Source organism: Amphibacillus jilinensis Y1, from assembly GCF_000306965.1.
GTDB lineage: Bacteria > Bacillota > Bacilli > Bacillales > Amphibacillaceae > Amphibacillus_C > Amphibacillus_C jilinensis.
The window spans coordinates 102,072-159,742 of the sequence record NZ_JH976434.1; the positions used below are offsets into that span (position 1 = coordinate 102,072).

Annotated in this window: 44 protein-coding genes and 2 riboswitches (2 of these 46 cut by a window edge); of the genes, 11 read left to right on the plus strand and 33 right to left on the minus strand. The window is 37.6% G+C overall.

Annotated features, from left to right (window positions below; genetic code table 11):
- The 3 genes from B494_RS0100980 to B494_RS0100990 all read right to left on the minus strand — a co-directional run.
- A protein-coding gene (locus B494_RS0100980; protein ID WP_017470487.1) for an endo-1,4-beta-xylanase crosses the window boundary here: on the minus strand, positions 1 to 2,700 show its 5' portion. 891 nt of this gene lie to the left of the window's left edge; the window shows 2,700 of its 3,591 coding nt (coding positions 1–2,700); it begins with the start codon at positions 2,698 to 2,700; the stop codon falls past the left edge of the window.
- Positions 2,701 to 3,106: 406 nt separating this feature from the next.
- Positions 3,107 to 3,775 carry a reverse transcriptase-like protein gene (locus B494_RS0100985; RefSeq protein ID WP_017470488.1) on the minus strand — a complete coding sequence of 223 codons (669 nt, stop codon included), beginning with the start codon at positions 3,773 to 3,775 and terminating at the stop codon, positions 3,107 to 3,109.
- A 57-nt stretch (positions 3,776 to 3,832) separates the two neighbouring features.
- Entirely contained in the window at positions 3,833 to 4,765 is a 933-nt protein-coding gene (locus B494_RS0100990) for an MBL fold metallo-hydrolase (protein ID WP_017470489.1), read from the minus strand.
- A gap of 202 nt (positions 4,766 to 4,967) precedes the next feature.
- Here B494_RS0100990 and B494_RS0100995 point away from each other — a divergent pair, with 202 nt between their 5' ends.
- Positions 4,968 to 5,762 (plus strand): putative periplasmic lipoprotein, encoded by a 795-nt coding sequence (locus tag B494_RS0100995; protein WP_017470490.1) that lies wholly within the window; start codon positions 4,968 to 4,970, stop codon positions 5,760 to 5,762.
- A gap of 33 nt (positions 5,763 to 5,795) precedes the next feature.
- Here B494_RS0100995 and B494_RS0101000 read toward each other — a convergent pair whose 3' ends face one another.
- Both B494_RS0101000 and B494_RS0101005 read right to left on the minus strand, forming a co-directional pair.
- Positions 5,796 to 7,430: an RICIN domain-containing protein gene (locus tag B494_RS0101000; RefSeq protein WP_017470491.1), complete on the minus strand. Its 1,635-nt coding sequence runs from the start codon at positions 7,428 to 7,430 to the stop codon at positions 5,796 to 5,798.
- Positions 7,431 to 7,680: 250 nt separating this feature from the next.
- On the minus strand, positions 7,681 to 8,457 hold the full coding sequence (locus B494_RS0101005) for a sulfite exporter TauE/SafE family protein (RefSeq protein WP_017470492.1): 777 nt from the start codon (positions 8,455 to 8,457) through the stop codon (positions 7,681 to 7,683).
- A gap of 304 nt (positions 8,458 to 8,761) precedes the next feature.
- On the opposite strand from B494_RS0101005, the gene B494_RS0101010 reads away from it, so the two are divergent.
- The 4 genes from B494_RS0101010 to B494_RS0101025 all read left to right on the plus strand — a co-directional run bounded on the left by B494_RS0101010 (position 8,762) and on the right by B494_RS0101025 (position 13,243).
- Positions 8,762 to 9,457, plus strand: coding sequence for a response regulator transcription factor (locus B494_RS0101010; RefSeq protein ID WP_017470493.1), 696 nt, complete (start codon positions 8,762 to 8,764; stop codon positions 9,455 to 9,457).
- Positions 9,450 to 10,436 (plus strand): sensor histidine kinase, encoded by a 987-nt coding sequence (locus B494_RS0101015; protein ID WP_017470494.1) that lies wholly within the window; start codon positions 9,450 to 9,452, stop codon positions 10,434 to 10,436. The genes B494_RS0101010 and B494_RS0101015 overlap by 8 nt, the downstream gene beginning before the upstream one ends.
- Before the next feature lie 103 nt (positions 10,437 to 10,539).
- Positions 10,540 to 11,301 carry an ABC transporter ATP-binding protein gene (locus B494_RS0101020; protein ID WP_017470495.1) on the plus strand — a complete coding sequence of 254 codons (762 nt, stop codon included), beginning with the start codon at positions 10,540 to 10,542 and terminating at the stop codon, positions 11,299 to 11,301.
- Positions 11,291 to 13,243, plus strand: coding sequence for an ABC transporter permease (locus tag B494_RS0101025; protein WP_017470496.1), 1,953 nt, complete (start codon positions 11,291 to 11,293; stop codon positions 13,241 to 13,243). Before B494_RS0101020 ends, B494_RS0101025 begins: the two co-directional genes overlap by 11 nt.
- A gap of 42 nt (positions 13,244 to 13,285) precedes the next feature.
- On the opposite strand, the gene B494_RS0101030 is transcribed toward B494_RS0101025, so the two are convergent.
- The 7 genes from B494_RS0101030 to ilvD all read right to left on the minus strand — a co-directional run bounded on the left by B494_RS0101030 (position 13,286) and on the right by ilvD (position 23,509).
- The gene (locus B494_RS0101030) at positions 13,286 to 13,588 is read right to left on the minus strand and encodes a YjgN family protein (protein ID WP_017470497.1); all 303 of its coding nucleotides are present in this window, start codon (positions 13,586 to 13,588) and stop codon (positions 13,286 to 13,288) included.
- A 13-nt stretch (positions 13,589 to 13,601) separates the two neighbouring features.
- On the minus strand, positions 13,602 to 14,486 hold the full coding sequence (locus tag B494_RS0101035; protein WP_017470498.1) for a 5'-3' exonuclease: 885 nt from the start codon (positions 14,484 to 14,486) through the stop codon (positions 13,602 to 13,604).
- 930 nt (positions 14,487 to 15,416) lie between these two features.
- Positions 15,417 to 16,259: a sugar ABC transporter permease gene (locus tag B494_RS0101040; protein ID WP_026065103.1), complete on the minus strand. Its 843-nt coding sequence runs from the start codon at positions 16,257 to 16,259 to the stop codon at positions 15,417 to 15,419.
- 17 nt (positions 16,260 to 16,276) lie between these two features.
- Positions 16,277 to 17,596, minus strand: coding sequence for a sugar ABC transporter permease (locus B494_RS0101045; protein WP_017470500.1), 1,320 nt, complete (start codon positions 17,594 to 17,596; stop codon positions 16,277 to 16,279).
- Positions 17,597 to 17,904: 308 nt separating this feature from the next.
- The gene (locus B494_RS0101050; protein WP_017470501.1) at positions 17,905 to 19,197 is read right to left on the minus strand and encodes a sugar ABC transporter substrate-binding protein; all 1,293 of its coding nucleotides are present in this window, start codon (positions 19,195 to 19,197) and stop codon (positions 17,905 to 17,907) included.
- Between the two features lie 320 nt (positions 19,198 to 19,517).
- Positions 19,518 to 21,227: a methyl-accepting chemotaxis protein gene (locus B494_RS0101055; protein ID WP_241211387.1), complete on the minus strand. Its 1,710-nt coding sequence runs from the start codon at positions 21,225 to 21,227 to the stop codon at positions 19,518 to 19,520.
- 599 nt (positions 21,228 to 21,826) lie between these two features.
- The gene (ilvD, locus tag B494_RS0101060; RefSeq protein ID WP_017470503.1) at positions 21,827 to 23,509 is read right to left on the minus strand and encodes a dihydroxy-acid dehydratase; all 1,683 of its coding nucleotides are present in this window, start codon (positions 23,507 to 23,509) and stop codon (positions 21,827 to 21,829) included.
- A 301-nt stretch (positions 23,510 to 23,810) separates the two neighbouring features.
- Here ilvD and B494_RS0101065 point away from each other — a divergent pair, with 301 nt between their 5' ends.
- Both B494_RS0101065 and B494_RS0101070 read left to right on the plus strand, forming a co-directional pair.
- Positions 23,811 to 24,368 (plus strand): M15 family metallopeptidase, encoded by a 558-nt coding sequence (locus tag B494_RS0101065; protein WP_017470504.1) that lies wholly within the window; start codon positions 23,811 to 23,813, stop codon positions 24,366 to 24,368.
- Between the two features lie 69 nt (positions 24,369 to 24,437).
- The gene (locus tag B494_RS0101070) at positions 24,438 to 25,175 is read left to right on the plus strand and encodes a MurR/RpiR family transcriptional regulator (protein ID WP_017470505.1); all 738 of its coding nucleotides are present in this window, start codon (positions 24,438 to 24,440) and stop codon (positions 25,173 to 25,175) included.
- A 187-nt stretch (positions 25,176 to 25,362) separates the two neighbouring features.
- On the opposite strand, the gene B494_RS0101075 is transcribed toward B494_RS0101070, so the two are convergent.
- The 7 genes from B494_RS0101075 to B494_RS0101105 all read right to left on the minus strand — a co-directional run bounded on the left by B494_RS0101075 (position 25,363) and on the right by B494_RS0101105 (position 34,787).
- Positions 25,363 to 26,685, minus strand: a complete 1,323-nt coding sequence (locus B494_RS0101075; protein ID WP_017470506.1) for a 6-phospho-alpha-glucosidase — start codon at positions 26,683 to 26,685, stop codon at positions 25,363 to 25,365.
- Positions 26,672 to 28,258: a PTS transporter subunit EIIC gene (locus B494_RS0101080; protein ID WP_017470507.1), complete on the minus strand. Its 1,587-nt coding sequence runs from the start codon at positions 28,256 to 28,258 to the stop codon at positions 26,672 to 26,674. The genes B494_RS0101075 and B494_RS0101080 overlap by 14 nt, the downstream gene beginning before the upstream one ends.
- A 490-nt stretch (positions 28,259 to 28,748) precedes the next feature.
- Positions 28,749 to 30,398, minus strand: coding sequence for an acetate--CoA ligase (gene acsA / locus B494_RS0101085; RefSeq protein WP_017470508.1), 1,650 nt, complete (start codon positions 30,396 to 30,398; stop codon positions 28,749 to 28,751).
- A 26-nt stretch (positions 30,399 to 30,424) separates the two neighbouring features.
- Positions 30,425 to 31,150, minus strand: a complete 726-nt coding sequence (locus B494_RS0101090) for an ABC transporter ATP-binding protein (protein WP_017470509.1) — start codon at positions 31,148 to 31,150, stop codon at positions 30,425 to 30,427.
- 1 nt (position 31,151) lies between these two features.
- On the minus strand, positions 31,152 to 31,991 hold the full coding sequence (locus B494_RS0101095; protein ID WP_017470510.1) for an ABC transporter permease: 840 nt from the start codon (positions 31,989 to 31,991) through the stop codon (positions 31,152 to 31,154).
- A 12-nt stretch (positions 31,992 to 32,003) separates the two neighbouring features.
- Positions 32,004 to 32,984 carry an aliphatic sulfonate ABC transporter substrate-binding protein gene (locus B494_RS0101100; protein WP_017470511.1) on the minus strand — a complete coding sequence of 327 codons (981 nt, stop codon included), beginning with the start codon at positions 32,982 to 32,984 and terminating at the stop codon, positions 32,004 to 32,006.
- A 21-nt stretch (positions 32,985 to 33,005) separates the two neighbouring features.
- Positions 33,006 to 34,787 carry a PLP-dependent aspartate aminotransferase family protein gene (locus tag B494_RS0101105; protein ID WP_017470512.1) on the minus strand — a complete coding sequence of 594 codons (1,782 nt, stop codon included), beginning with the start codon at positions 34,785 to 34,787 and terminating at the stop codon, positions 33,006 to 33,008.
- A gap of 146 nt (positions 34,788 to 34,933) precedes the next feature.
- Positions 34,934 to 35,039: riboswitch (SAM riboswitch) on the minus strand.
- A gap of 144 nt (positions 35,040 to 35,183) precedes the next feature.
- Positions 35,184 to 35,286, minus strand: a riboswitch (SAM riboswitch).
- Positions 35,287 to 35,462: 176 nt separating this feature from the next.
- Here B494_RS0101105 and B494_RS0101110 point away from each other — a divergent pair.
- Complete coding sequence (locus tag B494_RS0101110; protein ID WP_017470513.1) at positions 35,463 to 36,251, plus strand: SDR family oxidoreductase; 789 nt, start codon at positions 35,463 to 35,465, stop codon at positions 36,249 to 36,251.
- Between the two features lie 656 nt (positions 36,252 to 36,907).
- On the plus strand, positions 36,908 to 37,708 hold the full coding sequence (locus B494_RS0101115) for a VLRF1 family aeRF1-type release factor (protein ID WP_017470514.1): 801 nt from the start codon (positions 36,908 to 36,910) through the stop codon (positions 37,706 to 37,708).
- 390 nt (positions 37,709 to 38,098) lie between these two features.
- Here B494_RS0101115 and B494_RS20050 read toward each other — a convergent pair whose 3' ends face one another.
- Both B494_RS20050 and B494_RS0101125 read right to left on the minus strand, forming a co-directional pair.
- Positions 38,099 to 39,004, minus strand: coding sequence for an immunoglobulin-like domain-containing protein (locus B494_RS20050; protein ID WP_017470515.1), 906 nt, complete (start codon positions 39,002 to 39,004; stop codon positions 38,099 to 38,101).
- A 576-nt stretch (positions 39,005 to 39,580) separates the two neighbouring features.
- Positions 39,581 to 40,642 carry a C45 family autoproteolytic acyltransferase/hydrolase gene (locus tag B494_RS0101125; RefSeq protein WP_017470516.1) on the minus strand — a complete coding sequence of 354 codons (1,062 nt, stop codon included), beginning with the start codon at positions 40,640 to 40,642 and terminating at the stop codon, positions 39,581 to 39,583.
- A gap of 933 nt (positions 40,643 to 41,575) precedes the next feature.
- Between B494_RS0101125 and B494_RS0101135 the strand changes: the two genes are divergently transcribed.
- A complete protein-coding gene (locus B494_RS0101135; RefSeq protein ID WP_017470517.1) occupies positions 41,576 to 43,321 on the plus strand; it encodes an ABC transporter ATP-binding protein in 1,746 nt (581 codons plus the stop codon).
- On the plus strand, positions 43,318 to 45,351 hold the full coding sequence (locus B494_RS0101140) for an ABC transporter ATP-binding protein (RefSeq protein WP_017470518.1): 2,034 nt from the start codon (positions 43,318 to 43,320) through the stop codon (positions 45,349 to 45,351). Before B494_RS0101135 ends, B494_RS0101140 begins: the two co-directional genes overlap by 4 nt.
- Before the next feature lie 371 nt (positions 45,352 to 45,722).
- Here B494_RS0101140 and B494_RS0101145 read toward each other — a convergent pair whose 3' ends face one another.
- The 12 genes from B494_RS0101145 to citC all read right to left on the minus strand — a co-directional run.
- Positions 45,723 to 48,017 carry a glycoside hydrolase family 95 protein gene (locus tag B494_RS0101145; RefSeq protein ID WP_017470519.1) on the minus strand — a complete coding sequence of 765 codons (2,295 nt, stop codon included), beginning with the start codon at positions 48,015 to 48,017 and terminating at the stop codon, positions 45,723 to 45,725.
- A 335-nt stretch (positions 48,018 to 48,352) separates the two neighbouring features.
- On the minus strand, positions 48,353 to 48,760 hold the full coding sequence (locus tag B494_RS0101150) for a DUF3888 domain-containing protein (protein ID WP_017470520.1): 408 nt from the start codon (positions 48,758 to 48,760) through the stop codon (positions 48,353 to 48,355).
- A 334-nt stretch (positions 48,761 to 49,094) separates the two neighbouring features.
- Positions 49,095 to 50,225, minus strand: coding sequence for a sodium ion-translocating decarboxylase subunit beta (locus tag B494_RS0101155; protein WP_017470521.1), 1,131 nt, complete (start codon positions 50,223 to 50,225; stop codon positions 49,095 to 49,097).
- 18 nt (positions 50,226 to 50,243) lie between these two features.
- The gene (locus tag B494_RS0101160) at positions 50,244 to 50,588 is read right to left on the minus strand and encodes a biotin/lipoyl-containing protein (RefSeq protein WP_017470522.1); all 345 of its coding nucleotides are present in this window, start codon (positions 50,586 to 50,588) and stop codon (positions 50,244 to 50,246) included.
- 12 nt (positions 50,589 to 50,600) lie between these two features.
- On the minus strand, positions 50,601 to 50,870 hold the full coding sequence (locus tag B494_RS0101165; protein WP_017470523.1) for a hypothetical protein: 270 nt from the start codon (positions 50,868 to 50,870) through the stop codon (positions 50,601 to 50,603).
- Between the two features lie 15 nt (positions 50,871 to 50,885).
- Positions 50,886 to 52,292, minus strand: coding sequence for an oxaloacetate decarboxylase subunit alpha (locus B494_RS0101170; protein WP_017470524.1), 1,407 nt, complete (start codon positions 52,290 to 52,292; stop codon positions 50,886 to 50,888).
- Positions 52,293 to 52,329: 37 nt separating this feature from the next.
- Positions 52,330 to 53,631: a CitMHS family transporter gene (locus B494_RS0101175; RefSeq protein ID WP_017470525.1), complete on the minus strand. Its 1,302-nt coding sequence runs from the start codon at positions 53,629 to 53,631 to the stop codon at positions 52,330 to 52,332.
- A 43-nt stretch (positions 53,632 to 53,674) separates the two neighbouring features.
- Positions 53,675 to 54,199, minus strand: coding sequence for a citrate lyase holo-[acyl-carrier protein] synthase (gene citX, locus B494_RS0101180; protein WP_017470526.1), 525 nt, complete (start codon positions 54,197 to 54,199; stop codon positions 53,675 to 53,677).
- Between the two features lie 24 nt (positions 54,200 to 54,223).
- Entirely contained in the window at positions 54,224 to 55,756 is a 1,533-nt protein-coding gene (gene citF, locus B494_RS0101185; RefSeq protein ID WP_017470527.1) for a citrate lyase subunit alpha, read from the minus strand.
- A gap of 20 nt (positions 55,757 to 55,776) precedes the next feature.
- Positions 55,777 to 56,643 (minus strand): citrate (pro-3S)-lyase subunit beta, encoded by an 867-nt coding sequence (gene citE, locus B494_RS0101190; protein ID WP_017470528.1) that lies wholly within the window; start codon positions 56,641 to 56,643, stop codon positions 55,777 to 55,779.
- Positions 56,643 to 56,939, minus strand: coding sequence for a citrate lyase acyl carrier protein (citD, locus tag B494_RS0101195; RefSeq protein WP_017470529.1), 297 nt, complete (start codon positions 56,937 to 56,939; stop codon positions 56,643 to 56,645). Before citD ends, citE begins: the two co-directional genes overlap by 1 nt.
- A protein-coding gene (gene citC, locus B494_RS0101200; RefSeq protein WP_017470530.1) for a [citrate (pro-3S)-lyase] ligase crosses the window boundary here: on the minus strand, positions 56,926 to 57,671 show its 3' portion. It continues 283 nt past the right edge of the window; only the last 746 of its 1,029 coding nucleotides appear in the window; its start codon lies off the right edge, out of view — the gene reads right to left on this strand; the stop codon is at positions 56,926 to 56,928. The genes citD and citC overlap by 14 nt, the downstream gene beginning before the upstream one ends.

The window sequence follows — 57,671 nt, forward strand, 5'->3', positions numbered from 1 at the left end:
GATCGCTTCTACCAAAGTGAGCACACCAAAAACTGATGGATCTTGGAACGCTTGACCTGTCGTATCATTCCATGCTGCAATGCTCTGACGCGCACCATCTTTAGCATCATTTATTTGCAAATCAAAACCGATCGATTGCTTAACTTCAGGGTTAATTGTTCTGAATGGAATCTTCATTTCAACCGTATAGCTATTTCCCTCTCGATCAACGCGGGTTGCAGATTCAAATCCTTCACTAATGTGGATTGGGTTAAACGATGTTTCATTATCAAAGTTTACCCGATATTGGCCATCGTCTTCCTGATAAAAGGTGGTCTTATCATTTTTTTCATCAATAAATACTTCAATCGAATCTTGCTCCCAAGGATGATCACTTGACTTGTCGAATTCAACACCATTGACCTCGAATAATACATATAAATGATCGTGATCCCACAACACCCGAGCAACTCCAGTTGCCCCTTGCCATGCCATTTGATAACGATTGACTGCTAATGGCGGAGCCTCCGCCCATATTGGATCAATCTCACCGTCAATAACCGGTGTTCCATTGATTGCTTTACCCTGATTTGCCTCGGTTTCTTCTACTTCATAAGACTCGATAAATGTATCTGGGTCGATAATCGCATAATAAGCGGGTTTGGCTTGTAAATCTCCGTCAAACACCAGTGGATTCTGTTCCGATCTCCAACTTGACCCATCATTCAATCCCCAGAATGTCACACGCGAAATATGATCAGCATACTGCTTATAAATTTGAAACAAACGCGCATATAAATAAGCCTGTGCATTTGCTTGTTCATCTGTTAAAACATGGTCATTACCTGCCATAATATCAAGTTCAGTCACCCCTACTTCAACACCAAGCGAAATAAATTTTTCAATTGAGAGACGAACATTTGCAGGATTTGTATTTAAATTGTAATGCGCTTGCATACCAATACCATCGATAAGACGTTCACCATGGTGTGATGCTGCGTAATTTTCATTGATTTCTTTAACCATTTGATAAATCGCTTCTGCTTTGTTTTGATTGTCATCATTGTAGTCATTGTAGTACAGCTTAATATCCCAGCCATTTTCATCAATCACCCTTTTGGCGATTAGAAAAGCTTGTTCAACGTAATCATCACCAATCGCATGGTACCAACCAGAGCGCCGTAAAGAGGCTCGCCAATCTGAGGGGTTGGACGGATTATCTAACATTGCTTCATTGACAACATCCCAGGACATAGCATGCTCCCCATAATTGATTAGCACGTTTTCAATATGTCGTTCCAAGTTTGTCAATGCTTCGGATCGGCTTAATGGTTGACCATCTTGATCTGAATGAAGCCATTCTGGTGACTGTTGATGCCAAACGAGCACATGACCGTGAAGGAGTAAGTCGTGTTCTACTATTTGTTCAACGAGCTGATTAGAACTTTGAAAATCAAATTCCCTATTGATATCGTATGCGTAATCCGGTTTCATTGCATTTTCAGCAGTGACTAATTGATGGTGCATTGTCAAAAGCTCGAGTCTAGACCCTTGAAAATCATTAGCCGATACGGCATTACCAATTAAAAAGTCATCCTTATACACGTCTTTAATTGGTGTCAGATCTCTTTCAGTATCAATAGTATCCCTGTCAGATCGTTCGATTGTTATATCATCAATGTAAAAAGAGGCTGTGCGATGTTCTGAACTTTCGACATAGATGGTGACATATTCATCACCAACGCTATTGTAGCGATAACTACCTTCTAATTGAACCCAACCATCTGACGCCTGGATCGTTTTACTCTGAATCGTCTGATAGCTCGCTTGATCATCACTTCCAATTTGTGTAGATAACTGAAGTTGTGCGTTAGCAGGGCTATCTAGCTTCACCCAAACAGATATATCATATTGTTGTCCAATATCAATATAAGGTTCTATCCGTAAAGCTGGTCCATGCCAATTCTCGGTTCTTTCCGTCACTTTTAATGCGTAACGACCACCTGATGTATGGTTTGCTTCATCTGTTACCGTAAGTACTTCTGTGTCCCCACGTCGTTCAAAGTTACTTTTTGTTTGATCTTCAAAGTCTATAAGCGTGAAGTCTTGAGCGGGGTCACGTTGATCTACTATATCTTCATTACCTGTTGATGGCTGTTCATGTTCAATGACAATGTGTCCAATATAAAACGGAACATCGGCCGCTGTCGTGTTGGATTGAATTCGCAAGGCAGTGTCTCGACTCCGATCAACTGTATATTGACCAGTTAATGTAAAACTATCACCTGCCCTTAAATCTGCTCCAGCAATCCAGTCATAACTATCAATCAATTGCAGATACACTTGTGCATCATCACTAACATTCTCATCTTCATCGACAAATCCTAACACTGTTATTGTATATGTGTTACCATCTTCCATGTCGGCATCGCTAAACTTAAGATCAACGCCATCCCAATTATTAACCCTATTACTAATATAAACAGCTTGATCATTATCGTTACCTTCAAATGCCTTACTCATGACTTCTAAACTAGCATCTCCAGCATGCTCAATAATACCTAAACTATCTGCAAAATTCTCTTGATAGATGATACTTGGTTGCCCGGCAGTTGTTTGTTCCATTGCTTTAATCAGCTCAAGTCTAAAATTCAAAAAAGGCATTAGCAATAAAAAACAAACACTCAAGTTAATGAATCGTTTTCCTCGACCACTTTTCACTTGAATTATCCTCCTCAATGATTAGATCAGATCAGTAAGTTAACACGACAACCTCCTCACTCACCATATTTCTTACACCTACCATTTTATAAAGCGCTTACATAAAAAGGAACCCCAAATATTATATATCAATCCTTACAAACTATAACCATTTACCAATAATAGACTTAAAAAGTATAGTCATATCATGATTGGCACCTAGCTAAAGTCTGAAAGCTACATATACAGTCGCGTCTTTCTTCCAAAGATTATCTCTCACATTCAATAATCCCACACCAAAAAAGCGAATGACTATTGATCTGATCATTCACCTCAAGTGCTATCCATGTATATTTGCCTTTACGTTTAGTAACTACTCCAATTGCATTTAAGCCATCTTAGCAATGAAGTAGTCAAAACCCGCCATTCACGATGGATCATTCTCAATTTCTACCATACTTTCAATATATGTTTCATCTAACGCCTGTGAGGCTAGTCGGTCTGCTTCTTGATTCAACTTTCTCCCAATGACGTCATAACTAGGTTTTAAATGGCATTGTTCTAGCCGTGCCTCAATTCGATCGATCCACTGATTTAAAACAGTGTCGAGACATGGCCATTCACCTAACAGTTGATTAATTACTACTTTAGCATCACCACGTATCGTGATATCCTGATGATGAATCGCCATGCCTTCCAATTCACGAATAGCTAATTCTAATGCAGCATACTCGGCTTCATTGTTTGAAACTAATTCACGCACACGTGCATTTTTTCGTAAGCGAAAGCATTTATTATTCTGGTAATAATAAATCACAATACCAAGCCCAGCCATGCCATTTGTATGATCAAAACCACCATCAAAATAAAGGGTAATATCATGAGGGTCTTGCTTAAACTTTTCCAAGTATTGCTTTAACTCTTTTAACGATAAAGTCGTATCATATGGATCTTCAAAATGCAGTGACTTCACTCGACCGCTTTTGATGAAATCTTCAGCAATAATAATCGCTTCAGAGATGGACAATTGCTGTGATTGAAAAAACGTTTCAACATGATTGGGTGTCTGATAATGAACATGTAAAGTTACTTTCAAGAAGCTACTACCCCCATATTTAGTAAACTTACCCCTACTTTAAGATAAAACGAAACTTCAACGGTTATCTGTGATAAACTCAACAATACCTTGAGCAGAAATATTTAAGTCAAGTCGAATATAGTCAAAAATAGTTGGGTCACTAATATCTGATTCCACTTCGACTCTATTAAATAAAGCCTCAGCAATCGCTTCTATCTGGTCTTCAACAGATCGATCTGGATGTGTTTTAATAATTGTCTCACTTATTCTTAAATAGCGATTTAACCATTGCGATAGCTGATGATAAACAAGATCCGGGTAATCTGACTTGCCATAATGACCAAAATAAATGGCATCAACATTTAATTCGCGAATGCGTTTCATAGAGGCCAACATCGCATTAGGATCAAATTGATTAGGTGAGGTTGATGGCAATATAAGCTCTGTTCCATTTGTCATCGATACCGGATAACGAATCCCTAGTGTATCACCTGTAAAAATAGCATTACTTTTACTATCATGAATTGAAAAGTGATGTTTGGCATGTCCTGGCGTATCATAAAAAGTCAAGGTCCGATCGTTACTAATTTCTAAGCGGTCTAAGTCAGCCTTGGTGATTAAGCGGTCTGATGGGACCGGTACAATTGGATCAAATAACTGGTCAAATTGCTCACCATACACAGCTTTTGCGCCTTGAATTAATTTTGATGGATCTTTCAAATGTCGTTCACCACGTGGGTGGACAATAACTTTAGCATTAGGACAAGATTCAAGTAACAGGCCGACACCACCGGCATGATCCAAGTGAATATGTGTCACAATAATATAACTAATATCTGCTGGGTCAATATTTAAATCGTTAAGCCCTGCTAATAAATATGGAATTGAAGGGCTGGCGCTTGTTTCAATTAGTGTTAGCTTTTCTGCGTGTAATATGTATGAACCTGTACGTTCCGGTAAATTTAAATCATTTAAATCGATTATGCTAATATCTGTCTGATTCGTCATGATAAAACCTCCATCTATTCTTTTATTAATAGCTTAGCAAATTCAACTTTAAAATGTAAAGGATTTCCTTATTTAACTTCCACTTGATTCTTATTCCCCAGTTTAGTTTCTCCATAACCTATTTTTTTATTTTTTAGGAAAAAAGCTAGACGATTTTCAATGAATAAAATGGTAAGCTATTAGCTTGTTAGGGGGGAGTATTATGAAAAAAATGATGATTCTTCTTTTAATGGCACTTTTCTTAACAGGTTGTGTTTCAAAAGAATCACGAGCATTTATGCGAGATAAAGAACAAAAGGAGATAATTAGTGACGAGATTGTTCGTCTAGGTAAAGAAACCTTTCACTTAGAAATTGAGCCAAATACAAAGAAAATGAAATTCGCTTGGGATTCGGGCTTTCCGATGATTAATGATCGGAGCATCCTTGTTCCCGTGACGACAGTCGGTGAACCTGAATTTAGTTTTAATGCTTATGTATATATTGATGGAGATCCTCGTGAAATTACAGGAATTAACCTCGATTACGGAAGCAGCGGATTAGGTTATTTAGGAGAATTCCTCATCCATCATATTTATAACGAAAAACATCAGCCAGCCTTTGAACAACTTAAAGCATTTGATTCACATGTCTCAATTAAAATGATTTCGGTTAATGCACTCACTTCTTACCATCACCAATATGAACAAGAAAAAATTGCATTGTATCGCGCCATATCAGCTGATTATAATCAAGGAAAGTTTAATGATCCAGGCTATTATGATCAATTATTAGCTACGTATCTGCCAAAAACAGATGTGCTTGATGAGCCTTATTATCCTAAGATAAGCTTAGATGTCAAGCAACCCTATGGTAATGACTTTGATATGGAAGAAAAAGTCACTGATATTATTAACTTTATTCGAACAAGTGACGTCATGCCATATGCAAAATATACAATTTCAGCTACAGATCAAAATGATGAGCGTATCTACGAGTTTTTCACAAAAACATATTGAATAAAGGAGCGGGAAAATCCCGCTCCTTTATCCTTATTGTACCTTAATTATATTCCATTGCTGGTTAAAGCCCTGATTTAAATCCCATTGGACGATATTACCACCATCTTGTACAGAGCGATTGTGTGCATCCAAGGCCTTACCACTAAATCGATTGACTAATGTATAATAACCATCACTCGTTCTTTCGATGGTCCATTGCTGATTCGTTCCACCTAAATGACTCCATTGAACAATATTTCCACCATTCGCTGTACTCCAATCAAACACTTCAAGGGCATGATTACTGTTTCGATTAATAAGTTCATAATACCCTGCGTTATTTCTGACTATTCGCCATCTTTGACAAGGATGGAAATTCCGTTGCCATTGTTGAACATTATCACCTGCAGTTGTTCCTGCATTAACCACCTCTAATAGCTTACCGCTATTTCGATTAACAAGCTCATAACTGACTTGACTATCAAACTGAATCGGATTGGCTAACCTTGTATTATTTGTATTAGTATTACCACTTCCACCTTCGATGCTTACTGCTGTACCATGGGTATCAATTTGATTATCTCTAATCGTATTATTATTTGATGCACCTGTTAATCGAATGCCGGGGAAACTAAAGCTAGCAAACGTCTCGATTTGATTACCGCGAATTTGATTACCACTTCCTGGAGCTAAGCGAATGACAGATTCTATATTTAAATTTGGATCCAGTTGCTGAATAACATTATTAGTTAAGGTATTGTTATTCGACTGAATCAGCACACCGTGAATTCTAGAATTGATTACCGTATTTTTTGAAATCGTATTATGATGGGCACCTGATAACACAAAGATACCACGCGGATAATTTTCAATCAGGTTATACTCAACGGTATTATAAGCACCGTCATTAGGAATACGAATTCCCCCGTAGCTATCGCTTTGTTGTACAGTATTAATCACTTGATTATAAGTAACCGTTGTATGGGTAGCACGTGACAAGTTAATCCCACTCCCACCAGTTGAATTGGTAATCCGATTACCCGTAATCAAGTTATCGTGGACATCACCAACCGGATGATTTTCACTTCCAAACGCGATACCATGCCCACTTGACCGATCAATGATACTATCCCTAACGATTGAATTTTTCAAACGTCGCAACAATAAGCCAATCGTTACATCTCGCACTTCTATCTGCTCCAATGTTAAATGGCTCACATCTGCATCAATATTCATACCACCAATTTGACCCAAGCCCTGGTTTGCTCGGTTATTACGATCGCCATCAAACGTCAAGTTTGAAATGGTCACATCTAAGCGATTGGATCCCCTTGGCAAAATGGGATTACCTACTACATAATTATTGCTTGTGCCTATCTTTTTTAAAACGGTTTGTCCTATTCCATCACCAACAAGATTAACGCCCGCATGAAAACGAACAGCTTCATTAATTGCATACGTTCCAGCCGGGATATAAACTGTTCCTGTCACACCACGATCATAAAAATGGCGCATTGCTGCATGTAACGCTTCTGTTTGCGAAGCTTGAACGCCTGGTGTCATACCAAAGTCTCTCGCATTAACGACTTCTTGGGCATGGAGATCTACCGTTTTACCGTTAAAAGCAATCAGCATAACGAGAACACTTAACACAACCATCATCTTAATACGTTTACTTCGTTGCATTTACCTTTCCTCCTATTCATTTGAATTTAACAATTCCCCTCCAATAGTTAAGCGCTTACAAATATAGAAGTTAGAAAAGGAAATATTAAACATATTCAACGCCCTGTTTAATATTTCCTTTATTTTTCAAAAAATGTTGGTGAACCTTTAGCCATTCTTCACTTCGAGTAACTACTGAGGGACTAGATTCAGAAAGAAAGCAGACAAACATTACTATCGATTGACTGCTAAGAAATATATAAGCCTCGTATCAATATTGAAACATATTGAAGATATTAATAAGTATAATAGTAACAATTAAACCGTTGAAAATCTGCTCCACTTGTTTTACTGATAACCATATTCTTATCCTTGAACCTATTAAACCGCCAATAATACCACCAAAAACCATATATGGCAACATCGTTAGATCATAACTCAATAATGATGTTGTAGCCAAAACGACAACCACTCCTGACAATTGAGCAAAGAAAATAATAAAAATAGAATTTAACGCCGCTGACTTGGCATCCATTGAAAACAGCCAGCCTAGAATGGCAACGTTTAACGGACCGCCTCCAATCCCTAAAAAAGCAGCTGCTAAACCTAAAATGAAGCCAACCAGTATAATAACAAGCGGACGTTTAACTTTGAATGTTCGAAACTTCTGCCGATATTTTATAAAAATAAAAATCATGATTAATATTATAATAAGCAATAAAGACTGAATCCAACCGACATGATTAGACATGTTAGGGTCCGCTAAAATCCGATTAAAAATTGCCTTACCAAATGTGCCTCCAACGATAGAACCGAAAGCAATAAGTATACTTTGTTTTTTTTCAACTTGTTGACCTTGACGTCTTGAACTCATTAAAGCCACACTAGACATTGCTAACACTGTTACACTGGAAAGGATGCCAATACTAGCTAAATCATAATGGCCAAAAAAATCAAGGACAGGCTTCATAATGACGCCACCACTGATTCCTGCTAACGCACCTATAAATGTTGTGAAAAAACCAATTAATAAGTAAAGAATAAACACAACCCACCCTCACCTCTCTAACACAATCAAAGATTAATTATAGCATGATCATAAAGTATCATTAAAGTGATTTAACAGATTTATAAAATGAATTTTCAATCAGACAGGGGGCGCTTACCCCAATAATTCTTAGTTGCGTCGACCATGAGCTTAGTACACGTTGTCCCTCCCTAAATAGATTTTCTCTCCTTTCTATTTTGATGTGGTTGGTTTATGGACGCTTATCTGTAATAAAACAATAGCTAGTCTAGCTATTTTTCGTTACAATATAAGAAAGTGTTAATTGAAATGTGTGGTGAAGATCGTGTTAAAAATCTTATTAATTGAAGATGATTTTACTTTATGTCAAGAAATTAAAGAGCGGTTATCAACTTGGAATTATGATGTACACACCGTTGAGGACTTCCATCAAGTTATGGAGCGTTTTACCGATGTCAATCCAGACCTTGTTATTATCGATATCCAATTACCACAATTTGACGGATTTCATTGGTGCCGGATGATTCGCTCGCACTCTAAAGTGCCGATTATCTTTCTATCGTCACGCGATCACCCAACGGATATGGTGATGTCGATGCAGCTTGGAGCAGATGATTACATCCAAAAACCTTTTCACTTTGATGTGCTAATTGCAAAAATCCAAGCCATACTGCGACGTGTTTATAATTATAATGCAGAAACAAATTATATAAAAACATGGCATGGGGCTACGATTGACTTTGAAAGAAATACCATTGAAACCAACGCGCACACAATAGAGCTAACGAAAAATGAGGCGTTTATTTTACACGCCTTACTTAGCAAAAAAAATAAAATTGTCAGTCGCGATCAATTAATAGAAATGTTATGGAAAGATAGTCGGTTTATTAGTGATAATACGCTAACCGTAAATGTTAATCGATTAAGATCTAAACTTGAAGCGATAGCGCTTGATCGTTTTATTGAAACAAAAGTAGGCCAAGGTTATATAGCCTTAGCCGAGGAGAATGATTATGTTTAAAACCTATTTACAAGAACGAAGCAGTTGGATCACTTTTATAATCGGGTTACAATTTCTAAGTCTATTAATCGCTTTGGTTGATCCGACACTGTCTTTAGCAGGTATGCTATATCTTGTTTTATTATCATTTATTTTCTTGGTCATATTTATCATTGTCCGTTATCAACGAGAAACCCGTTTCTATAAAAAGTTAAAAGACAGCAACGATGACTACCAGCCAGTTAGCCCTTTTCAATCAATTGTTGCAGATCACTTAACAACTATTTCAAATCAACATGAACAGCACTTATCAACAAATCAAATAGAATTAGAACAGGAAAAAGACCAATTACTAGCTTGGATTCATGAAGTAAAAACACCTTTAACAGCCCTTCAACTTGTTATTGATCGCGTGAATGATCGATCAGTGAAACAGAGCTTACATTATGAGTGGTTACGCCTACACTTATTGCTTGATCAACAGCTACATATAAGGCGCATGCCTGCTATTGAAAATGATTTATACATCGAAACCGTTGATCTATCTTCCCTTTTAATAGAAGAAATCAAACCACTCTATACATGGTGTCAGCAAAAAAAGATTGGATTTGATTTAGAGCACATCGATGCAGAAGTTATTAGTGATGGGAAATGGTTAGCCTTTATTATCCGGCAAATAGTTATAAATGCGATAAAATATAGTGAAAATTCCACAATTGAAATCAAATTGTATGAAGAGGATCAACATAAGAAGCTTTCCATTCAAGATTACGGTCAAGGTATTGCTACACAAGATTTGTCAAGGATCTTCGATAAAGGCTTTACTTCAACATCAACCCACAATAACCAAGCTTCAACAGGAATGGGTCTATACTTAGCTAGAAATGTTGCTTCCTCGCTCCAAATAACGATTGATGTTAACTCAACGTTGGATGTCGGAACGAATTTCACGCTAACCTTTCCTAATCGAAATGCGTTTCTGGAACTATCAAGCATGTGACAAAGATGTCACATGCTTTGTCGATTTTGTTAGTCAATTCAAACGCAAGACTTTTAATAAAGGCTTATACTTTAGTTATTATCACATAGAGGAGTGTAGTAAATTGACGATACTAAAAGCAGAAAAGATCCATAAGTATTATGGGAATAAATTCAACAGACAAGAGGTATTAAAAGGGATAGATCTAGCCATAGAAGAAGGTGAATTCGTTAGTATTATGGGCGCCTCTGGCTCAGGAAAAACAACCTTATTAAATGTGCTCTCATCGATAGACAAATTGACAAGTGGCGCATTACAAATAGAAGATCAAGATATGACAAAACTTAAGGAAAAGCAACTTGCCATCTTTCGCAAACAACATCTCGGCTTTATTTTTCAAGATTATCATTTACTTGATACCTTAACCGTAAAAGAAAATATCCTTTTACCTTTGTCAATTGCTGGCCTTTCAAAAAAACAAGCACAATTAAAATTTGATACACTAGCAGATCAACTTGGTTTAAAAGAAATTGCCAACCATTACCCTAACCAAATTTCAGGTGGTCAAAAACAGCGTACATCAGCAGCACGCGCCTTTATTCACCAACCTTCTATTATATTTGCAGATGAGCCGACTGGTGCTCTGGATTCAAAAGCCGCAGCTGATTTATTGAACCTATTAAGTGACCTTAACCAACAGCGTAAAGCAACGATTGTCATGGTGACGCATGATATGACAGCAGCTAGCTTTTCAAAACGCGTCGTCTTTATTAAAGATGGTCAAGTTTATACTCAATTAAATAAAGGTGATCAAAATCGACAAAGGTTCTATCAAGATATTATGAAGACGCAAGCTGTTTTAAGCGGGGTGCCCCATGAGCATTAATCGTTTAATCATCCAGAACTTGAAGCAGAATGTTAAAAACTATTATTTATATGTACTTGCCTTAATATTTAGTGTGGCATTATATTTTTCTTTTGTGACATTACAATATGATCCTTCTATGGATCAAGTAAGTGGATCGATAAGAGGAGAAGCAGGCATTCGGTCAGCTTCCGTTCTCTTGTTTGTTATTGTAGCTGTCTTTTTGTTGTATGCTAACCGTATTTTCATTAAGCGACGCAGTCAAGAAATTGGACTGTTTCAACTTATTGGTATGAATAAGAAAGAGATTTTTCGAATTTTAACAATCGAAAACAGTATCTTATATTTTAGTTCACTAGCTTTTGGAATAGCGATTGGCTTTATTTCTTCTAAGCTGATTATGATGACCTTATTTAAAATTACTGGCGTAGATGACATGGCTTCCCTGCATTTCTCAACCGAAGCCTTACAACAAACCTTAATCATCTTTTGTATTATATTTATATGTATTGCCTTTACCAACTATCTTTTTATTCTAAAGAACACCATCCTCCAATTGTTTACCGTATTAAAATCTACAGAACACCGAGTTAAACGCTTTGCTTGGTTGGAAGTGATCATTGGATTACTAGGGTTGCTTAGTATTGGATCAGGCTATTACGTTTCACAACGCCTGTTTGATGGTGATTTTACAGGTAGTAGCTATCTGTTTTTAGCGATGATTTTTATTCTAGCTTCAGTGATTATTGGAACGTATTTCTTTTTCAAGGGAACGGTTAGCTTTATCCTTAATATGATGCGAAAACAGCGAAATGGTTATTTAACGATCAATCATGTGTTAAGCCTATCATCACTTATGTTCCGAATGAAATCAAACGCCTTGTTATTAACGATAGTAACAACTGTGTCCGCTCTATCGATCGGTTTACTATCACTCAGTTACATTACCTATTATTCCGCTGAAAAAACAGCAATGCAAAATGTAGCTGGTGATTTTTCATTTACGACTGAACAATCAGCTGATCTATTTACTAATACGTTGGAAGAAGCGAATATTCCCTTTAATCGGATACAGCGTGATGTTATATATGTAGAAGCAGATGTGGAGGCTATTGCAGAAAGCGAATTTGCTCAACAAAACATGGGAGAAATGCCTTTGATCTTACCTGTGGTATCAGCAGAGCAAGTTGAAGACCTCGATCTAGCAGAAGATGAGACCCGTTTTGCTGGGGCAAGTGTGCTAATGGAAACGATGTTAACATTTAAGGGTGAAGGCGACATCTCTTGGGTAACACCTGATCAAACGATAGATCAACATTTTACAGGACGAGAGAATATAACCATTCTTTCCTATTTATTAACGAATGGTGGGTTACCCGTAGGTATAGTTAATCAAAACACTTTTGAACAGTTGCAAGTTCATCAAGATGAAGATTTACAGGTTGATTATAATGTCTTTTTTGCTGTAAATATTACGAATCGATCACAACTTGATGATGCTAATAAACTTTTCAACCATTTAATTGATGACTTCGATGCTGAAACCGATCCACTATCTCGTATCGAGATGAGCCAAGAGCAAAAAGAAAGCATGGGACTAGTCATGTTTATTGTTGGCTTTTTAGGCCTAACCTTTCTCATAACATCTGGCTGTATTCTGTATTTTAAGCAGATGGACGAGAGTGAAGATGAAAAGTCAAACTATACGATTTTAAGAAAAATTGGTTATACCAAACATGACTTAATTAAAGGTATCCGAATTAAACAAATTTTTAATTTCGGTATTCCACTTATTCTTGGATTATCGCATAGTTACTTTGCGGTTAAATCTGGCTGGTTTTTATTTGGTACAGAGCTTTGGACGCCAATGCTTATCGTAATGGTTATTTATACGATTCTCTACTCAGGATTTGGCTTGTTATCTGTTAGCTACTATAAGGAAGTAATTAATAAATCGTTATAAGAAAGAAAGCTTTCGGCCTTAGGATCCGAAAGCTTTTTTCATTTAACGGAAAGTTGTATTTCTCACTTTCCATTGCTCTAATTTGATAAATAACCAAAAACCATAAATACCTAAAGTAATTAAAGTAAGCAACCACCATTTAATCCAATGACCGAATAATCCTACTGCTGTACCATTAAATTGGAGTCGCTTTCCTTCTACCACCGTATGATTAATTTTCCAACGATAGCGCATGACCAAAGACCATGGGTAACAAATGCCAACTGTTAACACCGTCACGATTGTCCCTAAAATAACCCAGCCAACATATTCAAAAAGACCTCCATCAAAATATGACTTTTCCACTCTTATCCCCCCTTTAATGTAACCGTATGTTTAGCTCGAGTGCGTCCATTAAATGGCGAATCTGAGTATGTTGTAAATGATAAGATAATGTCATAAGATCAAAATCATCAAAATAATCAATCGCACAATTTATTGTCACCAACTCTTTACTTATTTTAGCTGATTCTTCCCCTTCAAGCAATTTCTTTTTGTAGCGATTATACTTTGAATCAAGCTCCAATAGGCTTTTATATAATTGATCAACAGATTGATAGTCTTGAATAAGAGGTAAGGCTGACTTGGCTCCAACACCAGGTACACCCGGGATATTATCACTCGCATCACCTAATAGGGCTTTAACTTCAATCCACTGATAAGGCTCAATCCCGTACTCTTCTTGAAAATGTTTGTAGGTATAAACGGTTTCTACTCGCTTTTGTGCAATAACTTGTGATGTTTGTCTGTTTAATAATTGCAATAAATCTTTATCATTACTATAGATTAAACATTGATGATCCGTTTCATTAGACCACTTATACGCTAACGAACCAATGACATCGTCTGCTTCATATGGAGGCACTGTTAACTGTGCAACACCTAATTGGTTTAAAATATCAGTAAGTGTTTCATATTGTTGGATTAGTGGCTCAGGCAATTCGTTTCGACTCGCTTTATAAAATTCATATTTTTTACGGCGATCGGTTTCTTCCCTTTTCACGTCCCAAGCAATCGCTAAATGTGTTGTTTGGTGTTGATTAATTAAATTGAATAATTTTTGCAAGAATACACGTAAGGCATTAGTGTACAAACCGTGTGAATTCCGCGATAGTTGCTCTGCTGTCTTATTGTAGGCTGTTGCAAAGTAGCCACGGCTTAATAAATTAAAGCCATCAATAACTAATAATTTGTTGTTTTCCATCACCTAACACCTCATCTACTATGTTTATGATTCCTTTTTAGTCTAGTCTCTTTGCTCACTTTTCTGAATAATAGTCTGGATAAAACGTCACTTCAACCAGTAGCGGTTTATGGGGGCTATCTGTGATAAAGCTATTAACTTTCACTGCTGGGACTTTCGGTGGGCCGGGCTTGAGCCGGCTTGCTCACAAGCCTATTTCGTTGCAGATGCTTAATCCCCTCACGCTTTCTTACATGGTATCTTTTTATTATTCAGGTTTCAGTATATCATTTTTAGGTGTGTAGTGGTGAGTCTATCATTTAATAATGTTTTTCCTAGTTTAATACTTAAACACTCAACTTTCTCATCTGAGTTTTCGGGTTCAGCCAAGATAGCATAAGGGTAAACCTCATCGTAAATATAAGCGTTGCCTTTGCAGATAGATTTTCGATTTATGATAAACCTTTCGTTTTAGACGCGCAGGGGAGATATGTTCCGCTTTCCGTGGGCGTGGCTTGAGCTAACTTTGCCCAGTCAAAACCACTTGGCAAAGTGGATCTCAAGCTCACGCTACTCCCACAGGAGTCTACACATATCTCACCTGCTAAATAGTAACATCTATCTTAATAAGTGTTGTCTTTCAAGAGCTCATCAAGTGATATTTCAATCAGTGGACGTTACATTTACACCATGTAGATCATGAAGTCATCCCCGCGAAAAGCGAAGCCATTACTTTTTTGAATGAAATAACGTTTAAACATATGAGAAGGTCGCAGGTGGTACAACCATTAAGAAGTAAAGTCAACAAGCATATTGAATATGGCGTCTATTAAATACGACCAAGGTTAAATGCCTATTTTCAGTATACGAAAGTTGAGTTAAGTACAAACAACCAATTAAAAAACTATCAAGCAGTTGACTAGCTTGATAGTTCTTTGTTAATAGTTATTATTAGCCTTTCGTAGCACCTGATGCAAGACCAGAAATTAAATATTTTTGCAAGAACAAATATACCATTGCTATTGGTACTGCAATCAGGATTGCACCTGCAGCAAATCTCGTGAAATTGTTCGAGAACTGATCATTTACAAAATTAAACAACCCAAGTGCTAGTGTATAATTCTCTGGGCTACGCAAGACAATACGCGGCAAGATAAAATCCATAAATGGATGCATAAAGTTAAACAAGGCGACCACAGATAAGATCGGCTTAGCTAATGGTAACAGAATCTGAAAGAATATTCTAAAATGCCCTGCTCCATCCATCTTTGCTGATTCATCCAATTCTTTTGGTAATGTATCAAAGTAACCTTTCACTAAAAAGGCGTTCATCGGAATATTGTTACCAATGTAAATAATAATCAAACCTAACAAACTATCTAATAAGCCAATGGTATTAAGTAAGATATAAAGGGCCACCATCGCCATCAAGACTGGGAACATTTGTAGGAGGAGGAATGCATATAAGCCATATGTTCTTCCTCTAAAACGATAGCGCGAAAAGGCGTAAGCAGTAAAGCTGACCAATAAGGTCCCGATCAATGATACAGATAAAGCGACAACTAAAGTATTTTGATACCATAATAAATAGTTACTTCTTGGACTTGTAAACAACCACTCATAATGTACGAATGACCAGTTTTCTGGTATGATCGATGCACCATATAAATTGGAGCTTGGATTTAAAGATATACCGAATGCCCATAATAGCGGGTAAAAGATAATCACAAACATAACGGCAATAATCAAGTACATGGCTGCAACTTCTAATCTGTTTTTTGTTTTTCTACCCATAGGTTGTCTTTTAGCCATTAGTAAGTCCCCTCCTCTTTAAAGGAACGCGAACGACGGAATTGGAAAAACGCAAACGTCGCGACGATCAACCCTAAAATAATCGATATCGCAGCGGCCATACTATACTGCGAATTCGTGAAAGTTAAATTGTATATCCAAGAAATTAAAATATCGGTCCCACCAGCCGTTTGACCACGGACAGCTGGTCCTCCTTCATTAAAGAGGTAAATAATATTAAAGTTGTTAAAGTTAAATGTAAATTGCGTAATGAGTAAGGGCCCCGTTGCGAACATAAGGTGTGGAAACGTAATATTTCTGAACTTTTGCCAACGTGTTGCTCCATCCATATCAGCGGCTTCATACCAATCCTCTGATATTCCTTGAAGAACACCGGTAAATAGGGCATAAATATATGGAAACCCTAACCATATTTGGATCATAATAAGGGCAATCCTCGTCCAAGTTGGATCCGTTAGCCAAGGGATAGAAGTATTTAATAACGGCTGAATAATATCATTATTTATCGCACCAAAGTTATCATTAAATAATGCTGAAAAAATAATAATCGTTACAAAACCTGGTACCGCCCAAGGTAAGATAAAGACAGTACGAATAAGCTTCTTACCTTTAATTCGCTTGTCATTCGTTAGGACAGCTAAAAACATCGCTAACCCAATTGATAATGTCGTCGCCATAAACGTCCAAATCAACGTCCATGACAATACACTCATAAACGTCGTACGCCATTCACCGATCGTAAATAGATTAACGAAATTTTGAAACCCAACCCAATCTAACAGATTTCGTGGTGGGGCATTATATAAAGTGTAATTAGTAAATGCCAAAAATGCCATAAATAATAATGGGAACAATACAACGAATATAAGGAAAATTAATCCTGGACCTACAAGCAAGTATGGAAAACCTGCATCCCAAGCATTTCTAAATCCCTCAAGAATACCTGTTACTCTCCATCCATTCTTAATTTTAATCGCATCACGTCTAGCATCTTGAATATTTATAAAATAAAAAATCAAGAAGAATGTCAGGAAGATAAGTGATAATATTCCTTCACTTAAAAATATTCTTGAATCATCAGCACGTTCTACTTCGCCTAATGTAATTAAACCTTGAAGGCCTGATGACATAAAGTCATACATAACAATCGCAAAAGCAGCAAATAAAATGAAGATCGTTGCTCCTTTAACATAGCGTTTATTGTAAAGTTGACCTAGACCAGGAATAATGGATAGTAGCATAGCAAATGTGGGGTTATGATTAGAGCTATTTGTTTTTTTATGTTGGTTAGTCGTCTCCTGACTGTCTTTAGTAGCCATGATAGCCTTTCCCTCCTTCTTTAGAAAAACTCGGCTTAACACCAAGTTTCTTGGCGCAAGTTTGCATTTAGATCATGCAAATACACATCATTAACGCTTTTGTATTCGCATCGTTTAACTCCAAACAAATGAAACAAACCTTCAATCCGTGGGAGCTTTCGCTCTTCCCCACTGATTGATCGTTGAGTGAATCAGTGGGGAAGAGCGTCCGTTAATCGTTCGTCTAAATAGATCATCTCTACTCTCTATTTTGTGGCGGACGTTTTACGGACGGTTGTAAATTATCTCTCAACCCTGCTCCTTAAAGTTTATTGCCCCATTATCGCAATTTCATCTTCAATGATTTGTACCATCTCATCGAATACTTCTTGGATATCATCACCTTGAGCAATAAAATTCAACGCATCTTCCATCGGTTCCCAAACTTGAGACATCTCAGGTATATTTGGCATTGGGTGTGCTGATAACGTTTGTTCGAAGATTGGCTCCATTAATGCATCATCAATCTCAACTTCTGTATGTGCAGGTAATTCTCCCGCCACTTCATAATAAGTTGTTGAATTCTCCTCGTTTGTTAAAAATAGTGCTAATTCTGTTGCCCAGTACTGGTGCTCGGTGTAGAAATTAACTAACCAGCCTTTATTTCCTGAGAACGAATTTAATCTTTCACCATCAACTGTTGGTAATGGAGCAATTTCTAAACTGTCACCTAAAGCATCACGATAATCTGGTATCGCCCATGGGCCGTTAATAACTAACCCAACTTGCCCATCCATAAATAAACCATTCATAACATCTAAATCAATACCTTGAGGAATTAATCCTTCTTCAAACCATGAAGCTATCGTTCCCGCACTTTCAACTGTTTCTGGCGCATTTAAGCCGATATCTGTTGTATCATATATACCATTATCGTCTTGCGCAAAAATGTAGCCGCCATTACCTGTTAAAAACGGATAAGTGAAATAAAGATCGTATGCATTCATTAAAAATCCATACTGATTACCTTCTGTCAAATCGCGAGCAATCTCCATGACTTCATCCATTGTCTCTGGAATATCAGACACTAAATCCGTATTAACAAACATGCCATATGTTTCTACTACAGCAGGAATACCATATTGAATACCTTCATAGCTAAAAGATTGAAAAGCCTCTTCATTGTATTCAGCTAATCTTTCCTGTTGTTCCTCAGTAAACTCAAGTTCTGCTGCTACACCTTGCAAATGAATATCACCCATGCGGTCATGGGGCTGGAAGAAGAGATCTGGACCTTGACCAGATGGTCCATCTAAACCAATTCCATCTAATTGATCTAACATGTTGTATGGTGTAATATTAACTGCTATGTCATACTCTGCTTCAAAGCGTTCTGCAATTTCTTCATAAGCATCTAACTGTTGCTCTTCATCATTAACCCACATAGATAGTGATTCAGGCTTAGCTGGAATGTCGTCATCCCCAGTCTCTGCGGTACCTTCTGACGTATCATCTGCTGGTGCATCCGTTTCTTCTGTGGCATCGCCACCACACGCAACTAAAAATACAGATAAAACTAACATAAGTACTGCTGTGAACCAAAACGATTTGCTTTTTAACATTATTTGTTTCCCCCTCTATAATGAGTGTTTGAAATAAACTGACAATCATTGCGTCAATCACAAATCCCGAAAGCGCTCTTATGAACCGCTTTCAATTGTGGGTAAAATGATAGTTTGGCAGCTTGAACAAGACACTATCATTACAATTGCTTAAATGTGTCAGCAATGATTGTAACAGCTGTGCTCACTTCTCACACATTCCAAAATAGTGAAATCGCTTGCACCATATTTCGTTTCTATTATACTACTGACACATTTCAGTTGACAACCCTTTTTAAGAAAAAATATTAATTATTGAAAGCGCTTAAACATATATTGTGTTAATGATTAAGCTTCTGAGCTGTTTCTTCTAATGAAATGACCTCATTTGATAATAATTCTTGTCTTTCTGTTTGCGCTTCAATAATGCTTGTCACATTTAAGCTTCTTTCTTGTAAAACGCTTGCGCCATTAACAAGTTCAGTCACTGATTCCACCACTTCTTCAATCGCTCGATTAATTTGTTGGATTGATTTATTAATATCTTGATGTTCACGTGTTATCTTCGAATTATCATCTGAGATTCTTTTAAATAAATCAGCAGATTCTCCTGTCTTCTCTAATGATTCCATACTATGTGATTTAAACTGTAGGAAAGCACGGACAACCTGCTCAACTTCTTGACTCAACTCCACCAATACATCTTTTGTTTGCTTTGAAAAATCATTGGTTCCTTGTGATAGTTTTCTAATTTCATCAGCTACTACCGCAAAACTCTTGCCTTCTTGACCAGCTTTTGCTGCTTCAATCGATGCATTAATTGCCAGTAAATTCGTTTGATCTGCAATATCATCAATACCTTTAATAAATGATGTGATATGTTCTAAATATTCTTCAATAGTGGTTACTCTTTCAGCTGTAGTAGACGTTTGGTTAGTTAATGCAGCCATTGATGACTCTAGATTATTCATAAGATCCAAACCATGGTTAGACACATGTTCAAGCTCTCCCAATTGCTCGCTCATATAACCAATTGACGTTTGAATCTCTCCTGAACTTGCTGAAACTTCTTCAGTTGTAGCTGAAATCGTCCCCGTAAAATCCGTTTGCCTTTCCATTTCAACTGAAAATTGCTCCATCATATCTTCAATTTCTCTCATACCTTTAAATTGCTTGGCAGACTTCTCTGAAGCTGATTGCACAACGTTGAGAACATCTTTACTGATCTGCTTATTTTTCATTAAAATGCTTTGTAGCTGATCTCCCATGTTTGCCAGTCGACCATCAATCTCAGCGAATTCATCCTTCCGCTTTGTATCATGATGATAAGATAAATCACCATCATGGTAAGCTTTAATGCGTTTCATAACAAGGCCTACACCACTATTCAAGTTTTTAGCGAAAATCATTAAGCTTATGAGTGGAACAATGATAAGGACAGCCAAAGCTAACATAATAACAAACTCAGAATTGGACAAAGATTGTTGTAATGCATCTGAGACGTCATCTCTTTGGCCTGCCAAGCTCGTTTGAATCCGCTCGTTGACTGAGTTAATTGATTCCTCGTTTCTCGTAATAACAGGTACAACACGTGAACGGACTCGCTCTGCTTCATCACCTACGAATACAGCGGTAAAATTTTGCTCAAAAATATTTTGATAAGCTGTTATTGCATCATCAAGGTGCTGAAAATAGTGATATAATGGCTCACCTTCATTAATCCCTGAAGATAGTGTATTAAATATTTCTCTTGCATCAACCAACGATTGTTCTACTTGGTCAATTTGATCTTGATTATAACCCGATGTCGCTAACTGATAGTAAATAATACTTGTCTGGTTTAAATGGTTGACCAACTCAGAAAAATCCTGCTGTAAGCTTGCCGTACCTTCAAGTGTTGTACTTTGTTCAGATACGTTTGAACTATATGCATAAATAAATCCGGCAGCGATGATACACGTTAACACAATCATAGCAATCAATCCATATAATTTGTGAATTAACTTTCTCTCTGTATTCGCTTTCATTTTATTGAAATTTCTTACCTTCACCTCTGTCACTTCCCTTCATATCCTACTGTTTTCTAAATCAACATAGATGGTATATTAGTAGTGCAATCGATTCCACTCAATCGTTAGTTTACCATGTCTCACCATTTTTTTCTACTCACTAAATAAGTTCTAGTTATTCAAGTAAGTGATGGGACCATCTATCTATGTCGATCAACGATGCTGGACGGTGCTATTAGAGGTGAAGCTTACACAATAATATGAGTCATTTCCCCTCCTTTTATAATTAAAAAATATTACAAAGTAACTAAATTTTATTTTGTAAATTAATTTAACTAACTTATGATACAAGTATAATTTATTTTTAAATTATTGCCAATATTAAAATCTTCTAGCAAATATTCATAATCCTAAACTCTTTTTTATAAAACGAACTTCAATCAGTGGGTGTTTACGGACGGCAATCTGTGATAAATGAATGATTACACCAGAAAAGGAAGCTAATCTATGTCAGCTTCCTTTTTCCAGTCTTATATTATTGACTCAACTTTCGTACACTAAAATAGGCATTAAACCTTGACAGTGTTCAATAGACGCCGTATTCAATATGCTTGTTGACTTTACTTCTGGATATTGATTTGTTAATCATTAAAATGATCGGTAACAGCACCTATCGAAGAACAGGAAACATTATGTGCGTATTTCCCTAGTACACCTTTTTGATGGAGACGCGGTGGGACCCATTGTTTGAAGCGCGTTTCAATTTCATCATCATCAAGATCGACCGAAATATCTTGAAGATCAGAATCAATCGTTACCCTATCCCCTTCTTGTAAAATCGCAATTGGTCCTCTGTCTTGGGCTTCTGGAGCAATATGTCCAACAACTAGACCGTGAGTACCGCCTGAAAAACGACCATCGGTTAATAACGCAACCTTCTCGCCTAGTCCTTTACCCACTAAAATAGCAGAAATCGATAGCATCTCTGGCATACCAGGACCGCCCTTAGGACCTACACCTCGAATCACAAGCACATCACCTTCATTAATTTTATTATCCATAACAGCTTGTGTTGCCTCGTTTTCATTGTCAAAGACACGTGCTGGACCAGTATGACGTTTTACTTTGACACCTGATACTTTTGCAACCGCGCCTCTTGGTGCCAAATTACCTTTTAAAATAACAAGCGGTCCTGTCTCTCGATAAGGTTGATCGAACGGACGAATGATTTGGCCATTATCCGTTAAGTCTGGAGCATCAGCTAGATTTTCTGCGACGGTTTTACCGGTAACTGTTAAACAATCTCCATGTAAATAACCATGTGCTAATAAGCGTTTCATTACCGCAGCAACACCACCGACTTTATACAAATCCTCCATGACATATTTACCGCTCGGTTTTAAATCAGCTAAATGTGGCACTCTCTTTTGTAAGCGATCAAAGTCATCAATCGTTAAATCAACTTCAACAGCATGAGCAATCGCCAATAAATGTAAAACGGCATTGGTTGAACCACCAAGTGCCATAACGACCGTAATTGCATTTTCAAAAGCTTTTTTAGTCATAATATCTTTCGGATAGATACCTTTTTCTAGCAAGTGATAAACCGCTTTACCAGCTCGTTCAACATCTTGGTATTTATCTTTTGATTCTGCTGGATTAGAGGAACTTCCAGGTAAACTCATGCCCATAGCTTCTACAGCTGAAGCCATTGTATTTGCTGTATACATACCTCCACAAGATCCGGCACCAGGGCAGGCCGCACATTCAATACCATGGAGATCTTCATCAGAAATATCCCCATTATTATACTTCCCTACCCCCTCAAATACAGAAACAATATCGAGCTTCTCTCCATTGCGATAGCCTGGTGCAATGGTTCCTCCATAAACAAATACTGATGGTACTTCGGAACGAGATATGGCAATCATACAACCAGGTATATTTTTATCACATCCACCAATGGCGACATATCCATCCAAATTTTCCGCACCTACTACCGTCTCTATCGAGTCAGCAATCACATCACGGCTTGGCAGTGAATAGCGCATACCATCCGTTCCCATCGATATCCCATCAGATACCGTTATTGTATTGAAAATCAGGGGCACACCACCAGCGTTTTTCGCGCCATCACGCGCTTTTTCTGCTAAGCCGTGTAAATGAATATTACAGGGGGTGACCTCACTCCATGTACTAGCAATCCCGATCATTGGTTTTGTGAAACTCTCATCTGTTAAACCAACCGCCCGAAGCATAGCACGGTTGGGTGCTCTTTTTTCATCATCAAACACCTTACTTTTAATACGTAAATCTTTAGACATAGTTTCCCTCCATTCTTTCTTCTTTCACTATATCGATAATTCTACATGATTTCAATATTTTTGCTAAATTCAGAAAATTACGTCATACATGATAATTTTAAGTAAAACGATTCTTCAATCTTGGCAACTTTCGCTTCTCTCCAACTGACTGGACGTTGAATAAATCAGGGGATTAGCATCCGTTAGCTCCAGCTCTAGCCTATATAGATGAGCTCTGTTCTCTATTTTCTCGGGGGGGTTTGCGGTCGCTTATCTGTAATAAATATGTTATAGTGCAACACATACCTTGGAGGTGCATGTAATGATTCGTCGACTTATCTTTGTAATCATTAGTTTATTTCTTTGCTTTCTTATTATACAAGTTGTTCGATTTCATATTGAATTAAACAGTCGTGAAATGCCAGATCAATTGCATCCTATCGTAGCAGAAAAGAAAGATCAATTAATTGATCAGGCCAGTGATATAGATATTGATATTGTTATTACCGACGGCTTTCGATCTGTTGAGGAACAAAATCAGCTTTATCAACAGGGCAGAGCAACAGAAGGTTCTGTTGTGACTTATGCACAAGGTGGCGAATCCTATCACAATTATGGATTGGCTATTGATTTTGCACTTCAAACAGAGGATGGAGAAATTATTTGGGATATGCAATATGATGGAAATAATAGCGGAGCGCCCGATTGGTTTGAAGTCGTTGACATTGCTAAATCACTTGGCTTCACTTGGGGTGGAGATTGGGATCGATTCCCTGATTATCCACACCTTCAATTTGATGACGGATTAAGCATTCAACAATTACAACGTGGCTATCGACCTGGTGACGATTTACTAAAATTTATTTTCTTTATCGATTAATGCGCACTGAAAACGTCATCAAGTTATGTTAAAATTGACGAATAGCTGTTTGAAAACGAGGTGATAATCGTGTATTTTTACGATCGATTGAAAGAGAATCAGCATTTATTAAATGAGACTGAACAAATGATTTTAGATTATTTGTTAGAGCATTCAGCTAAAATAAAAGATTTAACCGTTCGAGAAGTTGCAAAAGCACACTATACAGCACCAAATACCATTATTCGCTTATGTCAAAAACTTGGATTCAAAGGATTTACTGATTTTAAAGAAGGATTATATGCTGCTGAACAAACAAAAAAAGATTGGGTTGAAATCACTTCTTTAGATGAGCAAATTGTTAAAACGAAACAGTTAGTTAATCCAAAAATTATTGATCAGGTTATCGACTGTATACATCATGCTGAAAAAATTTTATTTTTTGCGGTAGGGCTATCACGTTTCCCCGCTCAAGAATTAGATGCACGCCTGCAATTAATAGGTAAAAATAGTCATATCTTTGTCGATCCACATGTTATGAAGCATAATGCCAGTCTCTTATCTAACAAAGATTTAGCTATTGCCATTAGCAATAGTGGGACAACAGATAATGTGCTGGCTGCAACTACTATTGCTAATGTAGCAGGCGCAAAAACGCTAAGCATCACCGGTTTCTCTACTAATCCACTGGCTAAGCAAACACACTACCAGTTATATGGTTTTACTAGTAATATACGTGTGAGTGGGATTGATGCAGCTGATCGCTTTAGTATTCACTATCTTATTAACCTATTATTTAACGAGTACTTGAGGAAATATCATACATAAAACGAAGCTTCAATCAGGGGTTGGCGTTTTCCTTCACTGATTGGTAGTTGAATAAATCAGTGCATGAACAGCCGTTAATTCTTGCCTAATAGAAGTGTTGTGACGGACGTTTTGCGACCGTTATCTGGAATAAACATAATGAAGGCAGAAGTAGTTCCCACTACTTCTGCCTTTGCCATCCTATTTTCTATTTTAACACTGGCCAATACTCTTTATTTGCTTCAATTAATGCATCTAACACTTGCCTAGCCTTTTTAGCATCAACAACCGTGCGATTCAACGTTAATGCTTGAAGGGCTTTTGTATACGATCCTTCAATATAAGCTTCAACTGTTAATTTTTCAAAAGCATGTTGCCCTTCAATCAAACCTTTATAAAAAGTATCAATCTTGCCCACCGCATAAGGTGCAGGTCCATTTTTGCCTAGTGAAGCAGCGACTTCAATCATTACATCATCAGGCAGATTTGCAACGATACCATTGTTTCTCACAATCACTACATATGTCTTACGCAAATGGTTGGCGATCGATGCAGCCACTTCTACCATCATATCCCCATGTGCATCATTGTGAACAACACTAGAGTCTTGAGCTGTTCCATTATCAACAATACGTTTACATTCTGCAAATACTTTCTTTTCACGACCTTGCCGAACTTCATCTGTACGCGTATAGGTCGGATCAAGCTTCGCCTGCTTATATTCAGGATAGAGATAATATTGTAAATACGTATTCGGTAAGTATTCCGGGAAGTCCCGTAACATATCCTCTACCATCGCATACGTATCTAACCATGATTGATCACGTTGCTCCGCATCAACTGGACGAAAACCACCATTTAAAACAATATCTTTAATTTTAGGAGCCACATCCGTACCGTGCTCATCATAAATCGCTGTAAACCAACCAAAATGATTCAGACCAAAATATGTTGGCTCCAATTTATTTACATCATGATCAATTAATTTCGCATATGAACGCATTAAATTAACCGGTTGGTCACAAATGTTAAGAATGCGATCATCTTCAGGAAAAATTTGATCTAGTGCTAACCCGACAATAGCTGCAGGATTTGTATAATTTAAAATCCAGGCATCAGGACTTAAACGTCGCACATCTCTAACCATTTCCACCATATCGCGAATGGATCGCAAACCATAAGCAAAGCCACCTGGCCCACAGGTTTCTTGTCCAATTAAACCCATACTAAGTGGAATCTTTTCATCTTGCTCACGCATGGTAAAGCCACCTGTACGCATTTGGCAGAATACGAAATCAACATCTTTATAAGCCACTTCTTTATCCGTTGTATATTGCACCTCAACCTCAGGTGCTTCTTCTTTAAATAATATTTCAGCAAATGCCCCAATCACATTTTGGCGTTCTGCATCAATATCATAAAGAACGACACGATTTAACGCAAATTGATTTAAATGTGTGGTCATCGCTTTTAAAATACCTGGTGTCCAAGTTGATCCTCCACCAACTAATACAATATTATTTTTCTTCATTTCCCGGCACCCCTTTCACTTTATCGGCAATCCCTTCTACTTGTGGTCCATAAATAACTTGTAAGTGTGTATCATCAATTTTCACAATACCTGCCGCACCTGTTTCCTTTAAAGCTTTTTCATCAGCGATATTTACATCTTTTAAAACGAGACGAAGGCGAGTGAAACAGTTCTCAATTTCTTCAATGTTATTAACGCCACCTAATGCATGAACAATCGTTTCACCGATGTTACCCTCGTCATTGATAACAACATCTTGTCCCTCATCTGATTGCTCACGACCTGGTGTTTGCACATTTTTCTTCTTAATAATATATTTAAAGAAATGATAATAAGCAAAGGCGTAACCTATCCCAACAATCACCGCAAAGAACCAATTGGTTTCAGTTCCTTGCAGAACACCAAATACCGTTAAATCAATAATGCCCCCTTGAACATTACCAATGACGACATTAAATAAATCCATTAACATAAAAGATAACCCTGACATTAAAGCATGAAAAATAAAAAGTATTGGTGAAACGAAAATAAATGAAAATTCAATCGGTTCAGTTATTCCCGTTGTGAATGAAGCCAACAAAGCGGCATACAATAAACCTTTGACTCGCTTTTGTTCACCGCTTCTCGCTGTTCGAATAATAGCGAGTCCTGCAGCAGGAAGACCAAATACCATAAATGGTACCTTACCTTGTGCTAAAAAGCGTGTAGCCGAAGCCATTAAGTCAAAATCAAGAACATCTTGTGCAAGTGCTGTGTTAAAGATATTCAACGCACCGACAACTTGCTCACCTTCAATCATGGCAATGCCACCAATCGGTGTAAATCGAACAAGTTGATTTAAAATATGATGAAGACCTGTCGGAATTAATAAACGTTCCAGAAAACCAAATAAAAATGTTCCAAATGCCCCTGAACCTGCGATGATATTACCTAGTGCTTCAATTGCTGCTCCAAACAGTGGCCATACGTAATACATGATTAAACCTAGCAGTGGGACAATCACGGTCGTAATAATTGGAATAAATCGCTTACCACCAAAGAAACTTATCGCTACTGGTAATTCAATGTTATAAAACTTATTATGCAGTGCTGCAACCAAACCACCTACTAAGATACCTGCAAAGACATTCATTCTTAAGGTGAAAATTCCAAGTACGCTCTCATATTGAGCATTCATTTGCGTGGCTTCTAACTCCGTCATCCCTTGTCCCATTAAATAATCAATTGACGTCGTTTCTACCGTATATCCATTGAGAGCTAATATATAGTTCAACGTAACATGAAATATAATAAATCCAATCACTGCTGAAAAAGCTGCCGTCGGCTTCTCTTTTCTTGCCATTCCTATTGCGATCGATACCGCAAATAAAATAGGTAGGTTTCCAAATAATGCTCCTGCTAATGCTCGAACAAAACCAATAACATCTTGTACACCTGAAAATGAAACAAACGTCTCCCCTACAATATCTGGATTCTGTAAGACAGAAGCTAGTCCTAAAAAGATACCTGCTGCAGCTATAATTGAAATCGGCATCATTAATGATTTCCCTAGCTTTTGAAAAAAGTCTTTCATTGTTCAATCCCTCCCCTGTTGTTTTGATAGTTTAAATATAATTGACAAAGAAACCGATTACAATGACGTTAACTCTGTTCTTAACAAGATTAGAGGATAAGGACATGTACACAAATATGTGTCTTTGTACACGATTATTTGATGCGTGATCAAACAAAGTAACAGCAACTCTACTTTATTATCCACTATATCGAATCCATTTCCTAATTTATTTTCTCATAAAAAACGGCTATTCTTAATCAATTGACATTTTGTAGGCGTGAGATGCAAATGAAATCCCTATATTGTAAACGCGCGACATTTAGCAATCCCTTCGCTTTATATAAATATGTTTTCAAGCTAACTTTAGTTGCGTTTTTTACTAATCAAGTTAGCTGAGTCAATGCCTTACTTTAAGAAACTAAAACGTGCTTTACTATCACCAAATAAAGACCGAATGATCTCATCCCATTCGGTCTCTTCTCAGCTTATTTACTTTTCACCTCGCTTCTTAAGACGACATAGAAATACGGTCGTGTTCCCGTTGCTTTAATTCTCTTCTCAAGATCTTCCCGCTAATCTTTGTTTTCGGCAATTGATCAACGACTTCGATCTCTTTAGGCGCAGCATGAGCAGCTAGTCGTTTACGGACATGCTGGCGTATCTCTTCAATTAATGTATTGGACACCACATAATCTGATCGTAGTGTAATAAAGGCTTTAACAATCTCGCCCCTAATCGGATCAGGCTTACCAATCACACCTGCTTCAGCTACAGCAGGGTGTTCAATTAATGAACTTTCTACTTCAAACGGACCAATCCGTTCACCAGATGAATTAATCATATCATCATTGCGGCCTTGAAAGAAAACATAGCCATCGTCATCCTGATAAGCCAAATCACCCGATACATACCAACCCGGATAACGAAAATATTCTTGGTATTTGCTTTCATTATTCCAAATGGTTTTCATCAAACCCGGCCACGAGGTTTTTACCGCTAATTGTCCAACTGTACCTCTAGGCAACACCTGACCAGCTTCATCTAAAATTCCTACTTCTATCCCTGGAAAAGGACGCCCCATTGATCCCGGTTTTATCGGTTGTGATGGTAAATTAACAATCAGATGTCCGCCTGTTTCTGTCATCCACCATGTATCATGAATACGTAAATGCCACTCACGAAATGCCCAATGGATCACTTCAGGATTGAGCGGTTCACCGACACTTAAAACGTGGCGTAAGCTAGCAAGGTTATAGTTAGCATATAAATCACCTTTTGACATTAACAGACGAAAGGCAGTTGGTGCACTGTACCAAATCGTAACACCTAGTTGCTCAATAATTTGGTACCAATCTTCGGCTTTAAATCGCCCCGCCTGAATCACGATAGTAGCTCGATTTAACCAAGGTGCAAATAAACCATAGACACTACCCGTTACCCAGCCGGGGTGTGACGTACACCAATAAATATCGTGATCGTGAATATCAAGTACCCATTTTCCCGTCAGGGCATGATGGGACACCGCACGATGTGCATGGAGAACACCTTTCGGTTTACCTGTTGAACCACTCGTGTAATGGATTAACATGCCATCGTCGGCATCTAACCATTCTACATACCGATCACCTTGAGTAACTTGATCGGAGATATCTTCTTGATAAAGCACCGTTTCTATTGATGGTACCTGCTGCCGATCAATACGTTGCCCCAATTCTTTATCGGTAATTAATAATTTACCTTGGCAATCATTAATACGATCATGGACAGCATCCCCCATAAATCCTTCAAATAATGGTCCTGCTATCGCCCCAATCCGAATTGTCGCTAAAATCGCTACATAACAGTCTGGATTTTTCGGGAGAAAGATGAACACACGATCACCTTTTTTCACATGATTAGCTCGTAAAATCTGTACGTAATGGTCAACATGGTCTTGAACTTCTTTAAACGTTAGGGTCTGATGTTGCTGCTGATTAATATAATGTAGAGCAGTTTTTTCACCATGTCCCTCTTCAACATGACGATCAATCGTTTCATAAGCAGCATTTATTTTCTTCTTATTAAACCATTCATTATCTTCCCATCTAAACGTATGATAACGCGATTGATAATCATCAAGTTGGTATACCCCTTCATTCGGTTGTAAAATGTTTGACACTGTAAACTCCCCCTTTGCCTTCTCAATCACTGACTAAAGTCAAGTTGATTGAGAATATCTGTTTTGTAATGAGCGAATTCAACTGAGCCTCGATTACGAGGATGTTGCTGTTCAACACGAATTGTTTTAATTATTCTGCCAGGTTGATCACGTAAAACAACGATACGGTCACAAAGATATAATGCCTCATCAATATCATGAGTAACGAGCACCATTGTCGTTTGATACTTCTCCCATATTTCTAACAATAAATCTTGCAACTGCATTTTTGTGAAGGCATCAAGTGCACTAAATGGCTCGTCAAGCAATAAAATTTCCGGACTAGTCACTAGTGCACGCGCAATTGCAACACGTTGGGCCATTCCACCAGACAATTGCCGAGGATATAAGTTTTCTTTCCCGGTTAACCCAACATATTCAATGAAGCGTTTTGCACGATCAAAAACAGCTTGTTGTTTGCCTTTGATTCCAAAAGTTATATTATCTTGAACGGTTAACCAGGGTAGCAACCGTGGTTCTTGAAAAATAAAACCCGTTGTGGCGTGCACACCTTGTATAACTTGACCATTTATAGCGATTGTCCCACGATAGTCCTGATCCAAACCAGAAATAGCCCGTAATAATGTACTTTTACCACACCCGCTCGTACCGAGTAAGCCTACGATTTCACCTTTCTCAACAGAAAGGCTAATATCTTTAATCACATCAACATCAGCAAAACGTCTTGAGATATTTTCTAAAACTAATGTCACCTTAGCTCCCCCTTTCAAAGCGATCTTGCCATCTTAATAATCTTGATTCCAACACCTTTAGTAACCAATCAGATAGTTTTCCGATTATTGCAAATAAAATTATACTAGCTAAAATCGTTTCTGGTGCTAAAGTATTTTGACCTAATACAAGCAAATATCCGAGTCCTTGACTGGCCCCCATTAGCTCTGCTGCAACAACGAACATCCAACCTAAACCTAGACCGCTGCGTAGACCTACCAGAAAACTTGGGAGTGTTGCGGGCAATATAATCCGATAGATTTGTTGAAATAGAGAAAGTTGATACATCCTGCCAACTTCAATCAATTTACGATCAACTGTTAAAATGCCACTAACTAAATTTAAATAGACTGGAAAGAAAACACCAACTGCAATCATAGTGATTTTTGATGACTCACCAATACCCATCCAAAGGATAAATAATGGTACCCATGCTAGTGAAGGGATCGATCGAAAAGCTTGAATGATCGGATCAAAGACATATTCTGCTTTCTTTAAAAAACCGACAAGTAAAGCAAAGATAACCGCAATGCCCGTTCCTAATAAAAATCCAGCAAAGACCCGATAAACCGTAATATAAATATGCTGGGTTAATTCTCCGGAACTAGCTAACTCTGTTAGTCTTGCCAGTATTGCTGTTGGCGCCGGCAATTGATAAGATTCGACCCAACCTAATTGGCTCACTATTTCCCAGGTAATAATCAAAGCAATCGGCAATATGCTACCTAGTAATAGCCGCTCAAATGATGACCAGATTTTTTTATGATCTGCCGATACTTTCATAGCATAGCGTGCTTTTATTTCAGTATTCGTCTTTGCCATAACCTAACCCTCCTATCGCTCGATCGTTCGCTCAGCAAATGATGGATTAATTAATTCTTCTACAAGTTGTTCAATGTTGGCATCCGCTTCTATAACTTCACCTTCTTGAAGAATCAAACCAGACTCAATTAACGCTTGATAGTGGATGTCACCTGGTATAGGCTCCGAAAAGTCATTACGTTCTAATTGAATGGCAGCCACTTCTTCGCTGATCTCTGCTTGTTCTGCTAGTAAAGTAACAGCATCTTCAGGATGATCAATCACCCATTGTCTTGCTCGCTCATAAAGACTTATGATCTGATCGACATAGTCGGGATAATCTTCCGCAAAAGCCTGATGAACATTTAAAAAACCATAAGTGTTAAAATCAGGCTCGCGATAAAATAATTCAGCATCTGATTCTAACTCAACTCTTGCCATATGTGGATCTAAACCGGCCCAAGCATCGACTTGATTTGATAATAAGCTCGATGCTCCATCACCATGTTGTAAATTAATAAGTTCAATGTCGCTTTCATCAATTCCCTCGGCCGCTAATGCACGAAGCAAAAAGATATAAGGATCGGTCCCAAGTGTTGCTGCAACAGTCTTTCCTTTTAAATCCTCAAGACTTGAAATATCTGAATCGCCTGATGTCACAAGTGCAGTCCACTCTGGTTTGGAATAAATATAAACGTTCTCAATAGGAGAACCGTTTGCCTTTGAAATTAGAGCTGCTGCTCCTGCTGTTGAACCAAAATCCACACTATTACTATTTAAAAACTCCAAAGCACGGTTACTCCCTTGACTGAAGACCCATTCAACTTCAATACCTTCATCTTCAAACGCTTCTTCTACCCAGCCAAATTCTTTTAATACTAAACTCGTTGGTGAGTAATGGGCATAGTCCAACCGAATTGTTTCAGGGTGATCTTGACTAGAATCCTGGTCACACCCCATTATTAAACTTAATATCCCTAACAAAATAACCCCATATATTAATCTACTTTTCATCTCCTATTCCCCCTATTTGATTTATAGTTCGCAAGCATAAGTTGAAATTGTGCCTCTTAAACGCTGAGCTTCTTTATAAGTGCAACGGTTGTGCACCACTTCTATACCAGCTGCTCTTGCCACTTCCGCCGCTTTAGGCGATACAACACCTTCTTGCAGCCAAAAAACTTTTGGTCTAACTGCTATCGCTTCTTCAGCCACACCTATTGCTGCTTCTGGACTACGAAACACTTGAACAATATCAATGGGCTCTGGAATACTCTTTAAGTCCGGATAGGCTTTTTCTCCAAGAATCTCTGTCTCACGAGGATTAACTGGAATAATCTTGTAGCCTAATCGCTGCATTTTTCGTGCTAAACGATAGCTCGGCCTCGCCTCTTTACCACTTAATCCTACGACAGCTATAGTTTTCGATTGCTTTTGACCATCGCCTTCTTTATAAGGTGAGTTTAATGCCCACTTAATCACACCTTCATCATTAATAACAATAGCTTTTTTTATGTGATCACCTTGATTAGTTGCTTGAATTAAGGCTTGATTTAAATCATGGATGAGATCATCAATCGATTCTAAGCCAACTGAAAGACGGACAAGTTCTTCCCGAACACCAGTCGCATCTCGTTCTTGTTTCGATAATTGTTGGTGTGTTGTTGAACCGGGATGAATAATTAACGATTTAGCATCGCCTACATTCGCAACATGTGACCATAAGGCAACATGATCAATTAATTTTCTGCCCGCTTGACGTCCGCCTTTTATGCCAAAAACAATAATAGATCCAAAGCCGTTATTTAAAACCTGTTTTGCTCGATCATGTGATGGATGCTTCGTTAACCCTGGATAATCAACCCAGTCAACAGCGGGATGATTGTTCAAATAATTCGCGAGTAATGATGCATTTTCATTATGGCGTTGCACACGTAAATGTAAAGTTTCTAACCCCTGAAGTAATTGAAATGCATTATAAGGGCTTAATGCTGCCCCAAAATCACGCAATAATTGGACACGTACCTTTGTAATAAATGCTAATGTCCCAAAGTCGTTAGCATACCGTATGCCGTTATAACTTGGATCAGGCTCTGTAAACGTTGGGAACTTCTCTGAGTGCCAATTAAAACGACCACCATCAACAATCACACCCCCAATCGTCGTTCCATGTCCGCCAATCCATTTCGTTGCCGAATGAACAACAATATCTGCACCTAGTAAAATTGGTTTACATAAATACGGTGTCGCAAAAGTATTATCTATAATTAACGGTACACCGTGAGCATGTGCAATCGCCGAGACACGTTCAACATCAAACACGTGTAAGTTTGGATTACCAATAATTTCACCAAAAATAGCTTTTGTTTGACTCGTAATTGCCGTTGCAAACGATTCCGGCTCAGTCGGATCAACAAATTTCACCTTGATTCCATACCTCGGTAATGTAATAGCGAATAAATTGTAAGTGCCCCCATATAAATTAACTGCTGCAACAATCTCATCTCCAGCACTCGCTAAGTTAAGAATCGATAGTGTAATAGCAGACATTCCAGAAGAAGTTGCGACAGCTGCAACTCCCTCTTCTAAAAGAGCAATACGTTTTTCAAACACATCGACGGTTGGGTTACCAATCCGCGAATAAATGTTACCAGGTTCATCAAGTGCAAAAAGGCGTTCTGCATGTTCAGTATCGTGAAAAACGTATGAAGTGGTTTGATAAATAGGCACAGCACGTGATCCCGTTGTAGGATCAGGTGATTGTCCCCCGTGTAATGCGACAGTCTCAATTGCATAACTATTATTATTGTCAGTCATTTTTAACTCCCCCAATAAGTTAATTAAAGCCTGTTTTACTAGACTTTAAATTTATAATCTTTTGTTTTCACCAGTCATTTTGTTCTTGTGTACATCTCATTTAAAAAGAGCCCTTCTTTAAGAAGAGGGCTCCACTAAACAGGCTCTTCTTATCGTTCAGACATTCGTCTGCTGGCTTTAGCACCTTTTAAACAGCTGTTTAATGGTTGCCGGATTTCATCGGGCCAGTCCCTCCATCACTCTAGATAAGTAATATTTGTTATATTTTTCAAAAATTCACGTCACTTCTATTTTCACACCAATGACCGTGTGCTCAAATTATTAAGTATTTTATCTTAAAACAATAAAAATTCCGCCTTCATTTGAATGATGAAGGCGGAATTTTCAACCGATATTCAATCATCATCCAAAGCACATGCTTTGCTGGTAGGGGCACCTTACATGATGTAGGTTGCCGTGAAGTCAATGAGCCAGTTCTCTCGTCCACTCTTGATAAATTTTTTAAATTTTTTGATTAAACAGATTATAACATAAATAATTAAACTGTCTAGTGGAAATGCATACTTTTTTAAAAAATAGTGTAAATAAAGCTAAAGTGGGTATACGAAGAATAAGTTAATAAAAGAACTTTAATTATGAGATAAAACGTTTAAAACGCAATGGAGGAGAATAGATATGAAAACCGCATCGTTAAAGGATCGAGTAGCAATTGTTACAGGTGCAAGCTCAGGTATTGGTAGGGCAACGGCTTTAAAATTTGCCACTGAAGGAGCAAAAATTGGATTAATCGATATAAACGAGAAAGACGCAGAACAAGTGAAAAAGCACATCATCAAACATGGTGGAGAAGCGGTCATTGCAGAAACCGACATTCGTGACCCTGAACAGGTTGAACAAGCTATAAAAGCGATTATTGAACATTTTGGTAAACTTGATATCGTATTTGCCAACGCAGGAATTAATGGTAAGGTCGCACCAATTGAAAATATTACCCCAGAAGAATGGGACCAAACACTAGAAACCAATTTAAAAGGGACCTTCCTCACAACCAAATATGCGATTCCATATTTAAAAAAACGTGGAGGTAGTATTGTGATCACAAGTTCTATTAATGGAAATAGACAGTTTTCTGCGATCGGTATGTCTGCCTATAGTTCAAGTAAAGCCGCACAAATGGCCTTCGGTAAAATGGCTGCTTTAGAACTCTCAGAATATCGCATTCGTGTTAACATCATTTGTCCTGGTCAAATTGAGACGAATATTGGTAAAAATACATTTAAAGAAGATGAAAACCTTAAAAAAGTAAATATACCTGTAGAATACCCAGAAGGAAATCAACCATTAGAAGGAAAAGGAGGGAAACCAGAACAAGTCGCGGACCTTGTACATTTCCTTGCCTCTGATGCTTCCGCACATATTACGGGAACTGAAGTATATATTGATGGTGCTTCGACATTACTTTGATCAAATAAAACGAAACTTCAATCAGTGAGGCAATGCATTTTCCCGACTGACTGGTAGTTGAGTGAATCAGGACGGCCGTTAACTCCCGCCTCAATAGGTTAGCTCTGCTCGCTATTTGAGACAGGTATTTTACGGAGGCTTACCTGTGATAAACTTAATCCAAATGAACTTCTCATTTGACTCATATTGATCATGAGGCATCAATATTTCTTCACCCGTTATTAAACATTCAAATCCTTAAAGCGAACCGCATTCGGCAAAAGGTGATGGTGTAAAATCAAATAGATGATCAACGAGGCTATCGGTGCAGATGGGATCGTCTTTGGATAGTAAAGACAGCTTGTTGTATTTTATCCTTTTCGCCTGTTTCAGTGTGAAATAACGTTGTAATTCATTAATCTCAGCGTTATCGAAATATTAACATAAAACCGCATCATCTCTTCTGCTTGGTCAGAAAACATCAAAAAGGTCTTACTGTTATCACAGCTATTCTCTTAAACCGCTATCTATTTTAGATACATAACGTATTTCTAATTATTTTTTAGCAGCTTTTCTAATATAGTAAGACTTTACTGAACAAAGGTTTAACAGCTTTTATTTTAGGTTAGTAATGAACTATAGGAAGCTATTATTAAATAAAGGAGTAGATGCAACGTATGGATTTAAATAAAGAAATAAAGCGACTAGAACGTATTTATCTAGAGAAACCAAAGCGTGTATTTACCATGTATTTAAACACAGATCCCGCCGATCCTGATCAACAAGGTGGCGAATGGAAAATTCATTTAAAAAATGGCTTGCAACGTTTTGAAAAATATTTAGAAAATGACGGTGATAAAGAGGAATTAGAAAATTTTTGTGAAATAAAACGTAAAGTTGAAAATTACATGGCAGAACACGAACTTGAATTAGCTAAAAGTGTCATCATATTTGCAACGCCTGATCAGTCAACTTGGTTTGCCGAGCGGTTTCAAGTACCCGTACAAACTGAATTCTTTTGGGAGGAAATTGCGAAAGTTGATCAGCTTATTCAATTACATCACGACTTTCCAAAAACAGGTATAATTCTCATACAAAAAGAGGCAATCAAAATTGTTGAAACTGAGTTGGGTCGTCCTATAAATACTTACTTCTATGAGCTAGATTTAGATACAGAAGATTGGCGGCAACATACGGGTCCTCACCGTGCCCGTGCTACCGTTGGATCTGGTGGTAAAAGTACCAAGCGCGAGCAATTTATTGCTAGATTTGAAGCCAATCGCCATCGCTGGTATAAACAGATTGCACCAAAGCTTGATAAATTAGCTAAAGACCACAACTGGGAATATATACATTTAATTGGAAGTAGTGAAGAAACACAAGAACTAGCTGGTGAAATGAATAAACCTATTAATGGTTTCCTCGATAAGAATATGCTTGACAGTAAAGAAACAGAGATTATAAAAACCATACATTAGATGGGCAACACACGTTTCTGAATCTACTCGAATGAGATAAACACACATTAAACAATATTTAAAAAACATTAGATCAAAACAAATCTAAAAGATGAAGACGAATGATCCATTTTTGATCATTCGTCTTTCTATAAAGATTCGGCAGTCACCTTTACAAAGGCTGGGACGTATTTTATTTAGCGATAATGACATTATTCGTTCTTTTGCTTTCTTGTGTTTTTAAAAATCCATTTTGTTCGTTTAACAAAGCAAACATTCAAGCAACATTATCTGACTTGAATGTTTGTGACATGCACTTATAAAATAGTCGGCAATAATGCTCACCAACGGCATTTGACAACGAACCCAAATATAGGATTTAACCTCTTTCTTGAAGTTATTCTACTTGATTCAATCAACTATAAATTCAACAGCTAAGGTTGCCCTTATATCTTGATACGTCTCAGCCTGAATATCTTTGATAACGCGATATTCCCCTGGCTCAAGCTCAGCTATTTCTATCGACTGTTGATGTGAATCACCAGGACCTAATATAATGGCAATCTCAATAAAAGCAAGATCTAGTGGAACAACCTTCCATTCATCATCAATTTTCTTTTCGATAGCATAATGCATCCCCAGCATGAGCTGGGTCGGACCATAATTTTTAACAGTTAAGGTTGGTTCTTCATCTTGATTATAGTGCGATTGATCCAAAGACATCGCGACATTCATTTCATCTGATACAGCTACAATTAAGCCTAATAACGTATCTTCAACTTCGCCTGCTTCATTTAATACCTCTGCACTCAACACATACAGCACATTTTCTTCACTTGGAAGATGATCGTCTAATATTGACTCTTCTTCAACCACTTCATCTATATACACGGTTTCATCAATTAACAACTCAATTGTATCAAAGTCTTGATCAACTTTCTCAAGGCGGACACGAATATTATGGCCAAATGATATATTGTCATCTTGATGATTGACTAAATCGATATTGATTGCTGACTCAGGCGCCTGATATCCTGTTGTTAGCCCATAGCCAAATTCGCCTTCACCATCAAGCATAAACCATTTTCCCGTTGGTGCATTGAACGGCGTCATTTCAGCTAGATATGCCTGATCTTGAAACGCTTGCTTAAAATCCAGATGTTGAAATTTCCCCTCTTCTTGTTCCTCACCTACCCTACTTGGTAGCTCCCCTTGTCCGTCTTGCCAATTCAGATGATCTCCTTGACTTGAATCTGCCTGTCCACAGGCAACTAATAATAGTAGAAAAAGCAAGTACAGCAGTCTATTCTTAAGCATCATTGTACACTCCCTTTAATAATCAGTCGTCTCTCGGTCAAGTAGGTTACAGTTAACGATACCCTAATCCTAGAATTTTCATACTATATAATTGTGGTTATTCGCATAGCTTAAGCTTTAAGCGAGTCATATGATGCCGTTTATAATCGACCGCGATTTGTTTAGACTTTTTTCACAGTTAATCTGTCATTATTAGACTCCATTTCTTGTAACGAGCCTTCAAGCAGTGGACGGAGGTCATGCAGACGTTACCACAGAACATGGCGGTTTTAGTCTACGATCTTACCCACTCCCTGATTGTTAGTTGAATAAATCAGAATATTAGCGTCCGTTAGCATCCGCCTATATTGACTTATCTCTGTACTCTATTTTTGAGGTAGCTGTGTTGCGGACAGTTATCTGTGATAAACTTAAAGTATGTGTAAAACAAGGATAATGGGGTGAAGAAAATGATAATAACTGTTAAACCATCGAATGAAAAGCAAGAACAGACGCTCAACAAGCCTGCGTCTATTAAGGTAAGCTATCGATTTACAAACTTTTTCAGTATCGATACTATGAAACAGGTTAAAGCTTTTAACTATGTAAGGATGACCAATTCGGATCATTAATGAAAGGGACATCACTTTCTAATATACCCGTAATGCGACGAACTCGAATGACTTCACCTGCTAAAAAGCGATTAAAATCAAATACGACTGGTCTTTGATTTGCACCAAGACCAATCCACCCCTTACCTTGTCTAGGTTGATATAAACTGGTATGCAATGTACCCGACCACGCTTGATACTTATTAGAAAAAATCGCATGAGAGCGATGATTAAATATTTGATACGCCTGGTTAGATTTCAGATGAGATGGCGAATGTCGATTGATTCGATCCATCCGGCTAATGGATTCATCGTTACGATAACGATTTTCTTTAGTTAAATATTCAAAATGATTGGTGCATACATTAGCCATTCTTGTCAAAACAGTGCGTGGACTCGCTTCAACAATTAATGATTGACCTGAACGATCCATCAATACATAAGAAAATGACGTACGATGTGGGATAGCTTTTAATAGCTGGACCCCTTCTTCAACGGTTGCACAATATTCTAATAACATGCGGCCAATCATATTACAAATGAAGCCATCACCAGAACCAATCCGATTAGTAAAGTTATAACCCATCACTAACCCTTTCTCATTTATACCGTCTATTCGACCAGTTATTTGCATGGATGGTCCCATGGAAGCATAGCCCCCATCAGTAGGCTGATAAAGAACATAACGCCCTTCATAGCCATTTGGATGACTGTCATAGTTTCTCACAAAATATTGGTCGCCCGTCATTATAGAACAACCACTCTTACCAATTTCTAAATAATAACCAGCAAAGGAACGAACAGCTTCTTGTTGTGTCATCTCTAGAGCGTCAGCTAATCCTTCGATTTCAAAACGGAGCTTTGGCGCAAAATGATCTAATAATCGCAAGCCTTTTTCCACATGTGTCGAAAAATGTGTCTTATATCTTTTGGCATGTAATTTTTCTCGATTTTGCATGATTGGCGACTCTCTTAACTTAACACCTTGCTGATATCCAAATTGTCCATGTGTTCCCCGAAAAGAGATCACCTCAGAAAAGACTTTCACTTTCTTCCCCCCTTAATATTATACCTACTTTAAAGAAAACCATTATTAATGTGCAAATAATTAGCTTATTATAACTACAAGTGATGTCCTTGATGATATACAGACATCCGCTAACATTAAATAATCTGTAATCATAACATCAACGTCCGCCATAACAGAGAGCGTAAAGCGCATCTTATTTAGCCGGGAATTAACAGACGCTAATGCCTTGATCCACTTAGCTACCAATCAACAGATTGAAAACGCTTTTACTGATTGGAACTGGGGCTGGGACAAAAGCTTAACGAGATAAGAAAAATCCGTACATTAATCACTAATACATGTAGTGCTTCGGTAAAACACTTCACTTACCAATTTCTTCGTTTAAATTTACAACTTAATTATTTATTTTTCCATTTTTTATTGACGTTACATTCATTTGTATATATAATAAAAAAACATTGATTAAATTAAACTTAAAAAGGAGGTCATGATGATGTTGTTAACTATTATGCAACCCAAATTTGGACTAAAACAAAATATATCGTGGCCTCATTTTGTCATAATTGATTGAAATAGGTAATATCTATTAATTATTTCATTTATTTTCAGCCTTTAATTAAGAAGAATGTATTCAATTTGGATCTAACTGGATCAGAATATTTTCTGTTAATTAAGGTGAAAGCACTTTTTAAAGAGGTCACTATTATAGATGTGGCCTCTTTTTGTGTTCCTTTTTAGGATAAATATACCTTTTATCGATCTATCGGTATATTCAACAGCGCAGATGTCACGGACATCTGCGCTATTTTATTTGATCAATGTTAACGCACTAAACATAAGGAGGAATTTTAAAATGAATAATTGCAAATCTATCCAATCGGCAAAAGGATTTAAACGGTTATGGAGTGGTTAGCTTACAATATGGGGAATTTTTGAAAGGAGATCAATATAATGTTTTCAATTTTTTACAAATTAGCATGGTTTTTTAAAGAGCATTGGGCTCGATATACGATTGCAATCATCGCTTTAATTACAGTCAATTTTATTGAACTTATCCCACCAAGATTGGTTGGAATGACGATCGATCTTATACAATTTAATGAGTTAACACGAGAAAAACTAATGATGATCATTTTTATTTTCTTGGTACTTATGGTGTTGAACTATACGATTATGTTTATTTGGGATTACAACTTGTTTGGGGGAGCTATCCTACTGGAACGGCAAATACGTTCAAGATTAATGGAACATTTCTTAAAAATGAATCCGAGATTTTACGGTGCAAATCGGACTGGTGATTTAATGGCACGATCAACAAATGATTTGAAAGCCATCATGACCACTTCTGGTTTTGGTGTCCTCACTCTTGTTGATTCAACGGTGTTCATGTCCTTTTTAGTCTTAATGATGGGCTTCTCAATAAATTGGAATCTGACGATAGCAGCCCTTATTCCAATGCCGATCATGGCTGTCATTGTTTACAAATATGGTCAGGTGATCCATCAACGATTTACCGATGCACAGGATGCATTTAGTGAACTAAATAATTATACACTAGAGTCGATTCGTGGTGTTCGCGTGATTCGTGCCTTCGTTCAAGAACAACGTGATCAGCAACGCTTCTCGGATATGACTGAAACGGTATTTCAAAAGAACAAAGCTGTTGCCCAAATGGAAGCCTATTTTGAACCCACGGTGAAAATACTCGTTGGATTATCTTATACGATTGGCTTAGGTTATGGCACGTTAATGGTCATGAATCACCAAATCTCGATTGGTGACCTCGTTTCTTTTAATGTTTATCTGGGGATGATGATTTGGCCGATGTTTGCGATCGGCGAACTAATAAACATTATGCAACGTGGAAATGCATCACTTGATCGCGTTGAAAATATACTCAAGCAAAAACCAGATGTTGTTGACCCTGATCAGCCAGTACAGATTTCAAAGCTTAAAAATATCGTTTTTAAGGATGTTGATTTTTCTTACCCTGAAAGTGATGATATCCAATTAAGACATATTAATTTAACGATTAAAAGTGGAGAGACAATCGGCATCGTTGGGAAAACAGGTGCAGGTAAAACGACGCTATTCAAGCAACTGTTACGAGAGTATCCTCCACCATTTGGACAGTTAACCATTAATGGGCACCCCATTAACCAGTTCAATCTAGACGATACAAGAAGTTGGATTGGCTATGTTCCACAGGAGCACATTTTATTCTCTAAAACAGTAAAGGAAAACCTTGTGTTCGGATGCGGTGAAAAATCACTTGAGGATATTAACCATGTATTAGCCTCTACGTCATTAAAAAGTGATATTGATGCATTGCCGGAAGGACTAGACACAGTAGTCGGAGAAAGTGGTGTCACACTTTCAGGTGGGCAGAAGCAGAGAATTTCTTTAGCGCGTGCCCTATTAATGGACCCTGAAATCATTATTCTGGATGATTCTTTATCCGCAGTAGATGGAAAAACAGAGACGACAATTATTGATCATCTTAAACAAGAGCGAGCTGGTAAAACAACTTTAATTGCAGCACACCGGTTGTCTGCCGTTAAACATGCTGATCAAATTATCGTTATCGATAAAGGACGTATCATCGAACACGGTACACATCAACAGTTAATTGAAAAAGGTGGATGGTATAAAGAGCAATTTGACATACAACAAATGGAAAGGAAGGTGAGAGCGTGAAACCTTCAACAGAAAAACAATTATTCAACTATGCACTGTCTAATAAAAAAATCATTTCTTTTGCTTTAATTTGTTTAATTGTTGCTGTATCACTTGAGTTAACCGGTCCATTTATTGCTAAAACAGTTATTGATCATCATATTGTTGGGATAGAAACAGAATGGGCCCAATTGACATCAGATCAAGATGGTGCCGTCTCTTACCAACAAAAATATTTCAAAAGAGCAGACCGTGTGACAGATCAAGATCAAGTGGTCGACTATTACACATTAATTCAATCTGAACGGAATTATTATTTTATCGAAGGACAGTTCCCCTTAAACAGTGATGTGGAATTAAACCAAGACCAGCAATTATCCGTTACAGTAAACGGACAATCAGAGATTATTTCAGGGAACCGATTAACAACTAATGATCTTTATCAATTTTTCCAACCAGAATTGACGCCGATTATTAGGCTTATCGTGATCTATTTAGGACTGATTATAATCGCGGCCTTTTTTCAATACTTTAAGACATATCTCTTACAAGTCCACGCTAATAAAATTATTCAAAAGATGCGGCAAGATGTATTTAAGAAAGTTGAAACATTACCGCTTCCATATTTTGTTGATCGACCAGCGGGCAAAATTTTAGCACGGATCACAAATGATACGGAAGCGATTAAAGAGTTATATGTGAAAGTTCTCGAAACATTTATCAATGGGTTTATTTATATGATCGGTATTTTTATTGCTTTGTATTTATTAAACCCAATCCTTGCATCTGTTTGCTTGATCTTGATTCCGATTCTGTTTCTATGGATGAAATTTTACAAAAAATATGCTGGACACTATAATCGATTGATTCGTTCGGTCAACAGCGATATTAATGGTTCGATCAATGAATCGATCCAAACGATGCCAATTATTCAAGCCTTTCGACAAACGAAAGAACGACAAGCAGAATTTGAGCAATTAAATGGACGACATTTTCATTATCAGAAAAAAATGATTGCTTTATCTGCTTTAACATCCTATAACCTTGTCAATGTGTTAAGAAGCATTGCTTTTATCGGATTTATCTGGTTTTTTGGTAATGGTGTCCTTACAGTGGAAGGTTTTATTTCAACCGGTGTTCTCTACGCTTTTGCTGATTACTTAACACGATTATTTGAACCGGTAAGTCAAATTGTTAATCAGTTACCACAGTTAGAGCAGGCTAGAGCATCAGCAGATCGTGTCTTCGAATTATTAAATACAGACGGTGAGTCGATCGAGGCTCAAGGTCTTGAACCGATCAAGGGAGGCGTCGAGTTTGACGATGTAAGTTTTGCTTATGAAAAAGAAAACTATATTTTAAATCATGTTAGTTTTCTAGCCACCCCCGGACAAACCGTCGCTTTTGTCGGTCATACCGGTTCAGGAAAAAGTTCGATTATGAATCTTTTATTCCGCTTTTATGATCCACAAAAAGGAAAGATTAAAGTGGATGGTTTGGATACTTCAACTATAGCACGACAACAGTTAAGACAGCAGATCGGCATTGTTTTACAAGATCCATTTATTTTTAGTGGAACCATCATTTCAAATATTACTTTAAATGATGACAGCATTAGCAGGGAGCAAGCTATTTCAGCCTTGAAAGCGGTTGGTGCAGATCAATTTATTGAAAAGCTACCAAAACAATATGATCAACCCGTTATTGAGAATGGCAATGCATTCTCAACCGGTCAAAGGCAACTCTTATCTTTTGCTCGCGCATTAGCTTTCGATCCCGCTGTATTAATTTTAGATGAAGCCACCGCCAATATTGATTCAGAGACAGAAAGACTGATTCAACAAGCCATGAGCGTGCTAGCAAAAGGAAGAACGATGCTCATTATCGCTCACCGTCTTTCAACGATTCAACATGCTGACCAAATTATTGTCTTAGAAAAAGGACATATCATTGAACATGGTACCCATGATCAATTAGTTGAACAAGACGGAAACTATTACCAAATGTATAAAATGCAACAAGATAGCGTAACAGAAAAAATCATTTCGTAACTATTAATTAATCCTTAACCTTACAAGCAGCCCCCTTGATTGTTTATGAGGGGGCCTGTTTTGGAAAGGCTAAGGATTTATCTTTTATAAAACGCCCCTTTAATCAGTGAACGAAGGGCTACAGGACGTAGGTCATGTAGACGTGGGCCTACAGGATGCAGGTCATGCAGGCGTTGCCACAGGACGTGGCGATCTTAGGCTGTATTCCTTCTTACAAGATGTGCCGACTTTAATCTACGACCTTCTGCTTCCATTGATGGGTAGTTGAATGTGTGCCCGTTATCACCATTTGCGCTATGCTCTATCTTGAGATAAGTGGTTTACGGAAGGTTTTCCGTGATAAAAAAATCGTGATCCAAACCAGCTCGTTACTATTCAAAGACCACAAAATGGTAAACTTTCTCTTTCTCAACTGCAATTTCGTAGCAGTTATCTGATATTACCTTAATCCGATCGGGTTGATTTTCTATATATGGATTTGTGCCAATTGGAAGTCCCAAATGACAAACACCATCGACAGAAGGCTTCAATTTTAGCCATGACAACTTATGATTATCCCATTCCATTTCTATTTGATAGCCACCTCTTGCCCGTAATCCTTTCACATAGCCATGCGACCATGCTTTTGGTAGTGCTGGGAGGATTTTAATCAGCCCTTGATGGCTTTGCACTAACATTTCAACAATGCCCGCAATACCACCAAAATTCCCATCAATTTGAAAAGGTGGGTGGTTATCAAATAAATTGGGTAAGGTAGAAGATTTCAATAACTCAATAATATTTTGATAGGCTTTTTCTCCTTCAGCTAAGCGCGCCCACATATTTATCATCCAAGCACGACTCCATCCTGTATGACCTCCGCCATGTTTTAAGCGTCTCATTAAAGTCGTTTTGGCCGCCTTTGCCCATTCTGGTGTTAACTCCGTTGAAATTTGTTGACCAGGATAAAGCGCAAACAGCTGTGAGATGTGTCGATGTCCTGGGTCAGCTTCCTCGTAATCTTCTAACCATTCTTGAATTTGACCATACTTCCCAAGTTTAATCGGTGGTAATTTAGCTCGTAATCCCTGTAAACTATTTCTAAATGTTAGATCACAATCCAAATGTTCACTTGCCTCGATACAGGCACTAAACAAAGCATAAATAATCTGACTGTCCATTGCTGGACCCTCACAGAGGTGGCCTTTTATACCATCAGGTAAAATGTACATATTTTCTGGCGAAACAGATGGTGTCGTGACTAATGCACCGGTTTGATTTTCTACAAGAAAATCGACGAAAAACTGTGCGGCTTCTTTTAACGTATCGTATACTTCTGCTAAAAAAGAGTGATCTTGATTAAACTGATAATGCTCCCATAGATGGAGACATAACCAAGCCGCCCCCATTGGCCAATAGCTTGCGGGTAGATGTATATCTTGTGGAGCCGTATCAGCCCAAATATCTGTATTATGATGAGCAACAAACCCTCTACAACCATACATTTTTTCTGCGGTTATCTTTCCGTTTTGACGTAAGCGTTTAATATGATCGAATAAAGGAAGGTGGCATTCTGGCAAATCACATAGTTCTGCTGGCCAGTAATTCATTTCTGTATTAATGTTAATGGTAAACTTACTATCCCACGCTGGAGTCATTTGATCATTCCAAATCCCTTGTAAATTAGCTGGTAAGGTCCCTGGACGACTCGATGAAATCATTAAGTAACGACCATAATTAAAATACAATTCAAACAAAGCCAAATCTTCTTCCCCAGCTTTTATACGAATTAATCTTTGATCAACAGGTAATTGCCTTCTCATCCCGTTATTTCCAAGCTTAACTGTAACACGATCAAATAAAGAACGATAATCTTTGATATGATTATTTTTCAAAATATGGTAAGGTTTTTTGGCCACTTGATTAATAATATAGCGACACTGTTGCTCTGGATCTTTATAGTAAAAGGAAGTAGTTGCCGTTAGAAGAAGTGTAACAACATCAGCCCCCTTAACACAGAGGCGATTACCAATCGCTTTAATACTTCCTCCCTCTTGAATCACTTTTAACTCACTGTGAAAACGAATCCCTTCTTTTCCACCCGTTTTTCCCGCCATCACAAGTTGATCGTCACTTCTCGCTGCAAGCCGATCTAAATACCTTGTCCCACCTCGATCCAATGTGCAAGTAAAAGTTATTGCTTTATTTCGAGAGGCAGTCAGCCTCACTACCATTGTTTGATCAGGGTAACTACAAAAACACTCTCTATGGTAATCAATCTCATCACAACGAAAATTAACTTCTACCCGTCCCGTATTTAAATCTAACTGTCTTTGATAGTTTTCATAAGTCGTCTGATCAAAATCAATAAATAAATCGCCTAACGTCTGATAGTGCCGTTGAGATTCAGGGACACCTGACAAGCTAAGTTTTGCTAAATCTTCAGCTTCTGGAACTTTACCTTCTTTAAGTAAACGTCGAATTTCTGGTAAATACTTAAAAGCATCCGGATTATGTCGATCTCTTGGTCCACCGTACCACACTGAGTCTTGATTTAATTGAATTCTTTCCTGATTAACCTCGCCAAAGATCATCCCTCCTAAATTGCCATTACCTATAGGTAATGCTTCATTCCACGCTTTAGCAGGTTGCTTGTACCACATGACCTTTTCAGAGTTAGAAGTCATTGTTTCACCCTTTCTTCCCATTTTCCGTGAAGCGCTTACATGTTTTTGTTCATAATTATATAATAAAAAATATATTCGCATCTGCCTACCCGATAAAATATAGACCATACTTAGAGATTTAATTTAGATGCGTATCTTCGTATACCTTTTCAGTGATCTTATATAATACAGCTACAATTAATGAGCGTTTTCGTTCTTCTACTACTAAATAATCATTGTCTATAATAAGTAACCGCGATACTCTATTTTAAGGCGAGTGGTTACAGATAAATAAAATAACCTGTTCCATTAATGTATAATGGAACAGGCAAAAATAACATGGCTATCGATTGAGCTTAAAGTGCTTCGTGATTATAGCTTATTAAACGATACATCTTTTCTCGACCATGTAAGAGGTGATCATCCATTTTTGCGGGGTCAATAGCAAAGGTAATCACGTCTCTCCCTAGCGTCTCACCAGAGTGCTCATCAATGGGGCTTATGTTAAATGATACAAGTATTTTTTCACGGTCGACTAACATCTCAGATAATGAAGTCACACGATAATCATTAATTGATGATTTAGGTAAGTTCACAACGACTTCTTCTCCATAATGTGATGTGGTTGCTTGAACAATGGGCTCATAAAGAATCTCTTCTAATGGAATAGCATCTACGTCTAACGTCTTAGAGGTTACTTCATTTAGATAGGCTTGAACACTCAAGAAAAGTAGTACTAACACGATGACCATAACACGTTTCATTTGTATATCCCCTCCAATTGTAATAAGTTACCACTTTTACTTAATTACTACTTATTATATAAAATTATTTTGTAGCCGTTAATAGTATAATTATAACTTATTACTAAATAGTATGAACTAAAAAGTTGGGATAATACGTGAATAACACGAAACGCCAACCAGTGGCAGGCGTTCTCCTCCCACTGGTTGGTCGTTTCGTGTTAGTATTCGTTAACTCGATCCTAAATAGTTGATTACTACGCTCTATGTTGTGACGGTCGCTTTATGTCCTGTCACCTGTGATAAAACGTGATCTATATTTAGCAAGAAAACATTACTCACTCCTTCTATACTTCTAAAGGAAAAATTGAAAAAATATTCCGGCTGCTACTGCTGAGCCGATTACCCCTGCTACATTAGGACCCATTGCATGCATAAGTAGAAAGTTTGAAGGATTTGCTCTTGCTCCTTCTTTTTGCACAACTCGCGCCGCCATAGGTACAGCAGAAACCCCTGCAGCACCTATCATTGGATTGATTTTTCCTTTTGTTAATTTGCACATAAGTTTACCGAACAACACACCTCCTGCTGTTCCAGTTGCGAACGCAACTAAGCCTAAAGCGACAATTTTTAATGTTTCAATGCTTAGAAAAAGATCAGCCTCAGCTTTCGCTCCAACCGTGACCCCTAACAAGATCGTAATAATATACATTAAAGACCCTTGCAAAGTTTCTGTTAATTTCGGAACCCTTCCACTCTCTTTAATTAAATTTCCTAGCATTAGCATACCTACAAGAGGTGCCGATGAAGGAAGAATTAAGAGTACTAACATCGTCGTTACTATAGGAAAAATTATTTTTTCTTTTTTAGAAACAGGACGCAACTGTTCCATCTTGATTTTCCGTTCCTTTTCTGTCGTTAATAACCGGATAATAGGTGGCTGTATAACTGGAACCAACGCCATATATGAGTACGCTGCTAAAGCAATTGTAGACAGCAAATGTGGAGCAAGTTGACTTGATAGAAAAATTGCTGTTGGACCATCAGCCCCACCAATTATACCGATTGATGCCGCTTCGCTTCCCGACATATTAAGAAGTAAAGCGCCAAAAAACGCACCAAAGATACCAATCTGTGCAGCCCCACCTAATATCAGTGTTTTTGGATTAGCAATTACTGGACCAAAGTCTGTACCCGCACCCAAACATAGAAATATTAGAGGAGGATAAATACCTAAATCCGTTCCTTGATATAAATAGTATAATAATCCTCCCGTGTCTCTCCCATTCGCCGCCATCATTAAATTTGTAAAAGGTAAGTTGACTAGAAGCATACCAAACGCAATTGGAATGAGTAAATAAGGTTCATAGCCTTTATTAATAGCCAAATATAAGAAAATACATGCAATAACAATCATAATTATATGCTTATAGGTTAATCCTGCAAAGCCCGAGTTAGCAAGCAGGTCTAACAATATACTCCCCATTATGTTAATCTCCTTCTCTTAAAGTGTAAATAGTATATCTCCTGCTTCAACTGTTTGATCTTTTGTCACGTGCACGCTCTCAATAATACCATCCATTTGGGCTACGATTTCATTCTCCATTTTCATTGCTTCTAGTATGCATAAAACCTCTCCCTTTTTAACGTGGTCACCTTTTGCAACTTTTAAATCAAATACAACACCTGGCATTGGAGCATGGATCTTTTCACCACTCAATTCTGTCTGACTAGTCGATGGCGGAGGTGTTTCACTACTCTGTTGATTATTATCTACTGATAATCCATTATTTTCTTCTACTTTAACTTGATATGACTGTCCATTGACTGTAATCTCGTAAGTTTTCAATTTAGAATCCCCCTAATTTATCCGTTGTACAGAATGAATTTTATAGTTCTTGTTTTGTTGATTTTGATTGATCATAATCAATGATGCAAGACAAGCAACCATTTGTTCTTCTTCATCATTAGCTTTAGACGATTGACCTGAATCGTCTAATTGGCTTCTCTTTTCTCTAAAAACTAATCTAAATAGGTTTAAGACCGATTGAATAAGAATCAGTACAGTTATCACAATTAACAAGCTTGTAATAGTAATTTGCAAACCTTCTAACAAGGTGAAATCATTCATTTAAACAGCCCCTTACTACCACACGGCATTTATTTTTATCGTTGCGTTTTTCTCATCATTTTCGGACCGAATGTCATCCGATGTCGCTTTATTTTCCAAAAATGCCTTTCCTACTTTCGGAAACATTGCATAAGTTAAAACATCTTCTTCACTTTGAGCTAATTGGCCAAGCTCTAACTTCATGTTATTAAATTCTGGTTCTATCAAATCTGCCGGCCGTACATGAATAACTTGTTTGTCTCCTATTATTTTTTTTCTAATTTCATCAGATATAGGAACAGTAGATTTTCCATAAGCACCTCGAACATATTCCTTTATTTCATTTGGCACCATTTTATAACGCTCTCCAGTGATCACATTAAAAACAGCTTGCGTTCCTACCATTTGACTCATAGGTGTGACTAGTGGCGGCAATCCGAGTTCTTCACGGACTCTAGGTACTTCTTCTAATACTTCTTTATATTTACCTTCTGCGCCTGCATCCTTCAGCTGTGCATAAAGGTTTGACAGCATGCCACCTGGAACCTGATAAAGTAATGTTTTGGGTGTTGTTGCTAGCATTTTAGCGTCTAACACCCCATTTTCTAGATACGTTTCCTTAATCTTTTCGAAATAATCGGACACTTCTTCTAAATGGCCCATATTTAATTTCGTACAAAACGTCTCTGTTTCATCTAATACAATGGCCATTGCTTCTGTAGCAGGCTGGCTTACCCCTTCCGAAAAGGGAGCAATGGCGGTATCGATTATATCTGCTCCAGCCTTTATTGCAGCGAGATAGGTCATCTGCGCTATACCACTTGTGGCATGAGTATGAACTTCAATAGGTACATCGACACTGCTTTTCAATGATGCAACCAATTCACCTGCTACTTGGGGTGTTAAGATACCCGCCATATCTTTAATACAAAGAGAATCGGCCCCCATATGCTCCAGATCTACAGCTAACCTTGTGAAATAGTCTATATTGTGAACGTGACTGATGGTGTAACAAAGGGTTGCTTGAGCATGTGCTTGATATTTTTTCACAGCATTTAAGGCTGTTTCCATATTCCTTATATCATTTAGTGCATCAAAAACACGTACAATATCAATGCCATTATTAATCGATCGTTCAATAAACTTCTCCACAATATCATCGGCATAATGGCGATAACCTAATAAGTTTTGCCCGCGTAGAAGCATCTGAAGTTTAGTATGTTTAGCACGTTTTTTAATTTCTTTTAATCGTTGCCAAGGATCTTCATTTAAAAAGCGGATGGCCGCATCAAATGTTGCACCGCCCCAACATTCTAACGCGTGATAACCAACACTATCCATGGTTTCTATAATAGGCAACATCTCAGCAGTTGTTAGTCGAGTCGCCATTAAACTCTGATGACCATCTCGCAATACGGTTTCTGTTATTTTTATTTGTCGCATAAGTAGCTCCCTTATCTATTTTCTCTAATGTCTAGCGTTACACTATTCCTATCACAAGCATGACTACCAATAAGATTAAACTCATCCCCCATAACCAGATGAAATTCTTTTTGATATGATCTTGAATGCTCACTTCCGCCAATCCACAAGCTAAATAGGTTACTGCAATAGCAGGGGAAATCATTAAACCGATATTTTCAGTGGTGAGTAGAACCCGCGCAACATCTATAGCAGCAACGCCATAATTATCGGCAACCTCAATAATAATAGGCATCATACCAAAATAAAAACTGTCAGTACCTAAAAAAAGGATAAGCGGTACAGAAAAAATCGATACAACAATATGAATATACGGTCCTACTGCATCAGGTAAAGCTAAAATGATAGAATTAGCCATTGATTCAATCATGCCCGTACCTTGGATAACGCCAAGGAAAACCCCTACAGCAAATAAAATCATAATCATCGGCATAGCTGATGCACCGTAGTTTTTAAGTAATTTAGACTGCGTTTTTGAGTCTTTCACATTGACAATTAGTGCTATTGAAAAAGCAATCATAAACATCAGTTGGACAGGTAAAAGATCTATTACTAATAAAGCAATTGTTGCTAGTACAAGACAAACGTCAAAGATTAATATCCCTTTACTTACTTGTATCGTTGCGTCTCGATCACTGGAATTTGACTTAATTGATTCGAATTCTTCGTCGGACATACCTGCTCCACGTTTTTTTTCAATATATGACATAATAAAGGCAAGGGTATATGATAACGCCACTGCTACAAATTGCATTGAGATAATACCTGACCATATCACATTTACACTCTCATTAATGACAGTACCTGCACGTATGGTTGGCCCCCCCCATGGCATGACGTTCATCGCACCAACGGAACTGGCAACAAGTAAAACTAATGTTGTAGGTCTAATATTCATTTTTTTGTATATTGGTAACATGGGTGGAATAGTAACAAGTGCCGTAGAAGCACCAGCACCATCAAGATGCCCTATTATCGCAATCGTTACGGTAACTAACATAACACCTAAAACACTATTGCCCATCACACGAAAAAGCGGACGAATAATGATATCAAATGCACCAACATCATTCATAAGGCCAAAGAATGCAATTGAAAAAGCAAATAAAGATGCAGTTGCCACCATTGAGGCAATACCATCTGTTACAAAACCTCCGATTTCAGCCAATTTAAAGCCTGCTGAAATGGCTGCAACGATAGGTAAACAGGAAAAAGCGACGATCGGATTTGTTTTACCAGATATCAATAAATAAACAATTCCTAATATTAATAAGAAACCAATAGCTGTTATATATGTCATACTGTATCTCCTTTAGATGTTTTTATAGCAAGCTAATATTTCTTTACATCTCCTTTATTAATTTTTCTATCTGTTTATAAAGGGCTTTCATCGGATGTGATTGTGCTCTTGCACAAACTTTGGCTGGTTGGTCACATATATAACATTTCCGCAACGCATACCCTAGTTCTGTCCGAGAAATAGAACGATATGTCATCGGATCAATCACATCAACATCAAATAACCGTCCAAAACGTGTTGTATCTTCAAAGTGAATGGTTCTTTTTTTTATTTCTTTTGGTGATAGTGAACAAATCACACCATGATATTCTGGACCTGTACTCAAATCGCGTTGATAGTATTCATCAATGATATTAACGTTTGTTTTTAACATCGTTGTTAAAGTAGCTATAGTCGTATCAAATAATTCAATTAACAATGGGTTACTTTTAATTGTTCCAGGGATGTTTAATTTAATTGATATTACTGGAGCACTATATTGGTCAACAAGATGATTGATTAATATGCTCCGTGCCTCACGACGTGCCAATATAACCTTTAAGGATTGACTCCCCTCGTTCGAAAACATTAACAAACCTCCAGCACAACTTGGCTATTGCTTGACCTGTAATACTTTATCAATAAGTGTTCCATCTCGATATTCAACAAGAGCTACCACTTTATCTTCATATTCAATTGGCTTAGGCTTTCCTGTAATTCCATAAGCTTTCTCTTGCAACGCATCAATTGTATAAATTGGAATGCCTTGATCACTTAAACTTGCTATAAGATCCCTACGTTTCGGGTTAATCGCTATTCCTATTTCGGTTACAATCACATCAACACTTTCTCCTGGCGTGATTACCGTATTGACACGATCAACAATCGTTGGGATTCTACCTCGGACTAAGGGAGCAGAAATGATTGTCATTTTCGCATTGGCTGCATCACAGTGTCCGCCTATTGCACCACGTAAAACGCCATCGGAACCTGTCATTACATTGACATTAAAGTCTTTGTCAACTTCCAATGCAGATAAAATAACAACATCTAATTGATTAACAGCAGCTCCTTTATTATGTGGATCAGCATAATAGGAAGCACTGATTTCAATTTGTCTCTCTTGTTTCCCTAGACTTATCGCAGCTTCTTTGTCAAAATCTTGCACATCTAATATGGTGTCAACTAAATTCTCTTCTAACATGGTCAACATCGGTTTGGTAATACCGCCTAAAGCAAAACTTGCTTTAATATTATTACTCTTCATTTCTTCTGCTAGAAATCTCGTTACAGCTAGTGCAGCTCCGCCGGTACCTGTTTGAAATGAAAAACCATTTTTGAAATAGACCGATTTCGTAATCACTTCTTTAACTAACTCTGCTATCTGAAGTTCTTTTGGGTTCGTCGTAAAGCGAGTAGCACCTATCCCAATTCCGTCAGAATCCCCGATTTTGTCCAATTCAACAATGTAATCGACATCGGTTTGGGCGATGCTTATCGGTGTATTCGGATATGGAAGAATCGTATCGGTTAATAAAACAACTTGATCTGCATATTTAGCGTCCATCTGAGCATATCCTAATGAACCACAAATCGTTTTACCTTTTACACCATTCGCATTCCCATAAAGATCGGTACTCGGTACACCTAAGAAAGCTACATCGATCTTTATATCTCCGGACTCAATTGCACGTGCTCTTCCGCCGTGTGACCGCAAGCGAACAGGTTCTTTCATGATTCCATTAGAAATGGCCTCTCCCAATTCTCCACGCAAACCACTCGTGGTCATATTTGTAATGACGCCTGTTTTTATATGATGCACTAATGGCGCATGTACGTTCGTTAAGGAGCTTGGTGCAATGGTTAAATTTTTTATTCCTTTCTTTGCAATGGCCTCCATAACAAGATTGATAATATAATCGCCCTCTCTAAAATGATGGTGGAAAGAAATCGTCATACCATCAGATAAATTAAGCTTATCGATGACTTCTTCAATTGAAGCTACCCACTTCTCCTCATCAAGCTTGATGGGTCTTACTTTAGGTGCAGTACGCTGCACCACTTTACAGTCAGTATGGACACCAGTAAAAACTTTGTTGTTGCCTCTCACTTCTTCAGGTATTTCTCGTTTCACTCTATTTATCAACTTATATTGACCTCCTCGTTTTATGAATGATTGGCTAGCGAAAGTACATATTTCGCTCGTTCAACAATCGGTTTATCAATCATTTTTCCATTTAAAGCAATTACCCCTGATTTCTTTTCGTTTGCTTCTTCAATAGCCTTAATGACATCAAGTGCGTGACTAATTTCTTTTTTTGTTGGGCGATAAATCTCATTAACTATTTTAATTTGACGCGGATTAATAATGGATTTACCATCAAAGCCAAGTTGATGAATTAATTCCACTTCCGCTTTAAAACCCTCTACGTTATCTAAGTCAGTATAAATCGTATCAAATGCCATAATGCCAACAGACCTTGCCGCGTGAATAATCATACTCCTAGCAAAGAGTAATTCATTGCCATCAGGATAACGCCTTGTTTTCATATTGGTCACATAGTCTTCTGCGCCTAAAGCAATTCCAATTAACCGCTTACTAGATTTTGCAATTTCTAGCGCATTTAACGTACCTTTGGCACATTCAATAGCTGCCATCATTTTAGTAGAGCCTACTTCTCTACCTAATTTTCTTTCATAAGACTCAATGACTTCCTCCACATCTTTAACATCTTGGGCTGTCTCTGTTTTAGGTAAGCGAATGACGTCTACCTGTGCAGCAATCATCGCTTCGATATCATCAAATCCAAACCCAGAATTAAGCGAATTTATACGAACAATTAATTCTTTTTCGCCATAATCAACATTTTTAAGTGCATGATAAACTAACAATCTAGCTGAGTCTTTCTCAAAAGGTGAGACAGCATCTTCCAAATCAAACATAATTGAGTCTGACGCATAAATGCTAGCATCTCTAATCATCGCTGGATGGTTACCTGGAACGAACATCATTGTTCTTCTTAGATTCGTCATCACTCGACCACTCCCCAATCAACACGCTGATTTTCTCCGATACTTCGGTAAATAGCCGTTTCCATTCTAGCTTGAATTGTGCAATCTAGAGCACCATTGTCGACAGCCAAAACCTTAGCATTTTCTATCATTTTATCGCTTAAAATTTTTCTGATTAACATATCAATGTGTTCTCCAAACTGCTTCTGCACACTGCTACGAATATCAATATCAATCCCCTGTTTATTAGGTCCTAAAATAATTTGAATATCACTTGATTCCAAAGTACCTGATGTAGACTGATTAATTATTTCCAAATTGATTCACTTCCATTTTTTGTTTTTTGTAAGCTTCTAAGTACTTTAATGTCGTACGTGGTACATAATTTTCTAATGACTCTAAATCATTAGCCTCAATAAGCGCTCTAACTTTTGTCGCACTAATAATGTCATCGTTTCTTGCTGTTAATCTTGGGATTTCTACCAATTGAACAGTGGGATAAAGTACTTCCTTTAAAACACGATTATAAATTTTAGTTGTAGGTGAAAAAGGTTCTTCCCCTACAAAACGATATTTTATCCCAAGAGCCGATGCGATGTAATGTTCGAAGATACTAGCATCTAACCGTGCATGCTCTGTCGTAATATCTGCTTTTTTATTTATAAAATAAGAAGGAAATGTTGTATTCGAAACGATATAATTTCCAGTGCTATGTAATTTGACATTATTAAACGAAGCGATGCCCTGTTTCACTAATTCATATCGGATGGAAAACGGGAACACAGATTCTTCTTCCTCAACTACAAAAATGTGAACAAAATCACATAAAGATGCTGCATACTTCACCAAATGTAAGTGACCCTTCGTAAATGGATTAGCATTCATAACAATACTTCCAATTACATGGCCTTCTTGATAACGCATCTTTAACTTATGTTTATAATATTCAATCCCATAAACACCTCTTTCTAATAAACACAAATGATCGGTGCAAACTACTTTTTTAAAACCAAAATCAATAAATTTCCCTATTACATCTGGCTTTGTAT

Bases quoted from the DNA above. Each gene is read 5' to 3' on its own strand.
- B494_RS0101095 (WP_017470510.1), bottom strand. From the start codon at position 31,991: ATGGCAAAGACGAATACTGAAATAAAAGCACGCTATGCTATGAAAGTA.
- B494_RS0101040 (WP_026065103.1), bottom strand. From the start codon at position 16,259: ATGGGTAGAAAAACAAAAAACAGATTAGAAGTTGCAGCCATGTACTTG.
- B494_RS0101135 (WP_017470517.1), top strand. From the start codon at position 41,576: ATGTTTTCAATTTTTTACAAATTAGCATGGTTTTTTAAAGAGCATTGG.
- B494_RS0101015 (WP_017470494.1), top strand. From the start codon at position 9,450: ATGTTTAAAACCTATTTACAAGAACGAAGCAGTTGGATCACTTTTATA.
- B494_RS0101110 (WP_017470513.1), top strand. From the start codon at position 35,463: ATGAAAACCGCATCGTTAAAGGATCGAGTAGCAATTGTTACAGGTGCA.
- B494_RS0100990 (WP_017470489.1), bottom strand. From the start codon at position 4,765: ATGACGAATCAGACAGATATTAGCATAATCGATTTAAATGATTTAAAT.
- B494_RS0101155 (WP_017470521.1), bottom strand. From the start codon at position 50,225: ATGGGGAGTATATTGTTAGACCTGCTTGCTAACTCGGGCTTTGCAGGA.
- B494_RS0101025 (WP_017470496.1), top strand. From the start codon at position 11,291: ATGAGCATTAATCGTTTAATCATCCAGAACTTGAAGCAGAATGTTAAA.
- B494_RS20050 (WP_017470515.1), bottom strand. From the start codon at position 39,004: ATGCTTAAGAATAGACTGCTGTACTTGCTTTTTCTACTATTATTAGTT.
- B494_RS0101115 (WP_017470514.1), top strand. From the start codon at position 36,908: ATGGATTTAAATAAAGAAATAAAGCGACTAGAACGTATTTATCTAGAG.
- citX (WP_017470526.1), bottom strand. From the start codon at position 54,199: ATGTTTTCGAACGAGGGGAGTCAATCCTTAAAGGTTATATTGGCACGT.
- B494_RS0101050 (WP_017470501.1), bottom strand. From the start codon at position 19,197: ATGTTAAAAAGCAAATCGTTTTGGTTCACAGCAGTACTTATGTTAGTT.
- B494_RS0101075 (WP_017470506.1), bottom strand. From the start codon at position 26,685: ATGAAGAAAAATAATATTGTATTAGTTGGTGGAGGATCAACTTGGACA.
- B494_RS0101045 (WP_017470500.1), bottom strand. From the start codon at position 17,596: ATGGCTACTAAAGACAGTCAGGAGACGACTAACCAACATAAAAAAACA.
- B494_RS0101035 (WP_017470498.1), bottom strand. From the start codon at position 14,486: ATGGAAAACAACAAATTATTAGTTATTGATGGCTTTAATTTATTAAGC.
- B494_RS0101175 (WP_017470525.1), bottom strand. From the start codon at position 53,631: ATGACATATATAACAGCTATTGGTTTCTTATTAATATTAGGAATTGTT.
- B494_RS0100995 (WP_017470490.1), top strand. From the start codon at position 4,968: ATGAAAAAAATGATGATTCTTCTTTTAATGGCACTTTTCTTAACAGGT.
- B494_RS0101000 (WP_017470491.1), bottom strand. From the start codon at position 7,430: ATGCAACGAAGTAAACGTATTAAGATGATGGTTGTGTTAAGTGTTCTC.
- B494_RS0101105 (WP_017470512.1), bottom strand. From the start codon at position 34,787: ATGACTGACAATAATAATAGTTATGCAATTGAGACTGTCGCATTACAC.
- citE (WP_017470528.1), bottom strand. From the start codon at position 56,643: ATGACGAATCTAAGAAGAACAATGATGTTCGTTCCAGGTAACCATCCA.
- B494_RS0101165 (WP_017470523.1), bottom strand. From the start codon at position 50,870: ATGAATGATTTCACCTTGTTAGAAGGTTTGCAAATTACTATTACAAGC.
- B494_RS0101170 (WP_017470524.1), bottom strand. From the start codon at position 52,292: ATGCGACAAATAAAAATAACAGAAACCGTATTGCGAGATGGTCATCAG.
- B494_RS0101100 (WP_017470511.1), bottom strand. From the start codon at position 32,984: ATGAAAAGTAGATTAATATATGGGGTTATTTTGTTAGGGATATTAAGT.
- B494_RS0101145 (WP_017470519.1), bottom strand. From the start codon at position 48,017: ATGACTTCTAACTCTGAAAAGGTCATGTGGTACAAGCAACCTGCTAAA.
- B494_RS0101065 (WP_017470504.1), top strand. From the start codon at position 23,811: ATGATTCGTCGACTTATCTTTGTAATCATTAGTTTATTTCTTTGCTTT.
- B494_RS0101080 (WP_017470507.1), bottom strand. From the start codon at position 28,258: ATGAAAGACTTTTTTCAAAAGCTAGGGAAATCATTAATGATGCCGATT.
- B494_RS0101150 (WP_017470520.1), bottom strand. From the start codon at position 48,760: ATGAAACGTGTTATGGTCATCGTGTTAGTACTACTTTTCTTGAGTGTT.
- ilvD (WP_017470503.1), bottom strand. From the start codon at position 23,509: ATGTCTAAAGATTTACGTATTAAAAGTAAGGTGTTTGATGATGAAAAA.